Source organism: Nitrosomonas sp. (genome assembly GCF_024282095.1).
In the GTDB taxonomy this organism is placed as follows: Bacteria; Pseudomonadota; Gammaproteobacteria; order Burkholderiales; family Nitrosomonadaceae; genus Nitrosomonas.
Genome location: NZ_JAMWZS010000018.1, coordinates 1 through 51,380, shown reverse-complemented (window position 1 = coordinate 51,380; position 51,380 = coordinate 1). Strand labels below are relative to the sequence as shown.

Genomic DNA, 51,380 nt, shown 5'->3' with positions numbered 1-51,380 from the left:
GTTGCGGTGACATTACTGCTGCCACCCGACAGTCTAAATACACTCACTGCATGAGCTAACGCTTGCGCTTGTTCTTGCATGGACTCGGCTGCTGCCGCCGACTCTTCCACCAACGCTGCATTTTGTTGCGTTACTTCATCCATTTGCGTCACCGCCTGGTTCACTTGTTCAATACCCGAACTCTGTTCCTGCGATGCTGCAGATATCTCGCTCATGATGTCAGTGACACGTTTAACTGAACTGACTATCTCATCCATGGTTGCACCAGCTTCATCAACCAATCGCGTGCCTTCGTCAACTTTTGCGACTGAATCATTGATCAATTCTTTGATTTCTTTCGCTGCCGCTGCCGAACGTTGCGCCAATGTACGTACTTCCGTAGCCACAACTGCAAATCCGCGGCCTTGTTCACCTGCACGCGCTGCTTCTACTGCAGCATTCAATGCCAGAATATTGGTTTGAAATGCGATACCATCAATAACACTGATAATGTCGACAATCTTATGCGAGCTTTCATTAATCGATTTCATGGTATGCACCACTTGACCCACTACCGCACCGCCTTTTACCGCAACTTCCGATGCGCCGGCTGCCAATTGGTTTGCCTGGTGGGCATTATCAGCATTCTGTCTGACGGTTGAAGTCAATTCCTCCATCGAAGAAGCCGTTTCTTCCAGGCTGGATCGAAGAAGCCGTTTCTTCCAGGCTGGATGCTTGCTCTTCCGTGCGTTGACTCAGATCCAAATTTCCAGAGGCGATTTCACCCGAAGCCGTTGTGATCTGATCCGTACTCGAGCGTACTTTACCAACTAAGTCTATCAAGCTGTCATTCATCTCTTTTAAGCGTGCTTGTAGTAACCGACCTGTTGACGATTTTGTAGATGTTACTACGATATTAGACGTCAGATCACCTGATGCCACTTTATGCGCAATATCAATGGCCTCATCCAACGGCAACAATGGATCGCAGCAACAAGGCCCCAAAAACAACCGCCATAAGAATACCGAAACCTATAGTGACCAAAGAAATCATAAAAATAGTTTCGTAACTGCTTTGTGCGCTGTTATATTCATTTTCAGCGACTTTACCTTGCAGATCCAGTAAAGCAAACACGGTATCACGTAGTGCATTAAACTTTGGCACGGTATTTCCCGAGAGATTTTGTGTGCAGCTTCAAATTCTCCTTTCGAAGCAAGTTGAATGGTTCGATTCATTGAGTTTACATACTGTACATGTTTGCGCACCTTTGGTTTAGCAAGTACCGCCTCTTCGGCGTGTTAAAGTGGTCTCTTAAGTATTTCGCCCACACCCCTTCATTCTGTTTCACGAGTTTATTCGCTTCTTCTCTCCAGCGCTTTTGCGGTAGCGGTATTTTTCGATTCAATTGCATTTCTCGCGTTTTCGCGAACTTGATACCAAACATCCAGGATTGATCCTAACTGCACAGATGGAATCAGGCGATCTTGATAAACATTTTTTACTCCTGTATTGGAATGGTTAAAACCATATAAACCCAGAGCACCAATTCCTACCATCAATACCGATAGAATGCTCATGACAAACATCAAGCGAAACTTTATAGAAGTATTTGTGAACATTAAGACTCTCCTTCAATTTTTTAAGAAAACAACAGCTTTAATTAATTAATGCTTTGCTCAATCAAGCCCATATCGCTACCGCCCATCAGCTTTTCGATATCGATCAATATCAGCATCCGCTCGTCGACTGTTCCAAGTCCCATGATGTATTCCGTATCAATGACAGAACCCAATCCAGGTGTAGGGCGCATTTGCTCCTCTCCCAATGCAATCACATCGGATACCCCATCCACTACGATGCCCATGACTCGCCCCGCTACATTTAAAATAATTACCACGGTGAATTGATCATAATCCGCATTACTCATCCTGAACTTGATCCTCATATCGATAATCGGTACGATGATTCCCCGCAGATTCACAACGCCCCTGATAAATTCCGGAGCATTGGCAATTTGGGTGATGGCGTCATAACCACGAATCTCTTGTACCTTAAGTATTTCGATTCCGTATTCTTCCTTACCTAGACGAAACGTTAAAAATTCGTTGGCCATACGGCTGATTACTGCACTGTGTGACTCGGCAATCTTCTCGGTAACCTTATTTGCTGCATGCTCCTGTAACATGTTTTGCGCTCCTCTTTCCTCTTGTTTGCTATCAAAATCCAATCATCTGTGTGCTATCGAATAATTATGTAAGTCTGGTAGAACGCTGGTATACGTTTTAAAGAATTGTGACCAAGACGGCACCCAGGTATCTATATCCATCTTCAGCAGATCACTGACTGACTGACTTACTCTTATTCGCCATTTAATCCATTAAAATGAGTAATGTTTTCTTACGACCAAAGGAAATATTTTCTTTAGTCGGCATTGAAAGTTTCGATGAACTTCTTAATTAGAAATGGAAAAGGCAAAAATAATAAACGAGTTAATTATGCGCAAAAATTAATCACCTCAAATACAAAAAACATTAATCCTACGATAAATCATTAACATACACATCAGCTCCCGAATTCGCTTTCACACATGGCAAGTTGCAGTTTAAATGGCAAACACTCAATAACAGAATGTGGGAATATGATTACGTTCAAGAATCCATACCCAACCAATCCTTATTCAGCCATACCGCAGCTTTCTACATTCAATCACGGGCAAGCGCTGTTCATTGCAAGAAAACTGTTCCGCAATCAAAAAATCATGCTATAAATTAATTTTCAGCAGGAAAACAGCAAAATGACGATCGCAGGCATGAACCATTTCACTGTGCTAAGCAGTGATCTCGAAAGAAGCAAGGTTTTTTATATCAATGTGCTCGGACTAACAGAGGGCTACCGCCCGCCTTTTGCTTTCCCGGGTGCATGGCTGTATGCCGGGAATCAGGCGATATTGCATATTATGGCGGGCAAGCCGATGCCGAAAAACGCAGCAGGTGTAATTGACCATATGGCTTTTACCGCATCCAATCTGCAAGCGATGGTCAACACCTTAAAACAACAAGGTATCCACTATGAATTACACCGTCTGAAGGACCTGGAAATTTGGCAATTATTTTTTCACGATCCGGACGGTGCAAAAGTCGAATTGGATTTTCCGGCGGATGAACCGGAACCCAGTGAATAATGAACTATTTCACACAATTCGGTTTCTTGCCTGCAGCATGCGCCTGCTGCATCAGTTTTGTCGCTTTTGGCAGGTGTTTCCGCAAGTCGTCAATGCGGGTTTCATGCGATGGGTGAGTCGACAAGAATTCTGCAGGTTGCTCACCCTGACTGGCTTGCGCCATTTTCTGCCATAGCGTGATGCTTTCAGCAGGATTGAATCCGGCTTTTGCCATTAACTCAATGCCAATGGCATCCGCCTCGCTTTCATGCAAGCGGCTGAACGGCATGATCAAACCATATTGCGTGCCAAGACCCAAGAGACTAAGCGCAGTTTGGCCCATGGGTGTTTGCGGCGCAGCTACCGCCGCGATGAGTGAAATGCCCATTTGCGCTCCCAATTTCTGCGACATTCGCTCATTACTGTGCCTGGCCAGCACATGGCCGATTTCATGACCAATGACAGAGGCCAATTGATCCTGGTTATCCACCAGATCAGCCAATCCGGTATGCACACCGATTTTACTGCCCGGCAAAGCGAATGCATTCAATGTATTATCCTCAAAAACAACAACTTCCCAATTTCCACCGACTTCGTGCGTAATGGCATTTGCGACACAGCGTACAAACTGGTTTTCACGCGCATCCTGGCTGATCTCTTTTTCATTTTTCATGTTTGAAAAAGCTTGCAACCCCATGGCATCAAGTTCATTATCCGGCATGAAAGCCAGTTGACTTCTACCCGTTGGCGTAGTCGCACAAGCAGCAAGAAAAATTATCATCAACAAGGTAAATATCAATCTGGGCTTCATGGTAAACAGCTCCGTTAAAATCAATCACTGAAATTTTTCCATCGCCATTCACATTTGATTGATTTATTGCAACACTATCAATCAATTGGATAAACATATATTCATCCGAAGTTACCGTAACAAAGGTTTAGTGCTGCGAATGGCTTGGAGTATGATATAACGCTTTTTTCAACAATATAAAGAGGAATTTAAAATGGGCGATCATATCTATAAAATCATTGAAATCGTCGGTTCATCCACCAAAAGTAGCGATGATGCGATTCAACAAGCGATTGCCAAAGCCGGTGCGACCCTGCACAACTTGGATTGGTTTGAAGTAGTGGAAATGCGCGGGCATATCGCCGATGCCAAAGTTGCACATTATCAAGTAAAGCTAAAAATCGGCTTTCGCCTGGATTAATCAGCCTGATACGAAGCAAATATCGTTTCGGGTGACGCAAATCAAAGTCTACCTGACAATCGGCATAATTCCCCCAAATACTTCGCGGTATAATTAGCTATTTAAAGTAAACAGCTAAATTCCATGCAAGAGAAATATCATCCCCAGGAAATCGAAAAAAACGCCCAGCACTATTGGGAACAAACAGCGGCATTCAAAGCGGTAGAAATCCCCGACAAACCGAAATACTACTGCCTGTCAATGTTTCCCTATCCCTCCGGCAAACTGCACATGGGACATGTACGCAACTACACCATCGGCGATGTGTTGTCGCGTTACCGCCGCATGCGGGGTTACAACGTACTGCAGCCGATGGGTTGGGATGCATTCGGCTTGCCGGCTGAAAATGCTGCAATGCAAAACAATGTTTCTCCGGCAAAATGGACTTACGACAATATTGCCTACATGCGCAAACAACTCAAGAGCCTGGGATTGAGTATCGACTGGGAACGCGAGATCGCCACCTGCGACCCGAGTTATTACCATTGGAACCAATGGCTGTTTCTACGCATGCTGGAAAAGGGATTGGCGTATCAAACCACCGGTACGGTCAACTGGGATCCGATTGATCAAACGGTATTGGCCAATGAGCAGGTGATTGACGGCTGCGGCTGGCGCACCGGCGCGCCAGTGGAAAAACGCGAAATCCCGATGTATTACATGAAAATCACTCAGTATGCCGACGAATTGCTGGCAGCGCTGGACACACTGACCGGCTGGCCGGAACGGGTAAAAACCATGCAGGCCAACTGGATCGGCAAGAGTTATGGCGTCGACATTACTTTCCCTGCCGACACCGAATCTGGTACACCGCAAGACCTGAAAGTGTTCACCACCCGTGCGGACACGCTGATGGGCGCCACGTATGTCGCTGTTGCCGCCGAACATCCGCTCGCGTTGCATGCCGCAAAAAACAATCCATCGCTGCAAGCTTTTATCCAGGAATGTAAACTCGGCTCCGCTAAGGAAGCCGATCTGGCTACGCAGGAGAAAAAAGGCATGAACACCGGTTTGTTCGTGATTCATCCATTGAATGGCAACAAACTGCCGGTATGGGTCGCCAATTACGTATTGATGGGTTATGGCGAAGGCGCGGTTATGGCGGTGCCTGCGCATGACGAACGCGATTTTGAGTTTGCAAAGAAATATGGACTTCCAATCAAACAAGTAATCACAAAAGGCCGAGAAGATGGCTTTGGTGATGGAAGTGGATACGGAGGTGGAACAGGCTCTGGAGCAGGTTCTGGGGATGGCAGCGGATATGGCGACAGTGGAACTGACGCACCTTTTTCTACCTCTTCCTGGCAAGAATGGTATGGACGCAAAGAAATTGGCGTTTGCATCAATTCAGGCAAATACGATGGTCTCGGTCATAGTGCTGCAGTAGATGCCATTGCTGCGGATCTCTCCGCAAAAGGCCTCGGCAACAAACGCGTGCAATACCGCCTGCGCGATTGGGGCATTTCGCGCCAACGCTACTGGGGCTGTCCGATTCCGTTGATTCATTGCGCCGACTGCGGCGTGGTGCCGGTACCGGATGATCAATTGCCGGTAGTGCTGCCGCAGGATCTGGTGCCCGATGGATCGGGCAATCCGTTGGCAAAAACACCATCCTTTTATGAATGTTCCTGCCCCAAATGCGGCAAAGCTGCGCGCCGGGAAACCGATACCATGGATACCTTTGTCGATTCGTCGTGGTACTACGCCCGCTACGCCTGCCCGGATCAGAACCAGGCCATGACCGATGCACGCGCTAACTACTGGCTGCCGGCCGACCAGTACATCGGCGGCATCGAACATGCCATCCTGCATTTGTTGTACTCACGCTTCTGGAGCAAGATCATGCGTGATCTTGGCTTGCTGACTCTGGATGAGCCGTTTACCAACCTGCTGACGCAGGGCATGGTGCTGAATGAAATTTTTTATCGCAAACCAGACAGTGGACGCATCATCTATTTCAATCCATCGGAAGTCAGCATTCAATATGATGAACAAGGCAAGCGTTGCGGCGCAATCCTGCAAGCCGATAACCAGCCGGTGGAATCCGGTGGCATCGGCACCATGTCGAAATCCAAAAATAATGGCGTTGACCCGCAAAAACTGGTGGAAGAATACGGCGCCGATACCGCACGCCTGTTCATGATGTTTGCCAGCCCACCGACGCAAACGCTGGAATGGGCGGATGCCGGTGTCGATGGTGCCTACCGCTTTCTCAAACGCCTATGGAAACAAGCGTATACTCACCTGCAGCATGGCGTTGTCAGGATTGATCCGACACTGCATCAGACATTAGCGCCGGAGCTAAAAACTCTGCGCATGCAATTACACCAAACCATTGCCAAAGTCAGCGACGACCTGGAACGACGCCATACATTCAATACCGCCATCGCGGCGATAATGGAACTGATGAACGGTTTGGCGAAAATTCAGAACACCGACCCAGCCAGCCGCAATCTGATGCAAGAAGCGCTGGAAAATATCGTACTGTTGCTTTCCCCGATCGTCCCGCACATTTGCCATGAACTATGGCGTGAACTCAAGCCAGGCACCGAGCTTTTTGACCAAACCTGGCCGCAGGCCGATAATGCTGCGATGGTACAGGATGAAATCAAACTGATTGTGCAGGTCAATGGTAAACTGCGCGGACAGATCAATATCGCCAAAGATGCCGGAAAAGATGTCATTGAAAATGCCGCCTTGACCAATGAGCATATACAGAAATTTATTGAAGGACAAACGATCAAGAAAATCATTGTCGTTCCCGGCAGACTGGTTAATATTGTTGTATAAAAATAGATGGTTACACTCAAACAATGAAACTGAATAAACAAACAATTCTTATCCTGATAGTCGTGTTCCTGCTGGCAGCCTGTGGATTTAAGCTGCGCGGACAGATTTCCTCATTGCCGTTCAAGTCTCTCTATATCTCTGCGCCGGACGGACATACTATCGGCATGGATCTGGAGCGTGCGGTAAGCACTTCATCCACCACCAAAGTCGCTGCCAATGCAACAGAGGCCGAGGCGACTTTGGAAGTAGTCAGCGCCGTGAATGAAAGAGCCATTCTGTCTCTATCCGGAGGCGGTCGGGTACGTGACTTTAATCTGATCTATCGAGTCGTATATCGCCTGATCGACAAGCAAGGCATTGAAATCGTGCCGAACACTGAAATCGCCATAACGCGTGTCCTGCCTTTCCTGGATGCGCAAATCCTGGCCAAGGAAGCAGAGGAAAAATTGCTACAAAAAGATATGCAAGCCGATGCTATTCAGCAAATACTCTGGCGTCTGTCTGCAATCAAAATACCCTCTTAGAACCCACGCTGGTCTTGCTATTTCCTCAAGAAATCACTCGTCAGCATGCGGATAAAACTCGAGCAACTTCCCCAACACCTGCAAAAACAGACGGTTCCGCTGTACACATTATTGGGTAACGAACCGCTGTTGATTCTGGAAGCTGCTGATTTAATCCGCACGCATGCACGCCGGCAAGGCTATACGGAACGTGAGTTGTTCACCGTTGATCAGCACTTCAACTGGCCGGATCTGCTCACTGTAGGCAATAATTTATCCTTGTTTGGCGAGCGCAAAATCATCGACATCCGCATTCCTTCTGGCAAACCCGGCAAAGAAGGCGGCAAAACCATTGAAAGCTATTGCAACGCGCTACCGCCCGACACGCTTACGCTCATCACCCTGCCACGCATAGATAAGCAGGGGCAAGCAACCAAATGGTTCAAAACACTTGAAACTACCGGCACCCTCATTCCGGTCTATCCCATCGAGCGCAACCAATTGCCCGGTTGGATAGGTCAGCGCCTCGCTCAGCAGCAACAAAAAGCCGATTCCGCCACGCTGCAATTTCTCGCAGACCAAGTGGAAGGCAATCTGCTCGCCGCGCATCAGGAAATCCAAAAACTCGCGCTGCTTTATCCCGCCGGCAACCTGACATTCGATCAAGTAAAGGACGTGGTGCTAAACGTAGCACGTTACGATGTCTACCAATTATCAGACGCCATGATCACAGCCGACACCACGCGCTACACCCGTATCCTGAGCGGATTGCAAGGCGAAGGCACCGCCCCGCTGCTGATCCTCGCCACACTGGCCGAACAAATCCGCCAATTGATCGTTATTCGCAAAGGACTCAACAGTGGTCAACCACCCGCACAACTACTGCAAGCAGCCAGAATCTGGGGAGACCGGCAAAAATCCGTCATAGCCGCAGCCAATCGCATCCGTTCACCATCGTTGATGCTAGGATTATCACATGCTGCAAAAATAGATCGAATTATCAAAGGCGTCGATCAGGGGGACGCCTGGGAAGAGCTGCTGCAACTGGGTTTGCGCTTTACTATCCATGAAAATTGGCAATTCAGAAATAAAATACAATGAGTACCGTGGCGAATGTTATGCAACGGAATGGAGAAAATGGGGTACGCTTACTTTCGTAATTTCATTAAATATAGGGCAACCGATGAAACGATACTTGATTATTTTACTGCTGTTAACCTTTTCCATTCCTGGGTTTGCAGCCAAGCAACAAAAGCATCCTTATGATTATTTCCGTATTGGCAATACGAGTGATGTGAATCAGTTAACGCAACCCGGTACGGTGTTGATGGGTGGCGGTACCGATGTGGATGAAGCTTTCACGTGGATGTGTGCATTGAGCAACAACGGCGATTTTCTGGTAATCCGCGCAACCGGCACCGATGCCTATAATCCTTACATACGCCAGCTCTGCCCCAACGGCAATTCGGTCGCGACACTCATCATTCCGACTAGAAAAGCTGCCAACAATCAATTCGTAATCGACAGAATTAACGAGGCCGAGGCTATTTGGATTGCCGGTGGAAACCAGGCGGATTACATTAATTTCTGGAAAAATACGTCACTGCAAACAGCACTCAACGAGCGCATTTTACAAGGCGTTCCAATCGGAGGGACCAGCGCCGGCCTGGATGTGCTGACGCAATTTATATATTCTGCGCTTGCCAACAAAGGTGTGACATCCGCTCAGGCGCTTGCCGACCCTTTCAACCAGTACATTACGCTTGATCGCAACTTCATCGTAAACTTACCAGTGCTCGCAGGCGTGATTGGAGACGCGCATGTCTCCAACCGTGACCGCATGGGACGCGATATCGCTTTTTTGTGCCGCACTCATGTCAATGGATGGTCCGATCAGCCCCGTGGCATCTCAGTCGACGAAGCAACAGCCTTGCTTATTGATACGCATGGGATGGGCACGATTGTAGGCAGCGGCAACGCCTATTTTCTGCAAGCACCCGGAGCGCCGGAAGTTTGCGTCATGGGAAGTCCGCTCACGTATGAAAATATCGGTGTGTACCGCATTAATGCCGCGACCGCAGGAACCTTCGATCTCTGGTCATGGCTGGGTTCAAATGGCAGCGAATACCATGTCTCGGCAATTCAAGGCATACTGACTTCGGATCAGGCAAATCAATCACCGTATTAACAAGCTGCCAAGAGCGCTACCGCACTGGAAATTGCAGGTCAAAACAACACAATAAGGAATAACCATGAGAATCTATATTGCTGCTTTGTTCACCGTTAACCTCGTAGCCTGTCAATCCCATCCGCTGGAAGCGCCACTACCGCCGGCTTTTGTCAGCCCAGTACCGGACAATTGGCCGGCGGCGCAAACCCAAAAATCCCAGCAAAAAACTGACTATATTCAATCGCACCAAACGGCTTATGACTGGTTTGCCAATTTTGCCTTCAGCGAAGCGGACGGCATCCCTTATATTGCATTGAAGCTATTGCCAAAGCTGGCGCCGGAACTGTGGGGCAGCGAGGAAAATTTTCTTGATGCTGTGGGTCTGTTTATCGATGAGCGGCAGAAATCCTATCCGATTGCACGCGGCATCGGTTTTAGCGGTCTGTCCCGGGCTGAAGCGCAAAGCAACATCGACTACGCTTCCTTCACGTGCGGTGCCTGTCACATCGGCCGCGTGCGGCTGGAAAACGGCACCATCGATTACCTGGATGGCGGCGTGAATACCACATTCAACATTGTACAATTCCGCGTCAAGCTGTATCAAACCTTGCAAAAAGCTTATGCAGGTGAAACCGGTGACAACAAATACAAATTGTTGACGCAGAAATTACTCAGCGCATTGGATGCAACCCATCAACAAAACCCCAATTACTTTTATAACAATTTTCAACTTGCCGGCAGAAACTTTGATGCTGATTACGAAGCCGCGCAAATTGCATTGTTCAAGAAAAACGCCGAGCAAACCATCCAGCAATTCGCGCAACGTGCGGAAGCCGAATATGACGGTTTCAGCGCTTTGGTCGCAAAAAACTATCAAGGCCTTGAATCCGCCATGATCGCCGGTTTTCCCGGTATGGCCGATGCCACTGGTTTAAGCGCCATCAACGGCTATATCGGTGCACGCAATATCCCTATCGCCAAATGGTTTGCCAGCGTCATTTTACCGCCGGAACCGGGCATTACCGATTTTATGTCGGTGTGGGAACAAGACAAGCGCCGTGCCAGTTGGGATGAAAGTCATCAAAGACTCATCAATGGCGGTGGCCAGTGGAACGGCAACGTGCCGATGCCCATCTATCGCAACCTGATCGCCATGCTGACCTTGGGTTTGGAGAAAACGGACGTGCGCGTGGCCGCCTTTGCCGAGGAGTTGCTCGATGGCTTACCCGCCAGCCCTTATCCATTTGCTGTCGATATCGCACTGGCGAAACAGGGCCAAGCATTATTTGCCGAGCATTGCGCCAACTGCCATCAACCCAAGAACGGCAAAGTGTACGACAATCTCGGCACCAGCATGAAACGCGCTTATGTGGTCGGCACGTTGTTAAACTATGCCGCGCGCAAAGAGTTGTATGAAAATTGTTCACCGGATACGACAGTCAAGATGTACGGAAAAGACGTCAAGCCCTGCGCTGCATTTGACAGCGTCTCACTAGCCGGCAAAAAAGACCTGCTCATGTCGCCCAACGCTGAGCACCACGGCTATAACGCCCGTCCGTTAAGCGGCGTGTGGGCGCAAGCGCCATATTTGCACAATGGCACCGTGCCGACTGTTTATCACCTGTTAGTACCCGATGAACGCCCGGCCAGCTTCATCAAAAGCCGTCTGGACTACGACCAGAAATATCTCGGTTTTTCGTGGAATCCGCAGCAGGCAACCGATCAGAACGACGGTTATCCGTTCCAGACCAATGCGATCGCGGCTTTAAGCAATAAAGGTCATGACAAGGATATCGTGGCAGGCAAAAGAACTTACCGCCTCAACTGGTCCGGCGACAAACAGGGCGCTTTCGCGATTATTGAGTATTTGAAGACTCTATAATCATGTGCGGCCAGTGGTAAATCTCCTTGCTGTCGCAAGACATGGATTGATTTATCGCCCCACTCAATCACAATAAAAATACTAACCAACAAGTACAGCCATCCTAAGCTTAAGGAGTCAACATGGCAAAAACACTGATTCAACCTTATCTGATGTTCGGCGGACGCTGCGAAGAAGCGCTGGAATTTTATCGTACCGCACTCGGCGCAAAAATTGACATGATGATGCGTTTCAAAGACAGCCCGGAACCACCACCGCCGGGTATGCTGCCACCGGGATTTGAAAACAAAGTAATGCACGCCAGCTTTCGCATCGAAAACAACGTAATCATGGCCTCGGACGGTTGCGAAGAAGGTCAGCGTTTCAGCGGTTTTTCGCTCTCCCTCGCGGTTGCGACGGAAGCCGAAGCGGATCGGTTCTTCGCCGCGCTCTCCGACGGAGGCCAGGTGCAGATGCCATTAGAAAAAACATTCTGGTCGCCGCGCTTCGGCATGCTCACCGATCGTTTTGGCATCAGTTGGATGATCAATGTCGTGGCTTAACCGGTTCACATCCATGCGCAATATAAATTTCAATGGGCCGCATCGCATGGTGACCATAGGAATCCTGTTGATTGTATCGGTAACAGGTCAGTCAGGCTGCTCAACCCAACAACTCTACAATACCGGGCAATCATGGCAGCGGAATGAATGTAACCGATTGATGGACCAGTTGGAACGTGAACGCTGCCTATCGAATGCGGGCACTTCGTATGAAGCATACAAGAAGCAATCCACCACCGGAAACGAGCAGAAATGACAACCACCATCATCTTTGAAAGCATGAACGATCAGCAAATTTGGGACATTGCGAATCCCATCATGGACAACCTGATGGATGCTTCCACCCAACTCGATCACGCCCGGCATGTGCGGGATTTTACTGACCGCATGAAAGCCATCGTCACTCCGGCGTATCTTCAACGCGTCTGCCAGCAATATCAATCTGAAAAAGGCTATTTTTCCAATCGTGTCCCTGTCGCTGTTTTCAGACGCCCAGACTCAGTGGCCATGGTGTGGAAACAATCATTCACGAAAGCGCCGGGGGAATTTGTTGCAGAAATGGTGCTCGTTTATAAAAACGGCAGGTATTTGGTCGATCATGCGGTGGTTTTTTGAGCGTCCGCTTGTAGTCGAGATGTATCAAAACGCTCATCGCGGAAGCTTAATTTTAATTAGAATGTTGAAATTATGAGCAACTGCACTTTGTCCATTATTGCGTTAGCCTTTTCCTCCTACACTCGCATTAGTAGTTGAACCCAATAATTGTCTACAGTCGATTGATCCCTTCTGCAGGTAAAGTTACTCTCGCAGGCCCTGCCATGGGAGCATTTTTTCAAACTCACATATGCACCCTCCGAACCCATCGACCGTAGATCCTTCTCTAAACTCACTCACGCCGCCACATCAACTCGACATGCCAGCAAAGTATGACGATATAATAATCAAACCCACCACCACACCGAAGATGACTAGAATGTTGATACCCATACTTTTAAGTATTCCAGCATCGTGTGTCTTTTCTGATGAACTTATATCCATGTTTTCTCCTTTATGATGTAACGAGAGAAATTATGAGCCGAATCAGTGTCATTCTCATTGATCTGGATCAACAAAATGCAAATTGCAGATCTCAATGACGCCAGGAGTGAAATTGAGGAAATATGAAATGTTGTCCCACTGACGCAGTAATTGGTCTTGAGTCCAACAGGGTCCTAGCGTGATCACACTGGGGAGTTAGTCAATCTCGTAACCCACTAATGGCGAAAGGTCATTGGGGTTCAGGTCTTTCACTATCTGCACCACAATTAAAGGAGGCTAAGATTATGGATTTATGGTGTTCTAAGCTTTTCATTGAGAATCCAATTAAACTCAAGAAACTGAATGTAAAAGCTGTCTGTAGCCAATAATTCATTTGCCTGTAAGGTATCAGCAAGGCTATCGCGGTATTGAATAAAGAATTGCGACAGGCTAGACCAGCCTTGCCAACCGCGTTCAAAATCTCTCTCGTACCAATTAAAGAGTTCAGAAACTTCGAGTTTTCCGGTCACTTCGTCAAATCGATTGCGTGACCGGTCTGATAAGAAAGCGCGTGTTGCCGATTCTAATTGGTGCTCTAATTTGATGCCGCTATACGCTCGATTGCGTAATGCCGGGTAATCGATAGAAGCACGATTGAGTGCAAAGTGAATGCGCGGCTCATCATAATTTCCAGGTTTACGGATAAAATCATCTTCAAGCTCTCTTAACGAAAGAATTTTACCAAATAGTGGAATAAAGTTAATTTTTTGCTGGTTCTTTATCATGGCAATCAGTTGTAACTTCTTATGAAGATTGCGTGGCTTATAATATCGAACAGGAGGTATAGTTGATTGGGTCCTTAGAATCATGTCTAGCGTAAATGCATTGTATGCATTAATTAAGAAAGCGAGCTGCTCAGATTTGTCCCAGCTTGAAAAATCGCTTTTCTTGACTTGTGATAACTGAGACAGATATTTGCTTAACTGACCGCGGTATGCAACAAAATCGTAATAATCCACAACACTGGCTTTTCCTTGATTAATCATATAAACGTGTTGGCGTAACAAATCATCCAAAATGGCATGATCAAATCGTGCGGCTGAAACAGTGTGCGAAATGAGCCACAGCAACAGTATCAGCACTGCATGCTTACAAACAATCAAGCGAATTATTGGGATCAGGTTTCTCAATTTACACCACAATGATTGAATTCACCGCCTGCGACCCTGCGGCACGCTTATCTGAAAACAAACACTCAATTGTCGCAATCAATGATGTCTGGGAAACCCACTGCCATGACCTCTACCGCCATGACCTTTGCTGAGTAATATCACAGCGGCTATGATTCCAATGGTCACAACGCCTACGACAACACCGGCTATGATTGTTTCCCAGTCAACGACTGTTTTATAGAGTTGGAAATCATCTCTCCAACGAATGCGCTGCCAGATTTCGTCCGGAGTAACAGGATAAGAGCGGCCGATCGCATCATGCGTAATAATAATTTCCCTATCTGCCCTGACGTTAATGGATTGCGTTGTATTTTCCCGCAGCGTAACCTTTATCACGCCACTGAGCACAGTGACTTCTGTTTGATGCTGCGAAACATTAAGATGAAGGATAGCGTCCTTGGCTTGTATCGTTGCATGCATGGTCTCAATAGTTTGCTGGCAATCCGATGTATCCGCGTAAGCATTGCCAAAATTAAATTCATCGACACGTATTAAACATGTTGAATCGGATGCCTTGAACTCAATGCGCGCACTGCTTTGAGGACCCGTACTCACGAGCGAATTATTCTTTAGCTTCGCAGAAATTTTTACTTGAGCGCCATTCAGTAAAGTGCTTTTTCCCGATGCATACATAGATCCGATAACTGCATTGTCAGCACCGGCGTTGTGATGAAAACGGAAACTTGTATTTTCATCTTGTTCCCAGAAACCGCCCCTTTCGGAAAAATTCCTATCCTGAATCGGCACTGTTTTACAACCATTCAGAAACAAAATTGTTAGAAGAAGCGGCAGCAGCCATATTTTATTGCCACACAAATTTAAAGAGAACAATACCCGCAATGGATATATTTCCGAATAAATATCATTTAGCTTCTGGAAGATTAGCTGAGTTTTTGAGATGTCCATCTTACTTCTCCTTGCAATTGTTCGCGCCGAGTAGATTTCTGATGGAGTCAATATACGCCGGTCAATATGAATCCGGACTGAATGAAGCAGGCGGTGGTTAAGGTGTTATTCGCTGCACCATAACACTGAAAGTGGCACCCCAAAGAACTGGTCAGGTTGTTAAGCTGGTATCAACATCCAACACCAGTTTTGGGGTCAAACTATGAAGCTAGGTGAATACTGTTTGTCGAAGGACATAAAATACTGAGAAACTCAAAACTTCCCGCCGCTTCGTGCAAATGCGGTCACGTATGTGAAGTGTTTTCATAATTGAGCAACTCGCTCGCTTTTTGATTGCAACTCTGCCAGTTGTTGAGCCACCATGGCTGCGGCTAAATTTCGCACCGTCTGCATGCCGATCAGCGTGATCGCTGCGCGTACATTGGTGACTCTCCTTCCTGAGCGATTAAACACAACGGAATTAGCTACTGCTACTACCTTTTTCGACAACAGCGGTTCGTCTTGAATCAGTAGGATCACGAAATCGAGATTGCAATCGGGATCTTCTAATCTCTCTTTGATATTGATCGCTGCTTTGACTGAAGTAGGAAAAATCAATCTTCCTTGCTCCACTTTGTCAGCCAAGACACTCAGTAGCGCGCTTTTCTCCATAATATCCCCCTTCACTTGATTTAACCCAAATCGGGTTCACATCCACAGCTTCCAGGTTACGCTAAGGGCATCGGCTATCATTTAAGGATCAAAGCAGGTAATAACAGCTATTTCTTGCCCTGTCTATCTTGTTTTTTATGCAGCATCGTTGTACTAAAAAATTTCTCTTTGGGAAGACGTATACCGGGCGGATTCAAGCTATAAAAAATATTGTAATTCGTCATACCTGCTGCTGCATGCAATAAAACTTCTTATCATGTACTATAATTCCAGCCTATTATCAGATTAATACCGATTCCCAAATAAAACTCAATCTATGGACATCACAGATATTAAAAGTTATATGCAATCCGTCGGCCAGGAAGCACGTACGGCATCGCGTTTGATTGCAAAAGCGGATACAGCAGCCAAGAACCATGCGCTACATGCAATGGCAAATGCTATCCGACGCGATGAATTATTATTGTTAGCCGCCAACGCCAAAGATTTGGAGAATGCCCGCGCCAAAGGCCTGGAAGCTTCGATGATCGACCGCCTGACATTGTCGGCGAAAGGTGTAGTGACGATGGTGGAAGGTTTGTTGCAGATCGCGGCGCTAGCGGATCCGGTGGGCGAGATCAGCGGATTGAGTTATCGCCCATCCGGCATCCAGGTGGGAAAAATGCGCGTACCTTTGGGTGTCATTGGCATTATTTATGAAGCGCGCCCGAATGTGACGGCCGATGCCGCGGGTTTGTGCCTGAAAGCTGGCAATGCAGCCATTTTGCGCGGTGGTTCGGAAGCGATTTACAGTAATCAGGCGATTGCCGCGTGCGTGAAAGAGGGATTGCGGTTGGCTGGCTTGCCGGAAACAGCAGTGCAGGTGATAGAAACCACCGATCGCGCGGCAGTCGGTGAGTTGATCACAATGAAGGATTTCGTCGATGTGATTGTGCCCCGCGGCGGCAAGGGTCTGATCGAACGCATCGCCAATGAAGCGCGTATTCCGGTGATTAAGCATCTGGACGGCGTATGTCATGTATACATTGACGATCAGGCGGATTTCGATAAGGCCGTTAAAATTGCCGACAACGCCAAAACCCAGCGTTACGGCACCTGTAACACAATGGAAACCTTGCTGATCCATGAAGGTATTGCTCAAAGGATTCTGCCTCCACTTTGCAAGATTTATTTCGATAAAGGCGTTGAATTACGCGGAGATGCGGTAGCTCGTAGCATTATTCCACAGATGCATGAAGCCACCGAACAGGATTGGTATGAGGAATATCTGGCGCCGATTCTAAGCATTCGCATTGTCGATGGGCTGGATCAGGCGATTGATCACATTACCAAATACGGCTCGCAACATACTGATGCAATTGTCACCGAAAACTATTCGCGTGCGCGTCGTTTCCTGCGCGAAGTGGATTCCAGTTCGGTCATGGTCAATACCACCACCCGTTTTGCGGATGGATTTGAATATGGATTGGGTGCTGAAATCGGTATTTCCACGGATAAAATCCATGCACGCGGCCCGGTCGGTCTGGAAGGATTGACCAGCCAGAAATTTATCGTGCTGGGCGATGGCCAATTGAGGCAATAAACCACACATTTTATTGATAGAAATGAGTGCTCGACACTCTATCCGCCGAGAAGACTGCCATGACGCAAGTGATTGAAATAAGAATTCCCGATATTGGTGATTTCAAAGACGTTCCTGTCATCGAAGTACTGGTTGCTCCCGGCGATACCGTTGCCAAGGAAGCTTCGCTCATCACGCTGGAAACTGACAAAGCTTCAATCGAGGTACCTTCGCCACAGGCCGGGGTGATCAAAGCAATCAACGTCAAAGTGGGCGACAAGGTCTCCGAGGGCTCAGCCGTTCTGACTCTGGCACTGACCGAACAATCCGCAGCACCGGCAAGCGCTGAGATAACAACCGGAGCCAACGAAGAAACAACGACCACAACAGCCGCCGTCTCACCATCAACGCCAGCGTCAGCACCATCACAACCTGTTGCTCCAGGCGATATTCACGCCGATGTGGTGGTGCTCGGCGCGGGACCCGGAGGATATACCGCGGCTTTCCGCGCCGCTGATCTGGGCAAAAAGGTGGTCTTGATCGAACGCTATGCCACGCTCGGCGGTGTGTGCCTGAATGTTGGCTGTATTCCGTCCAAGGCTTTGCTGCATGCGGCTAAAGTGATCACAGAAGCGGAAGAGGTGGAAGCGCACGGCATCGTTTTCGGCAAACCGCAGGTCGATATCGACAAGCTGCGCACCTGGAAGGAATCCGTCATCAGCAAGCTGACCAAAGGACTGAAAGCGCTGGCCAAACAGCGTAAAGTGGAAGTCGTTCACGGTACCGGAAAATTTCTCACGCCGCACCTGATTCAGGTGGAAACAGCCACGGGAGTCAAAACGATTTCCTTTGACAACTGCATCATCGCAGCCGGTTCCAGCGTCACCCGCATTCCCGGTTTTCCGTATGATGATCCACGTTTGATCGATTCCACCGGAGCACTTGAACTGCAAGATGTGCCGCAGCATATGCTGATTATCGGCGGCGGCATTATCGGCCTGGAAATGGCGACGGTTTATTCGGCGCTGGGCAGCAAAATCAGCGTGGTGGAATGGATGGATCAACTGATCCCCGGCGCTGACGCGGATCTGGTCAAACCATTGCAGCGCCGTATCAAGAAACGCTACCAAGCGATTTATCTAAAAACCAAGGTGACCCGGATTGAAGCCGGCAAGTCCGGACTTACCGTAACATTTGAAGGCGACAATGCGCCGCAACCGCAGACCTACGATCGCATTTTAATGGCCGTTGGGCGCCGCCCGAATGGACGCACAATCGGAGCGGAAGAAATCGGCATCCAAGTCAACGAACGCGGCTTTATTCCGGTCGATCAGCAGATGCGCACCAACTTGCCGCATATTTTTGCGATCGGCGATATCGTGGGTGAACCGATGCTGGCGCATAAAGCCACGTATGAAGGCAAACTGGCCGCCGAGGTGATTGCCGGACATAAAGCCGTTTTCGATGCACGCACGATTCCTGCCGTTGCCTATACCGATCCTGAAATCGCCTGGATGGGCTTGACCGAGAGAGAAGCAATCAAGCAAGGCATCGATTTTGAGAAAACCAGCTTCCCTTGGGCTGCCAGCGGCCGTGCAATATCGATGGCGCGTGAAGAAGGCATGACGCAACTGCTGCTGGATAAAAATACCCGCCGTATCCTGGGCGCCGGCATGGTGGGTATTAACGCCGGCGAACTGATAGCCGGAACGGTACTGGCATTGGAGATGGGTGCGGACATGCAGGATATCAGCCTGACCATCCACCCGCATCCGACATTGTCGGAAACGGTTTTATTTGCGGCCGAAATGGCTGAAGGAACGATTACCGATCTCTTTCTACCCAAGAAATAACCAATCCATTTCAGGATGGATCTCTAATTATTTCATAAAAAACAATTACTCATTTTTAACAGAATCTATTATGACCTTCCAAAAAACCTGTTTGCTCGCATTCGTATGGTTGATAGCCTCAGCCGGTTTCATCAGCGATGCGTTGGCAACGCATATCTCACAACCGATTGTTGAAAATCCTAAAACACACTATACCGTTGGGGAAACCATCGTGCTGCAGGGATGGGTCGAATACAATGCCCAGCCGGCTCCCGATGTATTGCTCAATTTTAAACTGACGCGGCCGGATGGCACCGTCGCTGTTGATCAGTCTTACCCGAGTGATGCCAATGGCCGTTTTGACTTCAAGTTTGATACCCGCAATGAAAAACCCGGCAGTTATCAAGCCATCATTACGTCGCACTGTCTGGAAATTCATCGGTATGCCTGCACTTACAAAAATCAAACCCTGTCCATACACCTCGATAATCCCTAGCGCCACACTGAATACGTGGAATTACCGAATCGCGCGCAGTCACTGAGTCACGCAAACCGTATCCATGTAACATTGCAGTGATATCATCCATGCCAAGAATCAACAATAAAACCAATATGAGAATTGCTCATTCACCGCTTGCTAAAATTTACCGCAACTATCCGGTCATCACGTTTGCGCTGCTTATGCTGTCGGCATGCAATCCGCAGGCAGACAAATTGTCGGAACGCGAAGCGCGTATCAATGCCAGGGAATCCGAGCTGGTTACCTTGTTTGCCGAGCTGGTTGAGCAAAGAAAATCCTTGGAAAAGCATCCATCTGATAAACTCCCCGGAACGCAAGAAAATTCAGATGCAGACAAACGCAATGCCTGTTCGTGCGACGCTGGCAGTGCTGGCGCACCTAAGCAAGGGGCGTCCGCAAAAACGGATACCAAAACAATATTGGGTGGGCTAGAGTCTGTCTATCTTGATCCGCCCGGTCTGGAATTCAGCGCACGCATCGATACCGGGGCGCAAACCTCATCGTTGAACGCTCTGGATATTGTTGAATTTGAACGTGATGGCAAACCTTTTGTAAAATTTAGTATGCTTCACCCGGAAACTAAGGAAAAAATCGAATTGACCCGGCGTTTGCGTCGTTATGTTCGCGTCAAGGAGCTTGGCAACAGGGAATCGCAACGACGTCCGGTAGTGCGCATGCGCGTTGTACTCGCCGATCTTGATGAACAAATCAATTTCACGCTGGAAAATCGCAGCCGGTTTAAGCATCAAGTGTTGATAGGACGCAACTTGTTACAAGATCTCGCCATCGTGGATGTGAGTAAAAAATATACCACCGTCAAAACTGATAACCCGGGAACAGCCGGTAAAAAATAATGCATGCAAAACTTAGACTCTATTTTCTAGTTGTCCTGATCATGGGACTGGGAATAGGTTTAATTTTATATAAGCACTTCGCGCTGGGATTTCCATTATTACCGGATGACAAGAAACCCGTCTGGACCATTGAAGCCAAGATCGATTTTGTCGCACGCGGTGATCCCGTTATCGTTTCCTTCGCTCTGCCCCCGCAAACTCCCAATATCGTCATCATAGAAGAAGATTTCGCTTCACCTGATTACGGGTTTAGCGAATTGGCCACCCCGACAGGACGCCGTGCGCAATGGAGTAAACGCTCCGCAACCGGTCGGCAAACGGCCTATTATCGCGCGCGCATTTATGAAACAGACCCAATCGCCCTTCCTACCGTTGCCGCAGACCTTCCCGCGGAACCGGGAAAGCCTGAGTTTGATGAAGTTCTAAAAACCGCCGCAACGACATTACTCGATCAAGTACGCAGTAAATCAGCCAATACTGAAATATTTACGCGTGAATTGATCGCGACATTAAATTCCAATGCGCCCAGTCAGAATCAAAGTTTGTTGCTCAATGAGCAATCCAGCGAAGATTATAAAACCCATCTGATTATTAATTTACTGGCATTGGAAGGCATCAGCGCACGCATTGTGCGCGGACTGTATCTGGAAGATGGTCGGCGCAGACAATCGCTGACCAATTTTGTGGAAGTCTATTTGGGCGGTCAATGGCGCTTATTCAACCAAAACACCGGAGAAAGCGGGAAACCCGAGAATCTTCTGCTGTGGCAGCGCGGCGACCAATCGTTACTGGATGTCGTCGGTGGCAAGCACTCGCAGATATCGTTTTCCATCATTAAGAATTTCCAGTCGACGAGAAATCTGGTAGTACGTGACAGCATGAACAAACAGGCCGGTATCATCGATTTTTCGATCTACAGTCTTCCGATTGAACAACAGAGTGCTTTCAAAATGATTCTGTTATTACCGATCGGTGCATTGATTGTGGTCATCATGCGCCTGCTGGTCGGCCTACGAACTTCCGGCACCTTCATGCCCATTCTGATTGCCTTAGCGCTGATACAAACCACTTTGCTGACCGGCATCGTCATTTTTCTGACCGTCGTTGGAACAGGATTACTGATTCGATCTTACTTATCACGCCTCAACTTATTATTTGTCGCGCGCATTTCAGCCGTGATCATCGTGGTGATTGCGATTATGGCAGGTATTAGTATCATCAGTAACAAGCTGGGACTCGATCAAGCGATGACGGTGACTTTCTTCCCCATGATCATTTTGTCATGGACCATTGAGCGCATGTCGGTGCTGTGGGAAGAAGACGGCCCCAGAGAGGTTTTTATCCAGGGTGGCGGCAGCCTGTTGACGGCAATAATTGCCTATTTGTTTATGACCAATCGAACGATTGAATATTTGACGTTTAATTTTCCCGAATTGATGCTGGTTAATCTGGCGCTCATCCTGATCCTCGGACAATATACCGGCTACCGGTTATCCGAGTTGTATCGTTTCCATTCTCTGGAAAGACGCAATGTTTCTGGCAAGCGCTAAGAAACTCAGAAGCTTTGGCATCATCGGGATGAATCAGAGAAACTTTGGTTTGATTTCGCGCTATAACCCACGCCATTTATATCCACTCGTCGATGACAAACTAAAAACCAAACTACTGGCACAACAGGCCGGGATTACGGTACCCAAACTGCTCGGTACGGTGCAATATCAGCATGATGTCAAGCTGCTTAAAGAAATACTCCGTCCGTATGACCAGTTTGTCATAAAACCGGTCAAAGGCAGTGGCGGCAAAGGCATCCTGGTGATTACCAAACATGATCATAATCTCTATTTCAAACCCAGCGGCGATGCCATACAGTTAGCGGATATCGAACGGCATGTTTCCAATATTCTGAGCGGCCTCCACAGCTTGGGCGGCAAGCCTGACACCGTCATGATTGAGTCGCTGATACAGCTGGATCCGGTTTTCTCCGACTATAGTTATGAAGGCATTCCCGATATCCGCATTATCGTTTTTCGTGGCTATCCCATCATGGCAATGTTGCGGCTCACAACCCATGCTTCCGACGGCAAAGCCAACCTGCACCAAGGCGCGGTAGGTGTCGGGATCGACATCGGAACGGGCCGCGCATTACATGCTGTGCAGTACGGCGAAACGGTTTTGCACCACCCGGATACGCGCAAAACTTTCTCGGAATTAGTCATTCCACATTGGGATAAATTATTACACTTGGCTGCTGCCTGTTATGAGATGACCGGCTTGGGATATTTGGGCGCGGATCTGGTGCTGGACAGAGATCAGGGTCCGATGATCATTGAACTCAATGCGCGCCCCGGACTCTCCATTCAAGTAGCCAATTACGCCGGCCTGGCACCGCGGGTTGCCGTCATAGAAGCACTCAAAACTGTAGATCCGGATCCGCAAATACGCGCAGCATTCAGCAAAAAACAATTCTCAGTAGACTCAATCATCCACTCACCTCGCCCGCAGCATACGCGCTCCGATGATCCCGATCCTTAGCAGGCGTTAAAACCATCTGCGTTGCCGCTACGGTGTCAAGAACAGGCTCGAAACGCTGATTAATCACACATAAACTGCGCTTCTTCGCCCATTTTGCCTTGTATCGGTTACCTCGAGAACGTTTTGGAACGACCTGTTAAAACTTCCGTACGCACTGCCCGCACAAAGGCATCATCTAATCACCTGAATTCACCACCACTTTATTGCGCCCTCTCTGTTTGGCTTGATACAACGCTTTATCAGCGGCCTCACTGAGGCTGGCGGCATCCGAGAAATGTGCAAGATCCGCGATACCGCAGCTGAAATTGACATAAAACTCTTCATCATGGCTCAAGTGTAGCAAACGTGAGAAAACTGTGCGTATCTCATCAATGACTTTTGCCGCAGAGATTGCGTCGGTATCGTTCATAATGACCGCAAATTCTTCCCCGCCATAACGCCCGACAATGTCCGTTTCCCGCAAACGTTGTTTGAGCAACCGCGCCAAGCTCTTAAGCACACGGTCACCAGCGGCATGACCATAAGTGTCATTGACTTTCTTAAAGAAATCGATATCCACCATGGCGAGCGATAATGGTGTACTCAGCCGGCTGGAACGTACCACTTCACGCGCCAGTTCTTCTTTTATCGCAGTATGATTCAGCAAGCCGGTCAAACCGTCATGAATCATCAGAGAGCGTAAAGAACGCGCTCGCGTCACACGCGATGTAATGGCTGAAACCAAGTGCGCAGGGTCAATCGGTTTAACCAGAAAATCGTCACCACGCAAATTCATCGCCTCAGGCTGCGTATTAAAATCGTTTTCAGTAGAAAGATAAACGATCGGAGTACTCAGAAAACCATCCGTTTGGCGAATGACTTTGGCCAATTCAATTCCGTTGCATTCGGGCATATACAAATCCATCAGAATGAGGTCAGGATTAAAGTCGCTCAATACTTCCAGCAACTGCATCGGCTCCGAGATTGCTTTCACGACCATTTCAGCCTGCTCCAGTATCGCCGTATGGTAAGCCAGCACCATTGGACTATCATCGACAATCAATACACGAAATGGCTCTTGAATTTGCGACGCGGTGATCAAATCAAGTTGATCGATCAGTTCCGTAGAATTAATGGGTTTTGTGAAGTAGGCAACACCACCGGCACGCACCGCCCCCAGTCGAAACGCCATATCATCGTGAACCGAAATAAAAATCACCCGCGCCGGGCAAACCAAGCCTCGCTGAATTTCCTCCATGATCTGAATACCACCCATTTCATCTTCAGGAAACTCAACATCCATCAGGATGATCGCATGGGGTTTATGCTGCACAGCGGCGCGGAATTTATCTAAATGATTGAATACCTCGACTTCATAACCGTAATAGCGCAATTGCAGCGCAAGCTCCTGCGCCGCCTCGACATCATCTTCCACCACAAATATCAGATTAGATGCATGAGAATTTGGCAGAAGCGCGTGTTCATCGGCAACCGCCGCAATCATATTTTTTGACGACGCAGCAGCTTGCTCAGCGGAGATTCGCTTCAGTTCAAGCACTTGCTGCAAAATTCTGGCAGATTGCAACGCATCTATGGCAACTTCTCTGTGCATCAGGCTCTTCAGAACTTGCTCCAATGCACGAGCCTCAATACTCAGTTGCGGGTAACCAAACGTTTTACCATTACCGACTAAATTGTGCACAGAACGATGCAGTTCCTGTAGTGCCTTACTGTCCCATTCTGTTTGCAACTTACTCCATAAGGCTTCAATTTCATTGATTCTGTCCGGTAGCTCTTGTGCAAATGAAGCCAGCAACAAACGCATTCTTTCCCGAAATTCTTTGTGCTCTTTAATATGCATAGTAGTGTGCCCGATTCTGTGCAATCTCAGCGGTTAGTCGCACGAGATCGAAGTTTCTTGATAAACCTGCCGTCGTTCCAAAATTTATGCATGACGCGATTTCATTTGGTTGTACAGTAGCAGCCATAGCGAAAATATGAATACAGTTGTATGCTTCCCTCAACCTGTTTTCTTTCGCATGTAGCCATTGTATAAAAAAAATGGCCACTCAATCGGATAATTTAAGACTTAAAAATCGATTATTTAACCGATTTGTTGATGAAATTTTCCATTATGGCCTGCAGCACTGAAACCATGACACAAAAATTATCACGATAGTGCCTGTTAATTACGCATTTGCTACATACTTTATTTATTGCCGCCGACTATTTTGTAAATACCTGTTTCCCATTTCATCGTTTCCTCAGATCGGATAGAAACCATGTTGCATAAAATAACTGTTCAAATTCTGGCTTTCATCATTGTCATCACGCTTGGCATCTTTGCAATCGGTGCGCTGTTGACCGGACCGGCGCCCAGTGCAGTCGGTACACTTTCAGCAGATTTTCCAGTGGAATCCATACAAATTCCTGGTACAAACGGGTCTATCGTACACGGTTGGTTGTCTTATGGAGAACCTGGCGGTAGTGTCGTGCTATTGGTGCATTCAATGCGTAGCAATCGACTGGAAATGCTGAGCCGGGCCAGATTTCTGAGAGATCAGGGTTACAGCGTGCTGTTCATTGATCTGCATGCACACGGCGAAACTACTGGAGAAAGAATCACCTTCGGCTTGCGGGAATCCGAAAGCGTTGTAGCATCGGTGGCTTTTCTTCGCAATACTTTTCCACATGAGCGTATCGGTGCCATCGGTACTTCTTTGGGCGCCGCAGCGATAGTGCTTGCCAAACCGGATTTAAAACTGGATGCGGTTATTCTTGAATCCTTGCATCCGACTATCGAAGAAGCCGTCGATAATCGCTTAAAATTACACTTCGGCAGCTATGGATCCGTGCTTTTGCCCGTCATGTTGTCACAATTGTCCTTTTATTTAGATACTTCCATGGATGAATTGAATCCAATCGCTCGAATCAACGATTTGAATTCGCCGATATTGTTCATTTCCGGCACCAACGATGCGCATACGACGCAATCGGAAACCGAACGCCTCTATGCTGCCGCCAGAATGCCCAAAGAATTATGGATTGTTCCCGGCGCCCGGCATTTCAATATGCATTCGTATGCCGGTAAAGAATATGAACAACGTATTACCACCTTTCTAGCTCACTATCTACGCCGCATTGATGACAAATCACAACCCATTGACTAAGCAATAATCACCGTCAGTACAATCATGCAAATATGATAAAGTTTGACCTTATCGTAGAACTCATATTCGTTTTCACCGATTTACCATCAAGGAATTCACCATGAATCACTATCAGAACATTCTGCTCGCCATCGATTTCTCCGATTATGGTCACTATGTCGCGCAGAGAGCCAAACAGCTGGCCGATCAATTCAGCGCACACCTTCACATCATCCATGTGCTGGATAATATTGCCATGCCTGACACGCCATATGGCTTAGTCATTCCACTGGATGAAGATTCATCCTACGATTTATTGGAAGCGGAAAAAAACAAATTCAAACAGATCAGTGATCAATTGGGTATTGCACCAACACATCGCTGGATGGTTTGGGGTGAACCACAACAGGAAATTACCCAACTTGCAACACAACAACATATCGATCTCATCGTCGTGGGTTCACACGGACGCCACGGACTCGCTGTGCTGATGGGTTCAACCGCCAAGGGAGTTTTGTATCACGCCGATTGTGATGTGCTGGCTATCCACTTAAAAGAACATTAGGAAATGTTACCGCCAAAATTCCCACCATGCTTTGGCACCGACTTCCGGTAATTCCGCAAGGAAATGACTGTTTGGAAAGTTAATTCGCATGACACGCTCCGCATCATCGCGCAGATCATACATCTCCAGTTCTTCATAAGCCTTAATCATGATATACAGCGCTTCTTCGGTAGCGGGTGTACGGGGATATTCTGCGATCGCATTCTGAGCCCGATTGGCTGCAGCAACATACGCCTTGCGTTTCATGTAGTAGCGCGCGGTATGAATCTCGCTCATGGCAACGGCATTGATCAAGTAGGCCATCCGCTGTCGGGCATCTGCTGCATACTTGCTATCCGGAAAACGCGTTACTAGTTCCTTAAAATTTTCGAATGATTCGCGCGATGCTTTTGAATCACGCTCGCTCATATCCTGCTTGAGCGGGCCTTTCAGCAAGAATCCCATCATTCCCCAATTGTCATTGAAACTTGCTAATCCCTTGATATAGTATGCGTAATCCACATTGACATGATTAGGGTGCAATTTGATAAACCGATCGGCTGCGGTAATTGCTGAAGCCGGCTCTTCATTTTTATAATGTGCGTAAGCCGTCTCAAGTTGTGCTTGTTGTGCTATGCGACCATACGGGTAACGTGCTTCTAATGACTCATACAGTTTGATGGCTGCCGTATAATTGCCATCATTCAATTTTGTTTTCGCTTCAGAATAAAATTTATTGGCAGACCAGTCCTGCTGATCTTCTGTCCGATCCGGCAGCAAGCCGCAGGCTGATAACCATAACACCAGAATTAAAGCTAAACTACGTAACATGACCAATTCCATAAAAAACAAGAGTACTCCTGCGGATTATAACGTAAAGCCACCGCCCCTTGTGTGTAACGAGCTGGCGCACACCGATATCGATTTAATAATTCCTGCTGATTATGCAGGCTTGCGTCTTGATCAGGCTTTAGCAAAGCTTTTACCCCAGTGGTCCCGTAGCCGCTTGCAATCCTGGATTGTTGAAAATCGAGTTGTGGTGGATGGCCTGATCGCCACTGTGAAGCAAAAAGTATGGGGCAATGAGTATGTCCGGATTTCCCCTCAGGACACTGTCGCTGAATCTGCGTACACAGCTGAAAATATCCATCTAGACATTATCCACGAAGACGAGTCACTGATTGTTATCAACAAACCTGCCGGCTTAGTCACTCATCCCGGTAATGGCAACTGGCAGGGCACTCTGCTCAATGCGTTACTGCACCATGCACCGCAATTAGAGAACGTACCTCGTGCCGGTATCGTCCACCGGTTGGACAAGAACACCAGTGGTTTATTGGTCGTTGCAAAAACCATAGAAGCGCAAACAAATCTGGTGCGCCAACTGCAACAACACACCGTTAAGCGTGATTATCTCGCATTGGTTTTAGGAGAAGTCGAACAAAGCGGCAGTGTCGATGCGCCGATAGGCCGACATCCCATTCATCGTACGAAAATGGCTGTTACTACACATGGTAAATCTGCGCGTACGCACTATCGAGTTATCGAGATTCTTGAAGGTTGTACGCTGTTGCAATGTAGCCTTGAAACAGGCCGCACGCATCAGATACGTGTACATATGAGCGCTATCGGACATCCCTTGGCAGGCGATCCTGTTTATGGCGGCAAACCCAGGAATACCAGGCAGGTCATTGGGGAGCTATTAATTAATTTTCCCAGGCAAGCATTACATGCTCAGAAACTTGCATTGACTCACCCGCACACCGAACAAATCCTGACATGGGAAGCCAACGTACCTGATGATTTGGAAAATTTACTACAGAAACTGAAATACCACAGCAAAGAAGAGCCATAAGGTTTTCTGGTAGCCTGATTTATATGCTCTTAAAAATAAAAATGCGCCCGCAGGCGCATTTTTATTTTCATATTTCATAAACAAATTCATATATCAAACACTAAACTCAGAACGGAAGGATAGCATCCAGCGAGAACAAAACCTGATCCTTATTGCCGCCAAACGGCCGATAAGCAGCGACATCAATCGCATCCGCTCTATCCCAGCGAATATTCGGGCGAATATTCAATTGCTTCAAACCCTTCCAATGAAGATTCAACGTCCTGGCCGCTTTCCAGTTTGCACCAATAGTGACCGCATAATAATCTGCAGGCGTACTAGTGGCTAGCGCGGTTGCACCACCCAGCGCATAGCTGCTGCCAAGGTGATTTGTTGCCGCACTTACCCTACCTGGTGAGAAAACACGGAAACCGTCCCGATCACGAAACCACTCAGCGCGCACACCGATTGATAAGGCCGGCGTCAGATCATAATACGCATGCGTATTAATACCATACCATGTCGCATTCGTTAATCCTCTCGGTGTCAAGACGCCATCCGCGAAACCATGATCATGTTGCAAAATAAAATGTGTCTTGTCCGTGAACATATGTTTCAGGACAACGCTGTACATACCCCAGAAATTATTACTGCGTGTGGAAGTCGTACTACCGGTACCGCTGATATTCAATGAGGTTTTCTTATCATCACTAGTCCAGGTAATACCGCCAATCCCCCCCCAATTTCCCATTTGCCGATCAAAATTACCATCCCAACCGCCGGTTCCACTACCACCAATTGCACCAGCCATCGCAACAAAGTTCTTATTGATCGAATAATTAGTCAGCACACCGGTATGGGTAAAAGGTTCACCATATTGCATGGTATAAGCATGGGTATAGAAGAAATTATTGGGTGCCGGTACCGATTCATAGCCAATCGGGGTATAAAAATGACCTACTTTAATATTCAATCCATTACCAACCGGCGCATAAATCTCTGCGAAAGCCTGCGGAATTGCAATGCCGTATGTACGGCTGGAATTACAGCATATCCCAAGATCCCAGTTACCTCGATCAGGCAGCGCCCTCCCAGTGTTGGGATCAAATGCCGGATTACCGTAGGCTTGGGTAAAAATAGCATCGGTACCGAACATAAAGTCACCACGAAAACCGAAATCCCAGCCTTTACCTTCCGTTTTAACCGCACGCTCTATAAAAAAGTTCAACTGATTCAATTGAACCCTATTCGCTTGGTCCGCAAAAGTGACCGGACCGTTAAAACCGTCGGTCTGACTCGGATTGAGAGTCGCACCGCCATGAATCCACCCGCCAATTCTAATGCCGCTGTCTTTCAATGCCTTTGTAAAGTTATTGCTGGCATTCATCACGGTATTTGCAAGAACATTGGATGAACTCATACCAATCAGTAGCAACCCTCCTACCACAGCAGGCATCATCTGGTTCTTATATAATGATTTATATTCCATTACTCCCCCTAATAAAATTACACGAAAGATACTAACACTACAGGCCACAAAAAACCCTAGTTCTTACATGGACAGACTCTATCATTGAATCACCGCAAGGGTCAACGCAAACAGTTGTTCAATAATACAAAGAACAATGCAAGTGTTGCGATCTGCGTCAGTCAAAGCGCACCGGAATACTGTGAGCGATGTCCATAGCACAACGGAAGCCTCTCGATTACAAAGCCACACTGCCTTGCCGCATGCATTCCATGCAGTAAATCACAATAACAAACACAGTCTTTAGCCGGTACTTATTTCTTGAAGAATAGCCTTATAAATCAAATGATATTTGATTGAATGAAAGACGTGCACCAATCTGGAGTTCCAATATTATTGGTCGGTTGTTTAGTCACTGGAACCGGAGGTAGCGGTATAGTTTGTTAAAGTTTTGAACCATTCGTACCGTTTAAGGAGCACTTATGATTTTATACATAATATATTGATATATAATAATTTCAATTAAAAGCCTATTGCCCGTTACGCAGCTTATTCCATTTCCTACGCAAAATAGTTAATCATGAATTTGATACAGATACAGAAATCAGATTTAACAGTGGGTCAATCATTACCATGGGATTTATTTGACCGAGAACACAAACCGATACTTAAACGTGGGCATATCATTGAAACGATTCATGAATTAAATAAGCTGAAAGAATCTCCGCTATTTCGCAAAGAATCAGCAGCAAGGCAAACCCACTCCGATAAAATCGGATTCAACTTTGAAAGCATGCAACTCAAAGTTGGTCATAAGCTTCAACTTAAATTATCTTCTTCGGCAAAAAAAACATCCGGTGAAACAAACAACAGCTTCTACAGAGCAGCCCTTATCGGTTATGTACAAGACGTCACATTAATCGTCAGTATGCCCGCATCAAATCAATTAACTGGAGAATCCTTTCTGGAAGGCGACCAGATTCTGGTACGTTTATTTAGTGGAAAATGTGTATTCAGTTTCACAGCTTATGTAGACAAGATCATTAAAATACCATTCAAATATCTCCATTTGTCATTCCCTAAATATATATTAGGTCAGACTATTCGAAAATCCCGGCGAGTTAAGTGCAATATTCCAGCTTCAGCTGCTGACAATCTCATACCACTGACCATTACCGATATCAGTACTACGGGTGCAGAAATTAATGCCACCTGCCTCTTAGGAGAACCGGGTACAACTATCATGCTATCCTTTGCCATTCAGATTTTGGACAAAGAAGTACCATTAACCATAAAAAGTACCATCAGATCTGTTAGACAGATCAATGAGAATAACCAGAAAATATCATGCTTCGGCATTGAATTCACCGAATTAGAATCGGGCCAAGCTTCCTCACTGCACAGCTTTATTTATCAGGAAATAGTCGAAAATCCGCATCATACAGTTTAATCCTACCAAAAACCCCAATTACCCGTCGATACTATCCATATACCCAAAATACCATTGGTTATCGCATGCGCAAGAATTGGTGACCACAACGTACCACTACGCATGTACAGAAGGTTGTAAACAATCCCAGCAAAAATTCCAGCCAGCCATAGACTATGCGCAACCGCAAAAAGTATGGCCGTAATGCAAAATGCCTTGAGTCCTACCTGTGCCGGATTGACAGCCAAAAAATTTGGATGCGTGATCCAGCGCATCAGAAATGATCGCCAGAACAATTCCTCCATGACAGGAACCACCAGTGCCGCACCAGCCAACCGCACCGTCACCAGAAACCAATCAATTTCAGCATCATCACGTGGATCGAAACCAACGGACTCACCCATCACCATCCAATCTGCCGTCAGATTAATCCAGGCAACGAACACCACGATGCCTGCAACGATCGCCACAATCCAGGTGCGAAAATTTACCCCCGCAGGCCACCGCAACTCACTATAAGCACGCCGCATCAACCACAGCAAGCCGACAACAACAGTGATCTTCACCACGTAAAGCAAGCGCAAGTCATTGGCATCCCAACCAAACTTCAACAATACATCTTCCAATAGCATAAAAAAAACATATGCACCGAAAGGTGCGATGCGATAGACATTATCACGATCAAACATCATGGCTGTGATCTCTCAAGTTATTTGTATTACGATGTACTGCTGGCTGTATTTGATATCGCAGTGCGCTCGGTTTCGTAGCATTCATCAGTGTAAAGAAAAAGATTCCGTGCAAAAGAGGGAAAAGAATGCGTTGAATGGCTTATATCTTGAAATATACTCATAGGAGTCTTTACACTGACACGCAACCAACTCGATGATTGAATCCAAGTGCATGAAGCCTTTGAAGAATGCACGATATAGCATGAATATAATACACTCAGCAATAGACATCAAAATGACCCACTGCCCATGCGGTAACACACACTACATCAACTGCTGCGGCCGTTATCTGGATCACGGCGAAGCTGCCGCCACGGCAGAAATACTCATGCGCTCACGTTACACGGCATACACATTGAATCGCGAAGACTATCTGCTGGCGACGTGGCATCACAGTACCCGCCCGGCTTCGCTCGAATTGGCACGTCAGCCACCGAATCAATGGCTGGGCCTGGCAGTGAAGCGCCACGAACAATCGTCCGCAGATCGTGCGATTGTCGAATTTGTCGCGCGCTACAAAATCAATGGACGCGCTTATCGTTTACATGAAATCAGCCGGTTCATACAAGAACGTGAACTGTGGTTTTATGTTGATGGCGATATCATGCAACGCTAGGAAAATTAGTGACTTGGAAGGAATACAGTCAAATATGCGATCGGATCTGAGCTAACACACTGAAACATCATATTTTATTCAATCAATTCAGCGAGCTCACTTTTCTTTAGTTTTATTTGATAAAGCAGCTTGTCATAAAAATGGATGCGCATAATCGAGCGAACAATCAAATAGACACTTAACACAACCAAAGCAAAATTCAATATTCCCAATGGAATCAAAAAATGTAAAACGTTCAGTGCATCATAAAGTCTTGAGGTAGCCACCAGTACGCTCATCACCGATAGGGGAAGTGCCAAAATTGCGATACCTGTCCGCATCACGGAAAGCGAAGTGCGCTTTTCAGCCAGAATCAGCTGAATTTCATCCATGACGACTGTTGAATCAGCCTTGTCGATGTCCGCAATCAAATCTCATACCTTTTAATATTGCTATACAATTTTGCAGGAAATGACGGCATCTTCGTCATACGCATAAATCGCACATAATCGATGGTATCCATCTGCAACAATCACTTTACCATTGACCGAATCTCTGACCAGCAAAAGCGGTGACAACTGATCTCCCGATTGTATCTTCTGCTGATTCCTCCTGACATGCGTATTACTGATCCCGAGCAATGATAAGTTGGATGCTCTAAAAATATCTTTGGCCTTAAATTCTGAAATGACGGCTTGCTTCAAACCATTGACATAACGTGAAGCCGCCTGTTCATCATAAATCAGCGACAAATACGACAAAGCTGCCGGATAGTTATGGGATTCCGGTTCGTTTACCACTTGATTTCAGTTTTTTGACCATTAATTCAACGTGATTGGCAATTGAATACTCAAGATCGCTTAAACCCCGGATATTGCAATCAACTCACAAAGAAATTACGCATCATGCCCATATCCTCATGTTCCAGGTTATGACAGTGATACAAGAATAGGCCGGTATAGTCTTCAAATGGTTTAAGAATCTCGACTTCCTCTCCCGGCATAACCAAAACAGTATCTTTCCAGCCGCTGTTAATCAATCCATCTTTAACGCTATCATAACTACTGCTGCTGGGACCGCTCAGCGTTCGCGACAGAATCTGAAACTGCTGGCCGTGCAGATGAATGGGATGCGGCTGTGACATCATCATCCCCATGCCGCCTCGCCCACCGCGCATTCCGCCGCCCATTCCCCGGCTATCGTGGAATATCCTGATCCTCTGAACGCTATTCACCGGAATCTTTTCAAGCTCGAGATAATCCTGCATATCAAAGGTTCTCCCGTTTAATTGAAAGTTCATGTGCCGCATGCCTATTGCGATAGGAACCGTTTTACCAGGATCGGAACCACCTTGGGCAGTCAAACGGCGCATGGGAACAAGCTCGGTGGGCAACTTTGGTGAATCACTCATTGATTCGGCAATATGAAACCTGGCAATTGAAATCACCCCATCCTGCCCGAATGCACTTCCCATCATCCCCATTCCCTGCCGCATCCCGCCACCCATAGGAGATGGTCCTTGGTACGCCAAACTCTGTAGCGTAAGATCAGAACCTACTTTACGACCACTAAAATCAATCCATACTTCAACACGCTCAGCCGGTGCAAGCATGACATAAGGTAACGTTTCAGGTTTCTGTAACAATCCGCCATCGGTGGCGATAGCAGTAACCGGAGTGCCATCATCCCAGCCCAACTTATAAATTCTGGAATTCGACCCATTCAGTATGCGCACACGGTATGCCCTGGTCTTGACTGGAATCATGCTATTTTCCTGGCCATTGACCAGAATGGTGTCGCCCAGAAAACCTGTCATCCGCTGGTGCATGTTAAGCATGTAGCGTAATTGATTACCATGGGTGAAGCTGCGATCCTGAATGACAAGCGGAATGTCATATTCACCGTGAGGCAAATCCAGTTTCTGTTCCGCTTCATCCGTAATGGTGATAAGTCCTGCCAGGCCTTGATAAACTTGTGGAGCGGTTAATTCATGCGTATGCGCATGGTACCAATTGGTACCCGCGGGATTCTTCACCTCAAATTCATATACATATTGTTCACCCCGATAGATTGCATACATGGGATGCCCATCCATAGCCTGCGGCACATGCATGCCGTGCCAATGCGTGACGCATGGCTCCGGCAACTCATTATAAAAATAGATGCGAACTTTCTGACCTTGCTGAAAATTAAGAATCGGGCCTAGATAGCCAGGCAATTCTTGCAGCGAAGTTCGCGGCCCTTTCAAGAGCTTCCCATAATATTTAAAAACTTGCGTGGGTGCGCCCGATCGAATGGGAATATCAGCAACTTGAGCAGTCAGCGCAATCTCCACATCAGCTTTGAACGACGCATCGGGTGTCTTGTTAATCGTTCGGCTTTCAGCCAGTGCGAAGCCGGGTAATGTGGCAGCTAGTGTGCTCATTGCCGCATATTGCAGGAATTGCCGTCTTTTATCATCAATGTGTGTCATGATTACCTCCTGATATAGCAACGCTAAGCCTTATAGAATAGCTAACAGATTAGATTAAACCGGGAATATCAACTATTGTTAGCCTGTAAAAAATAACTGATAACAAAATTGCCGCTCAGAAATCAGCGCATCGGCTCCTGACAAAGCAAAGAAGTTAACGCTCGACCATCATCCATTGCTGATCACCTTCCACTGCTTTCTGTAACATTAAGTTACGTTCATGTTTCGGCAGCTTACTTATTCTTGCAACGGTATCGAAGAAGCGCCCCATATCTCTGTCATGTTTCTGGAGTATTGCCTGAAATGCAGGCACCAGCTGTGTGTAGATCGAAACGGTCGCCAGCAATGCATTGTTTAAAGGTTGCGCAAACCATCGATCATAACTGCTGAATTCGGCTCTTTCGGTTTTCAGATGCGAAAATTCCTCACGCAATTCCTCAAAAATACGTGCTTTCCGGATACGTTTCTCTGCGTCACTGATATCCGACTGAAACAATGCTTGCAAACGCTTGCGATGACTGAATACCAGTTCGACAAAAACAGCTTCTCTTTCCTGCCGCGCAATCAATGCAGCTTGTTCCAAAGCACCACCATTACTCTCAAACCAGCGTCGCACACCTTCCTGTTCAACAGCAGTAGCAAACGATTCATTGAAAACACTATCCCCAGGCACATACACCACCTGATGCGCCAGCTCATGAAATATCAGACGCGCAAGGTTCATCTCCGAGTAGCCGATAAAGGTATTCAATACCGGATCGCTGAACCAACCCAACGTAGAATAGGCGCGGATGCCACCGACATACACATCATAGCCCTCCTGCCTGAGTTCTTCTGCGTGACGCTCTGCATCAGCCTGAGAAAAGAAACCTCGGTAATTGACGCAACCAACTTGCACAAAACACCATTTCTTGAGTTTGAGAGAGAGTTCTGGCGAAGCAAAAACATTCCATACCACATAAGGGCGCTCCAAGTCCGCGTAACTTGTGTAACTCAGATTATCCGGCAGTTTAAGCTCACGACTGGCAAATTCGCGCATTTGCACAACCTTGCTCAGGAAATGCTTTAATTTTGGATCGGCATCAGGATTGGCAACAATCCTGCTAATCGGTTGCGCACGATGCACCACTTCAAAGTGCCCACCCACCGCTTGTGCATAATAAGGCAGATTGGCGCAGGCACTGAGCCACATCACTGATCCCACCATAACGGCAAATCTGAAAGCGCGTGATATTTGTAAAGCCACTTTGACTCCTGATAGCGATAAACACTGCGATAGGAAAATCACTTGCAATGGTAAAAGCATCATACTTATCTTTCCGGATACTTTTCAATGAATCTCATCAAAAAACATTTACCTTACACTTTCACAAGGATTTAAGATACTCCAGCAAGTCTAAGCGTTGTGCCTTGGTGAGTGCCGGAAACAATGTGCCATCCGGTTGCGGCGTGCGGCCGGCAGCATATTCATGGCCACCATTGTCATTACCCCAAATACTGGTACGAAACAAGAAACCATCATAACCACTCGATTTAAAACCAACCTTTTGCGGATCAAATTCACGTGAACCCACCATAAATTCATCCGGCCGATATTCACCTTCCAGCGGATCACTCGCTTGTCTTTTTGGCAGCAGCAAATCATATAATGTAGGCACCGAGCCATTATGCAAATACGGCGCAGTTGCCCAGATGCCATTGAGCGGACGGGCTTTATAAGCCATGGCCGAAGCAAATGGCATAGCCGTCGTATCAGGCGTGTAGTTGCCATTTTTAACGGAAGGCTGCACTTCGTTATCAAAACATGTATGCGCAAAATCAAGCGATCGTTCGACCCACCGTCGCACCAACCACTTGTCCCGATCGGGTGTCAAAACCACATTACGTGTAGCGGATGTCAAAAGAGCAACCGCCGGGGCCTGATGATCTAATAAGATATTTCCCACACCGACATTGACATATTGATTGCGCAAAATACCGCTGTAACCCATAAATGTGGCGCTGTTTTCGGCCATTTTAGCATCCGTTCCAACTGAAGAAACGGCAATCATTTTGACCACAACCCGGCGATCAGGATCGGTATGATTGATGTGTCCATGACATGATGCGCAATATTGTTCGTATAGTTCTGCGCCGTTGATCAATCGCGTCTTATCGAGCCTGGGCAGAATATGCTCAGGCCAAGATGGCGATGTCAGTTTGCGCAAATGCTTCTCCACCCGACGCAAATTGCGAATATCAATTGAAGATTGGAAATCGATATGCTTGCGACTAAAACCTTGCCCCCCCAGAACCGAAGACAGCGTGAAGCCATCTTTTTCCTGCCAATCCAGCGTGCCGAATACGCCAATCAGCTGCCCTGCATTACGCGCCATAGGTCCCAGCCCACTGTTATCTACCCTGCCGTTCCACTGCACATAATCATGCCGGGGTACATCCCACAGGAATGGATAACTCACTGGCGCATCAGCCGGATTATAGATTTTATTGCGCAATTTGAGCATCTGCTTGTCAGTCAGGTATTTCTGGATTCGTTCGACAATATGGTCACGATCATCGCTACTCAGAACCGATTCCACGCCCACCATCACTTCAGCCAGTTCAGTTGGCGACAATATTTCAGCCAGCAATTCGCGCATTTGCCGTGCACTGATAATATGTTCAAGCACACGGTTATAAATTCGTCCAAATGCGTCTAACCGCGCGTAACCATAATGAGTCAGCGGACGTTTGGCGTCCCGTGGCGTGTTGATGATGGTATACGTTTTGATACGCTGCGCATATTTCTTCAGGTCAGTTAATACATCGTCCGCATTTTTATAGTGGCCTTGTTTCAATACATTAACAATAAAGCGACTGCGTTTTTCCGTATTTTCCAGAGTAACATAGAGCGCCTGCGCCAAATCAATCATGAATGTTTCCATATCCGAACCCGCCGGACCACCGTCGATACGAATTCCGATATTGTTGTAATTGATTTGAGTCGTATGGCAAGCCGCACAGGTAAACCCCATAAATGCCTTACCTTGATACTCATCACGCACCATGCCGACAGGCAAACCATCCGGATTACTCACCGTCGGACGTTGCGGCAAGTAGCCGTAGCGATTGATGTTTTCATCATGACGAAACAAAGCAGGCGAATCCGCTTGTTCCAATACCAGAAAAAGACTATACGGTAATAAATTAGAGCCTTGCGTCGTATTGTAGAACCACAGACTATCGGATGGCGACCAGCCCTGCGGCAAATAGGTAACCTGGGAAAAATGATCACCAAACTTATTGGAATCCATGATGACGGCACCGCGACCCGGATCATCGTCACGAAATTCATACAACCGGGAAAATACACCAATCGCTATCCACACTACTGCGAATCCGCAGAAAATCAGTGTCAGTCTCTTGACCCAGCGCAGATAGCGATTTGAATCCCAGAAATTCATGGGGATTGCCGCCACCAATCCGCGATGACTTTACCCACCGCAGGATTAACCAGATAGCCATATGAGCGATGACAGTTCAATCCTTTTTCGTTACGATAAAAATTGTAGATGCCATCACAATGATCTTCGATGGTTTCAATAATCCCCAGCGATAGCATCGGCGCAAAATCATCTGCAAAAACTCTATCCAATGCTGTGATATCGCCCACGGAAGAAATATTCACCCAGCGCCCGATATTGGTGGGATACCTTTTCTTTCCTGTCCGATTATTGCCCATCAATCGGCGCTGTACATAATTCATGCCCAACGGGCTCCCGATGGTTAAAAACACATCAATCTTACCCGGCAAGCGTTCCAGATGTGACAACTCCCACAACGTATCGTAGGCAATCACGGAACCCAGGCTATGCCCGATCAATAATACTTTGCCATTGTTCGCCAACATCGGGCGCAATGCTTGTTTCAATAAGTCACGAATCTCGCAAGCAATATTATTTTTGTTCTGAAAATAACGTGTTGTCTCTTCGGCAGTCGATTGAATAGGCTTTGGCGCTAAGCGAAGTAACCAGGGAAAATGATCAACAATCGTATAAAGAACACGGTCTAATTTGCGATGCCACGCATCGGCTTCTCGAATATCCTGCTCGGTAGGACCGTGTTGATTGATTAACGCATCAATCCACGCAAGCTCACTACTCATATCCTTATTTTCACAGTAATAAAGATAATTCCATGCGATCAGTTTAAAACTCTCCGCATGTTGACCCAGGTTACCAACAATCTCAGGATCAGCGCGGCGCACACCTTCCAGAAGGATGCGCCATAATAGTTTCTGATGCTGATCAGCCGGAGGCTTAGGGTTTTTCCCCGGAATAAAGATGATCTGCCGTTGATTCATCCTGTTAGCTATCGTTAATGATTAACTTCGAAATTACTACAAAACAATAATAAAAGGCCATAGGTATTCCCAATATTAATATCATCATTCAGCAATCATTCAGGATGCTTCCACTACATTCCTAAACTGATAATCAATGGTTAGCTTGAATAATACTGAAATTATTAAAAGCCACAATTAAAACCTGATTATCCCTGTTATTAATATTGCTGAATCGTAAAATTGGTATATTATTGACAGCTCATTTTTATGTGAAGAATATGTGAAGAATATTTTTGTAATAACTTAAAAGGCGCTATGCAGATCTCTCCATTTTGGTACTTATTGCTTAGTTTAAGCTTTGTATTTTCCTCGCCCACATTCGCTCAACAACCAGCTAAACTCACCATCGAAGAAGTACAACGACTTGGTTTACAAGCCAATGGTCTTGTACTGGCTGCCCGTTCGCAGGTAGATATGGCTAAGGCTGGCGTGGTCGCCGCATCGGCGTTTCTTAACCCTGAAGTCACCGTAACCGCCGGACCCGATAGCAATCGCTTTCCACTGCACATTACCGGGCCCACCTCGATGCAACGCTCGTTAACAGTCAATCAACCGATTGAGAATCCTTACATGCGTAGCGCCCGTATCGGTGCATCTGAAGCGGTCGTAGATGCCAGCCGCGCCAGCTTTGATCAGGTACGCGCCGATTTGGCCGCGCAATTACGAGTACGCTCTTATGAATTGTTGCTTCGCCAAGAACAGTTCGCGATGGAGCAAAACATCTATGATTTGGTCGATGATGTACGCCGTCGTATCAAAATCAACGTTGAGCGAGGTGAAGCGGCACGCTTTGAATTGATTCGTGCTGACACTGAAGTGCAAAATGCCGCGAATCGCAAGGAAGCAGCCCGATTAGGCGTACAGCGCGCACGTATAGCACTCATGCAATTCACAGCCGGAGCAATACCTGTTGATTTTGAAATCAAAGCCTCATTAAAAGATGAGGTTAATTTGCCGCCGCTGGAGGAACTACGTAATCAAGTTCCTCAGGTTAATCCAGACGTGGTTCGACTACAGGCTGAACAAGAACGCGCCACCCAACGAATCAGCCAGGAAAAGGCTTCGGTATTGCCGCAACTCAACGTGCTATACACCAATTATCAGGATGCGCAATTTACCTCCAATATTGCGGGCGTCAGCGTCAGAATCCCACTGTGGTATCGTCGACGTGGTGAAATTGATACCGCTATTTACGATTCCGCTCGCATCCGCGATACGCTCGAATATCGTCGCTATGAAATTAGTCAACTGTTCGAATCGGCATGGCAAGCACTACAGATCGCACAACGCCGCGTAGACATGTTTGAAGGCGGATTGCTCAAAGAAGCGGAAAATGCGGTACAAGTTGCCAGAGCTGCGCACCGATTTGGCGAGCGCGGACTGATCGAATTTCTGGATACACAACGTATACTCCGAGGAATCGTGGGCGACTCCTTGCTGGCACGTTTTGACCTGCAATCGGCTGCTGCCGAAATCGACCGCCTGCGCGCACATTATCCCAAGGAGTTAATTGCAGAATGAATATTAAATTACCCTTCATAAGCTTCGTTTTTCTTGCATTATTGCTGGGCGGATGTGATAAGAGCGAGCCAACTGATACCCCTCAAAAAGAAGCTGCGTCACAAGCGTCGGAAAACGAAAGAGACTTTAACAGCATTACAGTTCGACCAGAGCTAGCGGATCGGTTGAAAATTGGACAGCCGTCTCTGGTTGACCTTGCTGACAAAATACAAGTACCCAGCCGGGTTCAAGTGGATGAAGAGAGAACCGCGCAAATTGGTTCTTACGTAACAGGGCGTATCATCAATATGTTTGTGATACTGGGTGATTACGTTAAAGAAGGCGCCCCATTGGCACGCATTACCAGTCCGGATTTAACGCAAGCTCAACTGGCCTATTTGCGTGCTTCATCACGCGTCGTAGTAACCCAGAAATCAGCTGATCGTGCACGCCATTTGCTGGCTGCTGATGTGATACCGCTGGCAGAGGTGGAGCGGCGGCAGTCCGAGTTGGAAATTGCCCAGGCTGAACTGGGGGCAGCGGCAGATCAACTCAGGTTGCTTGGCATGAATGACACCGAATTGAAGGAACTGGCCCGAAAAGGGAAAATTCTACCGTGGCTTGATATTAAGACAACCCGAGAAGGCTACATTATTGCACGTAACGTGATCGTGGGGCAGGTTGTACAACCTGCTGATCCACTCTTTCAAGTCGTGGATCTTTCTCATGTCTGGGTGGTAGGGGATGTACCCGAGCAAATTGCCCGCGATGTCCGACTTGGGCAGCACGTGGAAATTAATATACCTGCGATGGGGGATGTTAGTCTTGATGGCGTGATCATATTTGTCTCAGACACAGTCAATCGCTTAACTCGTACCGTGATGACCCGGGTCATGGTGGAGAATCCGGATCGCAAGCTTAAACCTGACATGCTGGCTAATATGCATATTACCGACCCGCAGCATAAAGTAATGGTCGTTCCGGAAGGTGCCGTGGTACGCGAATTAAACAAGGATTATCTCTTCGTAGTAGTCAGCCATGATCGTTTCCAGCGAGTGCCTGTTGAATTGGGTCCTGAAGTAGCTGGTTTCCGCCCCGTGCTGAGTGGACTCAAGATTGATCAGCAGATTGTGATGGAAGGTGCTTTTCATTTAGATAGCGAGCGTAAGCTTGCTGAACTGGAGTAACCCATCATGGCTGCGATAGTTCGTGCAATGATTAACCAACGTCTATTGGTCTTGGTAATCGGGCTGGCGCTATGCGTCGCGGGAGGATTTGCCGCAAAAAATCTCTCGGTAGATGCATTTCCTGATGTAACCAATATTCAGGTGCAAGTAGCTACTGTTGCCATTGGCCGCAGCCCGGAAGAGATGGAACGATTAGTTACCGTACCGGTTGAAATTGCCATGACTGGCCTGCCTGGATTGGTAGAGATGCGTTCGATGAATAAGAGCGGATTGTCGCTTATCACATTGGTTTTTACTGATAAAACCGATGTGTTCTTTGCGCGTCAACTGGTGATGGAGCGTATCATCGATGTGACCCCCCGACTGATACCTGGCATCACACCGGTGCTTGGGCCGGTTTCAACAGGTTTGGGCGAAGTCTATCAATATACGATCGAGCATCCAGATGATGGCAAACGTGCCCTGTCAGTTGAAGAACTCATGGAGCGACGTACAGTGCAGGATTGGGTGGTACGTCCCATGTTACGCTCGATCCGAGGTGTGGCGGAAATCAATTCCATCGGTGGGCACGTCAAGGAATATCAAGTCTATGTCGACCCGAATAAGTTACGGCACTACGACCTCACATTGACGGAGGTTGACCGTGCATTGGCCAGTAATAATGCCAACGCCAGCGGTAATATACTGGCGTTGCAGTATGAGCAGTACCTGATTCGCGGCGTAGGCTTAATTGCCTCATTGGAAGATATCCGCAATATCGTGCTCAGGGAAATGAACGGTGTCCCGGTTTATGTACGTGATGTCGCTGAGGTAACCTTTGGTGGTGAAGTCCGCCAGGGTGCCAGTATCAAGAATGGTTACACGGAATCAGTTGCCGGTATTGTGATGATGTTGCGTGGCGGCAATGCCAAGGAAATTGTCGGCCGAATCAAGGAAAAGGTCGCTGAAATCAATGAACGCGGAATATTGCCGGATGGTCTGCAAATCGTGCCGTTTTATGACCGGACGGACTTGGTGGATGGTGCACTATCGACAGTGCAAACCACGCTGATCGAATCGCTGATTTTGGTCATCGTAGTCCTATCCGTCTTCCTGGGTAACATTCGAACCAGTATCGTTGTATGCTTCACCCTCATCATCACGCCACTGATTACTTTTATGGTGATGAACCACTACGGCATGCCCGCTAATTTAATGTCGCTAGGGGGGCTGACGATTGCACTGGGCATGATGGTGGATCCGACCGTCGTTGTGGTCGAGAATATTTACCAGCGTTTGGGTGAAGCCCGTGGTACAAATCAATCCAAATTCGATATTATTATTAAAGCAACAGCGGAAGTTGGAACACCGGTTATTTTTGGTGTGATTGTCACGGTACTTGTTTTCCTGCCATTGATGACACTGGAAGGCATGGAAGGAAAAACATTCAGTCCGCTTGCCGTCACCATTGCGATTTCACTGTTTGTGGCATTATTTGTATCGATACTATTATCACCCGTGCTGAGTGCCTACCTTCTAAAAGGAGGTAGCGAGCAAGACACCAAAGTTATTGCTGTCCTTAAGTCGGGCTACCTGTACATTCTTAATCTGGCACTGGGAAATCAGAAAAAAACGATGATCATTGCAATCAGCTTGCTCATGGTTGCCTTTGCCTTATTTCCACTCCTGGGTAAATCCTTTATTCCCATCATGAAGGAAGGTGCGGCAACCCCCGTTATCATTCGCGCACCTTCCATCTCCCTGGAAGAAGCCATCAAGCTGGAAACGGAAGCAATGCAGGCGATCGCTGCGATACCTGGCGTGAAATCCGTGGTTTCCAAGCTGGGCCGAGGAGAATCACCCGCGGACCCGGCATCACAGAATGAATCCGATCCGATCGCGGATTTGGACCTGGTCGGATCAGGCCGCACCCAACATGAAATTGAAGAGGATATTCGTAAGGCACTCGCGGTGCTACCGGGTGTCAACATCGTCATATCTCAACCGATTGCCCAGCGCGTGGACGAAATGGTAACCGGGGTACGTTCGCAAGTGGCCATCAAGATTTTTGGAGATAATCTGGAAGAATTGCGCAAACTGTCCGAACAGGTGGCACGTATTGTCAAGTCGACGCGCGGCGCCAGAGATATTCGTATTGAACGTTTATCCGGCCAGCAGGAGTTGACCATAAATATTGATCGCCGTGCGATCGCTCGCCATGGCATCAATGTTTCTGATGTCAACGAATTGATTGCTACAGCAGTTGGTGGCAAGGCGGTTACGCAGGTTTTTGAAGGTGAACGGCGCTTTACGCTGCTGTTGAGATTCCCAGAAGGCTTTCGCCACGATGTTGAAGCTATCAAGGAACTCTTATTAAGACCGGCAGCCAGCAATGCTGGACGGAGTGGAATGGCAACGGGTGGTGTGCTCGTGCCTCTTAGTGCAGTAGCGGATATTCAGGTTGTTGATGGTCCAGCGATCATTTCGCGTGAATTCGCCAGACGGCGTGTGGTCGTGGGCGCCAATGTACATGAACGTGACATGGGGGGATTCGTGGCAGAACTCCAAGAACGCACTGCGAAAGAAATCAAATTACCTCCTGGCTATTACTTTGTCTGGGGCGGACAGTTTGAGAACATGGAACGCGCCATGGCAACCCTTTCTCTGATTGTGCCTGTTACCCTGGCAGCCATTTTCTTCCTGCTGTTCATGCTGTTTAGTTCGGTCAAGATGGCCATACTCATTTATCTGGTATTACCGTTTGCATCGGTAGGTGGTATCGTCGGGCTTTTTGTCACGGGTGAATACCTATCCGTGCCGGCGTCGGTGGGTTTCATTGCAGTATGGGGAACCTCGATATTGAATGGTGTGGTACTCATTTCCTTTGTTCGGGAATTGCGCGAGAAAGGTCTGAGTATTGAGGAGTCTGTCAGAAGCGCCTGTGCACAGCGTTTCCGGCCTGTCATGATGACAGCGGCCACAACCGTGTTGGGTCTGGCACCATTCCTGGCTGCCACGGGTCTTGGTTCCGAAGTGCAGAAACCACTTGCTATCGTGGTTATTTGTGGACTAACGACAGCAACCATGATGACCATGGTTGTCATGCCCATGCTATACCGCTGGTTTGATGATGTGCCTGAAAAAACAACCCCAACGACACATCCAGCAGAGTCACTGCCTTTACCAGAGGCTATTACTCAAAGTCCTGTCAAGGATGTCTGATTCTCTTCTCCAGAGACAGATTAAAAACCGCGAGCAGTTAAAAAAACAGGACTGGAAATTTACAAAATTCCAGTCCTGTTTCAAAACAACCAGCATTATCCCATTTGCTGATTGCGGCTTTATTGCGGCTTTATACCTGAGCCTCAGCCCGCTCATCACATATGTTACAGCACACGAAACGCGATAATCGTCACCAGCGTCGGAGGCAATGCCGCAATCAATAAACCCAGCGGATGAATGGATTGTTCATCAAATTTGCCCTTCAAAATAGAGAAACCCGCAGGATTAGGTGCGTTGGCAATAACCGTCAGACCTCCTCCGGTGACTGCACCTGCAACCAATGCGATTTTAAACTCCTCGCTTAACCCTTCAACCAGTGAGCCTAGATAGGTCAGCGCTGCGTTGTCTGTGACTGCAGTCAAGAAGGTAGCCCCAAAATAGACTGCGGTATCATCCATATCCATCAACAGCGGCTGGAGCCACCATTGTTGTTGTCCGCCTAGCACCACCAATCCCGCCAGGAAGAATGCCACTAACAATGCTTCCCGCAAGATCAATGGGCTTTGGTATTGGTGATACGCGGCTGTAAATCCGAGAAAGAATAGAAAAATACCCATAAATGCCACTGAATGATGTGCGAACAGTACCACCAGCGCTAGGAATATGAGATGAATCAATACTACAAGCAGCGGAATTTTTGACACGGCGGCATCGCTCTTCTGACCAACATGCTCCAATTCATGACGAAACAGCCACGTGACCGCCAGCGCATTCACCGCGACCGCCAGTGCAGCTTTCCAGCCAAAGTTTACTAACATAAATCCGATATCCCAATTCCATTTGGCCGCCACCATCAACACCGGCGGTGCGGCAAACGGTGTCAACGTGCCACCGATGGAAATATTGACAAACAGCACACCGATCGTGGCATATTTCAAACGGGTGGATATCTCTTTGCTAAATAATGTATCGCGCAACATCAATGCCGCAAGCGTCATTGCAGCCGGCTCCGTAATAAATGAACCCAGCAGCGGAACGAAAGCCAGCAATAAAAAGTACATCGCCATACCGGTATTGATTGGCAATAAAACTGCTGCGCGCTGAACAGTCGCGGCGGCAAAATCCAAAACAGGACGCGTACCGGCAATAACCATGATCACAAATACGAACATCGGTTCGGTAAAATCGCGTGATTCCAGATAGGTGATTGCTTCATGTTTGCCACTGATGGCAAATATAAACAATATCAAAATCATAGCCCATAAACCGAACACCACCTCCACTTCACCTAATAAATGCCAAATACCTGCATGGCGCGGCTGAATGTGTGCAAGATGTTCGAAATACTTGGTTGAAAATGTATGGATCACTGCCAATGCAAATAACATGGCAGCGATCAGTTGAACGGACGTTGGATTCATCATGGCTGTCATTAACGATATAAAGTAAATATTAAAAACCTGACAATCATAACATTACTCGTGAGCAATACCGCGCGGCCTTTTGTTCATTCTTCATAACTTTGCTAAATCAATCATAAAACGCCGGATACGCTCGGCATTCACGCCCAGATCACCTTTCCCGACTCGGGAAGCCGAACGCATATCGACACGCGTTTGGTTCCCCACCGTTTGCACCCGAATCACTACATCATCCTTGAAACCCATGATAGGTGTAGTATCAGTGGCTTCAATCCTACCATTTGCAGCAGAAATAACAGCGATCTCCCAACCTCGCTTTTTTACCAGTGCAACTGCTCGTTCAAAAACCTGATCGAATGGGCGATCAATCAATAATGGACCAAGATCAGGATAACCTGTTGCCTGCAAAGCAACCTGATTCTCGGGTTCAAGACGATTCAAGGAATTGTCCGTCGCTGTCCGTAGCGCCTTTATCGCCACAAATTCGGGAGGATGTTGCAGATCCGTTGTAATATCATGAATCAGCGGCGCCCCGATACCCGCGAATACAGTCACCAGTATTGGCATCACGACTAAGAAACCCAATGTTGATCCCGCCATCGTTGAAGCAATGCTTGGCTTTCTTGCCTTGATGGCACGCACCGTCCCAATCAATCCAAAAACAATGGCCAACAACCCCATGACTGTACCACCCGCAAGCCCCATTAAAGCCGGTTGAAAATCAATGCCCTCTAATTGATGGCTCAGCACAGCCAGAGCTGCCATGAGCGCGGCAAACAGTGAAAGCTTGAAACTCCAACCGGTAAAATCAAATGACTTATTCATGGTCGATATCACTCTATGTACGTAAATGAAGTAAACAAAAATTATAATCCTGACCCCATTCTCAAATAGGGCATCACTACAGTCCTTATGCTCCTTGCAATCTTGCAGTGGGTTCACCTAATCATACTTCTGATCCTTATCTGAAAGGCACTGAATACTATTTAATCATCACACAAGATAATTCCTACAGTCTCGACTCAAAAAACTCAAGTTATCTGAGTCCAAGCCGCTGCATATCTCTCCCAATCTATCACAACCGACATAGCATGAAGAAACTCCGTGCATTACCTGTCACCATCGTCGTGATGTTCTTCTGGATTTTGCCGGCAAGTGCCGAAACAATAAATGTCTCCAAGGAATACCAAGAAACAATTGGTGAATACATCCAGGTTTATCAAAGCAAAGATAATCACTTAAGCCTGAATAGCGCTTTAGAAGCTTTTAGAAATGGGTATTTTTCTTCATCGAATCATACCATCATTAATTTTGGTATCGATTCAAAACCGGTATGGCTTGCACTTCAGGTCAGCAATACAGGACATAGCACTATTCACCGCAACCTTCTGTTTGAAGCTTCGTGGCTGGACAAAATCGATATCTATTTTTTCCAGGAAAATCAATTAATCAATAGCTACCACGTTGGCGACAGTTTGCTATTTTCCCAGCGCCCCCTCAAGCATCGATTTTTTGTCACAGGGCATCCATTTGAACACGGTGAAACCACTGTCTTGATGCGGGTAGAGTCGATCGATGCGATGGTAGTGCCCATCTATTTTATAAGCAGCGAAAATATAGCTGACAGAAAGACACTGCAAGGCTACAGCTATGGCTTTGTATACGGCGTTATACTGGCGCTGATTGCTTACAACTTGATGCTCTATATAGGACTAAAGAGCAGTCTCTATCTGCTTTATTCCATTTATCTGTCATTCTTTTTAATACTGAATATTTCTTATACAGGTCACGGATACCAATGGTTATGGCCTGAATCACCTGGGTGGCAATTGTGGTCGAATCCTATTTTGGTCATGATGTATTCAGCCAGTGGACTGATATTTGCAATACGCTTTCTAGGTATAAAAACAGGCTTACCCCGCGTCTACCACATGGTCATCGCAAGTTGTTTAGGGATTGGTACATTATTGCTGGCAGCTGTGCTGACCGCCCATCATGCAGCAGCGTTATTCATCTCTCTCACTTTTGTTTTCTTTTTTGCCAGCCTCATGATCCTATTGGGCGCCATTTCTCTGCAAACAGGTAACAAATGTGCAAAATATTTTCTGTTGGCATCAATTTCCGCCGTATGCGGCGCAATTGTCACAACAGCCGCCATATGTGGATTGATTCCTTTTAATTTATTTACCTATCGGGCTGTTGAAATTGGCATGATGGTCGACGCCATTTTGCTTGCACTTGCACTCGCCGAACGCCTTAACACCAGCCAGAACGAAAAACTGGTTGCTGAAAAAATGGCTGGGATTGATTCTCTGACCAATCTGAATAACCGCCGGTCATTTTATAAATTTGTTAAACCGATCTGGGCATTGGGTCTACGAAATAACAGCCATACATCGATCATGATGATCGATATCGACAATTTCAAACTATTCAATGACAATTATGGACATGCCCTGGGAGATCAGGCTTTGGTTCACTTGGCAGAGACTCTGCAAAAAGAAGCGCGCAGCGGAGATATTCTGGCACGCTGGGGTGGTGAAGAATTTCTGATTTTCTTACCTGAAACTAAATTAACAGATGCCGTGACTCTAGCAGACCGGCTGCGCAAAAAAATTTCCGCAATCCGGCTTGCAACTACTCAAGGCGAAAAACTCTCGTTCACCGCAAGCTTTGGCGTAGCTCACACCGATGATATCAATATATCACTCGATGAGTTAATTTGTCTGGCTGATCAACAACTTTACAATGCAAAAAAGCAAGGGCGTAACTACGTGTGCGCAGATCTATTCTGATTAGCAGGGTAATCGACATCGAGATCAGTGTAGAAGGTGCCCCCTGCCGTTTATTTGCAATTGTCGATAAGACAAGAATCCGACTGTTAGTGCACTCCTAGAAACTCGAGCGTATTTTCAAGATCTTCATCATCGTCAGAATCATCATTGGTCACCAGTTCATCAATGAGTTTAACGATTCGGCTATCCGGAATCATGCCATCCGCTAAAACACTCTCATCATCAATATCGATATCGATATCGATATCGACATTAACAGGACTGACAACATTCGCACGTTCAACAGAGCATTTTTTCATCATCATGGCGAACCTCCTTGCGGCAGTGGTTGAGTACATACTCAGTAGAACATATTACCGTGAAGGGCAAAGCAAAGATTAGAAACCGTTTCTACTAATAATTTGGGAATTTGGGAATGCTCTTCAGAAAATCTCAGCACAACCACATTTAATACTCTGATTCATAAAGATAGTTCATTCTGAGAAGAGAAGAGAAGAGAAGACAATACAGCTCTGGAACTCCAGATCCGAATATTTGTTTGCAGCTCTATGACACTGTTAACCACAGGGATTGTACATGATGCCGGTTTAAAGCCAGCCACTGCAGCGCAATAATCGCGCTGGCCGAATTGATTTTACCTGATTGCAATAATGCGAGTGCTGCATCTAATCTGATGACATGCACTTTGATATCTTCACCTTCTTCACTTACACCATGCACACCGCCCGCATGTGTCACATCAACCCGACCACAAAATAAAGCAATACGTTCTGTGGTGCCGCCGGGACTCACCAGAAAATCATACAGCGGGATCAAATCAGTAATGGCACAATCGGCTTCTTCTAAACTTTCGCGTATCGCCACTTCTTGCGCTGTTTCATCGGCGTCAATCATACCCGCTACGATTTCCAGCAATCACGGCCCATCCGGTGCAGCAAGGGCACCGACGCGAAACTGCTCAATCAAGATTATTTCATCGCGAATAGGATCATAGGGTAAAACTGCCGCTGCATGACCACGTTCGAATATTTCCCGCACCAGTGGGTGACTCCATTCACCGTTGAATAATCGATGACGCAAACGATAACGTTCCAGGCGAAAAAATCCATCAAAACAGACAGTTCTTTCGAAAATCTCCACATCAGCATTTGTCATTCTCAGTTCCTCAGAATCAAGCAACTTAATACTAACGTGAATCTCGATGCGCTAGTAGAGATATATATGTAAGAATCACTAGGGTCTGTTGACAATTGAAGATAAGTATTTAATAGAAAGAGGCAAACTCGTAATATTGAGGTTCCTATACCA

Annotated in this window: 45 protein-coding genes and 1 pseudogene; 25 read left to right on the top strand and 21 right to left on the bottom strand. The window is 47.0% G+C overall.

The features are described from left to right. Together Q0K92_RS13070 and Q0K92_RS07035 are read right to left on the bottom strand one after the other, a co-directional pair. Window positions 1-1,599, bottom strand: a pseudogene (locus Q0K92_RS13070) (methyl-accepting chemotaxis protein); the annotation flags it as partial. 41 nt (window positions 1,600-1,640) lie between these two features. Further along, window positions 1,641-2,165: a chemotaxis protein CheW gene (locus Q0K92_RS07035; RefSeq protein WP_297325098.1), complete on the bottom strand. Its 525-nt coding sequence runs from the start codon at window positions 2,163-2,165 to the stop codon at window positions 1,641-1,643. A gap of 609 nt (window positions 2,166-2,774) precedes the next feature. Here Q0K92_RS07035 and Q0K92_RS07030 point away from each other — a divergent pair. Then, window positions 2,775-3,161, top strand: coding sequence for a VOC family protein (locus Q0K92_RS07030; protein WP_297325097.1), 387 nt, complete (start codon window positions 2,775-2,777; stop codon window positions 3,159-3,161). Window positions 3,162-3,165: 4 nt separating this feature from the next. Here Q0K92_RS07030 and Q0K92_RS07025 read toward each other — a convergent pair whose 3' ends face one another. Next, window positions 3,166-3,951 carry a M48 family metallopeptidase gene (locus tag Q0K92_RS07025; RefSeq protein WP_297325096.1) on the bottom strand — a complete coding sequence of 262 codons (786 nt, stop codon included), beginning with the start codon at window positions 3,949-3,951 and terminating at the stop codon, window positions 3,166-3,168. Between the two features lie 193 nt (window positions 3,952-4,144). Here Q0K92_RS07025 and Q0K92_RS07020 point away from each other — a divergent pair, with 193 nt between their 5' ends. From Q0K92_RS07020 to Q0K92_RS06980, 9 genes are all read left to right on the top strand, one after another. Then, complete coding sequence (locus Q0K92_RS07020) at window positions 4,145-4,351, top strand: dodecin (RefSeq protein WP_297325095.1); 207 nt, start codon at window positions 4,145-4,147, stop codon at window positions 4,349-4,351. A 123-nt stretch (window positions 4,352-4,474) separates the two neighbouring features. After that, window positions 4,475-7,180 carry a leucine--tRNA ligase gene (gene leuS, locus Q0K92_RS07015; RefSeq protein WP_297325094.1) on the top strand — a complete coding sequence of 902 codons (2,706 nt, stop codon included), beginning with the start codon at window positions 4,475-4,477 and terminating at the stop codon, window positions 7,178-7,180. Window positions 7,181-7,203: 23 nt separating this feature from the next. Beyond that, window positions 7,204-7,704 carry an LPS assembly lipoprotein LptE gene (lptE, locus tag Q0K92_RS07010; RefSeq protein ID WP_297325093.1) on the top strand — a complete coding sequence of 167 codons (501 nt, stop codon included), beginning with the start codon at window positions 7,204-7,206 and terminating at the stop codon, window positions 7,702-7,704. A gap of 45 nt (window positions 7,705-7,749) precedes the next feature. Further along, window positions 7,750-8,784, top strand: coding sequence for a DNA polymerase III subunit delta (holA, locus tag Q0K92_RS07005; RefSeq protein ID WP_297325092.1), 1,035 nt, complete (start codon window positions 7,750-7,752; stop codon window positions 8,782-8,784). Between the two features lie 82 nt (window positions 8,785-8,866). Then, the gene (locus Q0K92_RS07000; protein WP_297325091.1) at window positions 8,867-9,871 is read left to right on the top strand and encodes a cyanophycinase; all 1,005 of its coding nucleotides are present in this window, start codon (window positions 8,867-8,869) and stop codon (window positions 9,869-9,871) included. 64 nt (window positions 9,872-9,935) lie between these two features. Beyond that, window positions 9,936-11,735, top strand: a complete 1,800-nt coding sequence (locus Q0K92_RS06995) for a c-type cytochrome (RefSeq protein ID WP_297325090.1) — start codon at window positions 9,936-9,938, stop codon at window positions 11,733-11,735. Between the two features lie 122 nt (window positions 11,736-11,857). Then, window positions 11,858-12,277: a VOC family protein gene (locus Q0K92_RS06990; protein ID WP_297325089.1), complete on the top strand. Its 420-nt coding sequence runs from the start codon at window positions 11,858-11,860 to the stop codon at window positions 12,275-12,277. 13 nt (window positions 12,278-12,290) lie between these two features. Beyond that, a complete protein-coding gene (locus Q0K92_RS06985; RefSeq protein ID WP_297325088.1) occupies window positions 12,291-12,533 on the top strand; it encodes a hypothetical protein in 243 nt (80 codons plus the stop codon). Beyond that, the gene (locus Q0K92_RS06980) at window positions 12,530-12,892 is read left to right on the top strand and encodes a hypothetical protein (RefSeq protein WP_297325087.1); all 363 of its coding nucleotides are present in this window, start codon (window positions 12,530-12,532) and stop codon (window positions 12,890-12,892) included. The genes Q0K92_RS06985 and Q0K92_RS06980 overlap by 4 nt, the downstream gene beginning before the upstream one ends. A gap of 713 nt (window positions 12,893-13,605) precedes the next feature. Here the strand turns inward: Q0K92_RS06980 and Q0K92_RS06975 are convergent. From Q0K92_RS06975 to Q0K92_RS06965, 3 genes are all read right to left on the bottom strand, one after another. After that, window positions 13,606-14,370: a DUF547 domain-containing protein gene (locus Q0K92_RS06975; RefSeq protein WP_297325086.1), complete on the bottom strand. Its 765-nt coding sequence runs from the start codon at window positions 14,368-14,370 to the stop codon at window positions 13,606-13,608. Between the two features lie 192 nt (window positions 14,371-14,562). Next, entirely contained in the window at window positions 14,563-15,432 is an 870-nt protein-coding gene (locus tag Q0K92_RS06970) for a FecR domain-containing protein (protein ID WP_297325085.1), read from the bottom strand. 303 nt (window positions 15,433-15,735) lie between these two features. Then, entirely contained in the window at window positions 15,736-16,083 is a 348-nt protein-coding gene (locus Q0K92_RS06965) for an HDOD domain-containing protein (RefSeq protein WP_297325084.1), read from the bottom strand. 316 nt (window positions 16,084-16,399) lie between these two features. On the opposite strand from Q0K92_RS06965, the gene Q0K92_RS06960 reads away from it, so the two are divergent. From Q0K92_RS06960 to Q0K92_RS06935, 6 genes are all read left to right on the top strand, one after another. Further along, complete coding sequence (locus tag Q0K92_RS06960) at window positions 16,400-17,665, top strand: glutamate-5-semialdehyde dehydrogenase (RefSeq protein ID WP_297325083.1); 1,266 nt, start codon at window positions 16,400-16,402, stop codon at window positions 17,663-17,665. A 59-nt stretch (window positions 17,666-17,724) separates the two neighbouring features. Further along, window positions 17,725-19,497 (top strand): dihydrolipoyl dehydrogenase, encoded by a 1,773-nt coding sequence (gene lpdA, locus Q0K92_RS06955; RefSeq protein ID WP_297325103.1) that lies wholly within the window; start codon window positions 17,725-17,727, stop codon window positions 19,495-19,497. Window positions 19,498-19,567: 70 nt separating this feature from the next. Next, window positions 19,568-19,972, top strand: a complete 405-nt coding sequence (locus Q0K92_RS06950) for a hypothetical protein (protein WP_297325082.1) — start codon at window positions 19,568-19,570, stop codon at window positions 19,970-19,972. Window positions 19,973-20,061: 89 nt separating this feature from the next. Continuing rightward, the gene (locus tag Q0K92_RS06945) at window positions 20,062-20,850 is read left to right on the top strand and encodes a RimK/LysX family protein (RefSeq protein WP_297325081.1); all 789 of its coding nucleotides are present in this window, start codon (window positions 20,062-20,064) and stop codon (window positions 20,848-20,850) included. After that, the gene (locus Q0K92_RS06940; RefSeq protein WP_297325080.1) at window positions 20,850-22,400 is read left to right on the top strand and encodes an inactive transglutaminase family protein; all 1,551 of its coding nucleotides are present in this window, start codon (window positions 20,850-20,852) and stop codon (window positions 22,398-22,400) included. The genes Q0K92_RS06945 and Q0K92_RS06940 overlap by 1 nt, the downstream gene beginning before the upstream one ends. Continuing rightward, on the top strand, window positions 22,381-23,382 hold the full coding sequence (locus tag Q0K92_RS06935; RefSeq protein ID WP_297325079.1) for an alpha-L-glutamate ligase-like protein: 1,002 nt from the start codon (window positions 22,381-22,383) through the stop codon (window positions 23,380-23,382). The genes Q0K92_RS06940 and Q0K92_RS06935 overlap by 20 nt, the downstream gene beginning before the upstream one ends. A gap of 175 nt (window positions 23,383-23,557) precedes the next feature. Here the strand turns inward: Q0K92_RS06935 and Q0K92_RS06930 are convergent, their stop codons facing one another. Continuing rightward, window positions 23,558-25,222 (bottom strand): diguanylate cyclase, encoded by a 1,665-nt coding sequence (locus tag Q0K92_RS06930; RefSeq protein ID WP_297325078.1) that lies wholly within the window; start codon window positions 25,220-25,222, stop codon window positions 23,558-23,560. Between the two features lie 421 nt (window positions 25,223-25,643). Between Q0K92_RS06930 and Q0K92_RS06925 the strand changes: the two genes are divergently transcribed. Together Q0K92_RS06925 and Q0K92_RS06920 are read left to right on the top strand one after the other, a co-directional pair. Then, window positions 25,644-26,531: an alpha/beta fold hydrolase gene (locus Q0K92_RS06925; RefSeq protein ID WP_297325077.1), complete on the top strand. Its 888-nt coding sequence runs from the start codon at window positions 25,644-25,646 to the stop codon at window positions 26,529-26,531. 100 nt (window positions 26,532-26,631) lie between these two features. Continuing rightward, window positions 26,632-27,075 carry a universal stress protein gene (locus Q0K92_RS06920; protein ID WP_297325076.1) on the top strand — a complete coding sequence of 148 codons (444 nt, stop codon included), beginning with the start codon at window positions 26,632-26,634 and terminating at the stop codon, window positions 27,073-27,075. Window positions 27,076-27,081: 6 nt separating this feature from the next. Here the strand turns inward: Q0K92_RS06920 and Q0K92_RS06915 are convergent, their stop codons facing one another. Continuing rightward, entirely contained in the window at window positions 27,082-27,885 is an 804-nt protein-coding gene (locus Q0K92_RS06915) for an outer membrane protein assembly factor BamD (RefSeq protein ID WP_297325075.1), read from the bottom strand. On the opposite strand from Q0K92_RS06915, the gene rluD reads away from it, so the two are divergent. After that, window positions 27,884-28,909, top strand: coding sequence for a 23S rRNA pseudouridine(1911/1915/1917) synthase RluD (gene rluD, locus Q0K92_RS06910; protein ID WP_297325074.1), 1,026 nt, complete (start codon window positions 27,884-27,886; stop codon window positions 28,907-28,909). The two genes, Q0K92_RS06915 and rluD, sit on opposite strands and share 2 nt — an antisense overlap. Before the next feature lie 106 nt (window positions 28,910-29,015). On the opposite strand, the gene Q0K92_RS06905 is transcribed toward rluD, so the two are convergent. Continuing rightward, window positions 29,016-30,377, bottom strand: coding sequence for a porin (locus Q0K92_RS06905; protein ID WP_297325073.1), 1,362 nt, complete (start codon window positions 30,375-30,377; stop codon window positions 29,016-29,018). 559 nt (window positions 30,378-30,936) lie between these two features. Between Q0K92_RS06905 and Q0K92_RS06900 the strand changes: the two genes are divergently transcribed. Further along, window positions 30,937-31,806 (top strand): flagellar brake protein, encoded by an 870-nt coding sequence (locus Q0K92_RS06900; protein ID WP_297325072.1) that lies wholly within the window; start codon window positions 30,937-30,939, stop codon window positions 31,804-31,806. A gap of 2 nt (window positions 31,807-31,808) precedes the next feature. On the opposite strand, the gene Q0K92_RS06895 is transcribed toward Q0K92_RS06900, so the two are convergent. Next, window positions 31,809-32,477: a CAAX prenyl protease-related protein gene (locus tag Q0K92_RS06895; RefSeq protein ID WP_297325071.1), complete on the bottom strand. Its 669-nt coding sequence runs from the start codon at window positions 32,475-32,477 to the stop codon at window positions 31,809-31,811. A gap of 274 nt (window positions 32,478-32,751) precedes the next feature. On the opposite strand from Q0K92_RS06895, the gene Q0K92_RS06890 reads away from it, so the two are divergent. Then, window positions 32,752-33,132, top strand: coding sequence for a YchJ family metal-binding protein (locus Q0K92_RS06890; protein WP_297325070.1), 381 nt, complete (start codon window positions 32,752-32,754; stop codon window positions 33,130-33,132). Window positions 33,133-33,206: 74 nt separating this feature from the next. On the opposite strand, the gene Q0K92_RS06885 is transcribed toward Q0K92_RS06890, so the two are convergent. The 6 genes from Q0K92_RS06885 to Q0K92_RS06860 form a co-directional block, all read right to left on the bottom strand. Continuing rightward, window positions 33,207-33,542 carry a hypothetical protein gene (locus Q0K92_RS06885; protein WP_297325069.1) on the bottom strand — a complete coding sequence of 112 codons (336 nt, stop codon included), beginning with the start codon at window positions 33,540-33,542 and terminating at the stop codon, window positions 33,207-33,209. A 21-nt stretch (window positions 33,543-33,563) separates the two neighbouring features. After that, on the bottom strand, window positions 33,564-33,911 hold the full coding sequence (locus Q0K92_RS06880) for a hypothetical protein (RefSeq protein WP_297325068.1): 348 nt from the start codon (window positions 33,909-33,911) through the stop codon (window positions 33,564-33,566). A gap of 80 nt (window positions 33,912-33,991) precedes the next feature. Continuing rightward, the gene (locus tag Q0K92_RS06875) at window positions 33,992-35,584 is read right to left on the bottom strand and encodes a multicopper oxidase domain-containing protein (RefSeq protein WP_297325067.1); all 1,593 of its coding nucleotides are present in this window, start codon (window positions 35,582-35,584) and stop codon (window positions 33,992-33,994) included. Window positions 35,585-35,738: 154 nt separating this feature from the next. Beyond that, on the bottom strand, window positions 35,739-36,830 hold the full coding sequence (locus Q0K92_RS06870) for an aminopeptidase (protein WP_297325066.1): 1,092 nt from the start codon (window positions 36,828-36,830) through the stop codon (window positions 35,739-35,741). Window positions 36,831-36,951: 121 nt separating this feature from the next. Beyond that, window positions 36,952-39,027 (bottom strand): cytochrome c, encoded by a 2,076-nt coding sequence (locus tag Q0K92_RS06865; protein ID WP_297325065.1) that lies wholly within the window; start codon window positions 39,025-39,027, stop codon window positions 36,952-36,954. Then, complete coding sequence (locus Q0K92_RS06860) at window positions 39,024-39,926, bottom strand: hypothetical protein (protein ID WP_297325064.1); 903 nt, start codon at window positions 39,924-39,926, stop codon at window positions 39,024-39,026. Before Q0K92_RS06860 ends, Q0K92_RS06865 begins: the two co-directional genes overlap by 4 nt. A 297-nt stretch (window positions 39,927-40,223) precedes the next feature. Here Q0K92_RS06860 and Q0K92_RS06855 point away from each other — a divergent pair, with 297 nt between their 5' ends. From Q0K92_RS06855 to Q0K92_RS06845, 3 genes are read left to right on the top strand one after another with little or no spacing between them, the layout of a single operon-like run. Continuing rightward, the gene (locus Q0K92_RS06855; RefSeq protein ID WP_297325063.1) at window positions 40,224-41,489 is read left to right on the top strand and encodes a TolC family protein; all 1,266 of its coding nucleotides are present in this window, start codon (window positions 40,224-40,226) and stop codon (window positions 41,487-41,489) included. After that, a complete protein-coding gene (locus Q0K92_RS06850) occupies window positions 41,486-42,655 on the top strand; it encodes an efflux RND transporter periplasmic adaptor subunit (protein WP_297325062.1) in 1,170 nt (389 codons plus the stop codon). The genes Q0K92_RS06855 and Q0K92_RS06850 overlap by 4 nt, the downstream gene beginning before the upstream one ends. A 3-nt stretch (window positions 42,656-42,658) precedes the next feature. Next, the gene (locus Q0K92_RS06845; RefSeq protein WP_297325102.1) at window positions 42,659-45,856 is read left to right on the top strand and encodes a CusA/CzcA family heavy metal efflux RND transporter; all 3,198 of its coding nucleotides are present in this window, start codon (window positions 42,659-42,661) and stop codon (window positions 45,854-45,856) included. Window positions 45,857-46,020: 164 nt separating this feature from the next. Here the strand turns inward: Q0K92_RS06845 and Q0K92_RS06840 are convergent, their stop codons facing one another. Beyond that, window positions 46,021-47,277, bottom strand: coding sequence for a putative Na+/H+ antiporter (locus Q0K92_RS06840; protein WP_297325101.1), 1,257 nt, complete (start codon window positions 47,275-47,277; stop codon window positions 46,021-46,023). Between the two features lie 93 nt (window positions 47,278-47,370). Next, window positions 47,371-48,102, bottom strand: a complete 732-nt coding sequence (locus tag Q0K92_RS06835; RefSeq protein ID WP_297325061.1) for a DUF1499 domain-containing protein — start codon at window positions 48,100-48,102, stop codon at window positions 47,371-47,373. Window positions 48,103-48,368: 266 nt separating this feature from the next. Here Q0K92_RS06835 and Q0K92_RS06830 point away from each other — a divergent pair, with 266 nt between their 5' ends. Then, window positions 48,369-50,072 (top strand): diguanylate cyclase, encoded by a 1,704-nt coding sequence (locus tag Q0K92_RS06830; RefSeq protein ID WP_297325060.1) that lies wholly within the window; start codon window positions 48,369-48,371, stop codon window positions 50,070-50,072. 86 nt (window positions 50,073-50,158) lie between these two features. Here the strand turns inward: Q0K92_RS06830 and Q0K92_RS06825 are convergent, their stop codons facing one another. The 3 genes from Q0K92_RS06825 to Q0K92_RS06815 form a co-directional block, all read right to left on the bottom strand. Next, complete coding sequence (locus Q0K92_RS06825) at window positions 50,159-50,377, bottom strand: hypothetical protein (protein WP_297325059.1); 219 nt, start codon at window positions 50,375-50,377, stop codon at window positions 50,159-50,161. A gap of 241 nt (window positions 50,378-50,618) precedes the next feature. Next, the gene (locus tag Q0K92_RS06820) at window positions 50,619-50,987 is read right to left on the bottom strand and encodes an NUDIX domain-containing protein (protein ID WP_297325058.1); all 369 of its coding nucleotides are present in this window, start codon (window positions 50,985-50,987) and stop codon (window positions 50,619-50,621) included. Then, complete coding sequence (locus Q0K92_RS06815) at window positions 50,988-51,227, bottom strand: hypothetical protein (RefSeq protein ID WP_297325057.1); 240 nt, start codon at window positions 51,225-51,227, stop codon at window positions 50,988-50,990. It lies immediately after the preceding gene. Window positions 51,228-51,380: the final 153 nt, after the last annotated feature.

Excerpts from the sequence above, each read along its gene's own strand:
- Q0K92_RS07035 (WP_297325098.1), bottom strand. The coding sequence starts at position 2,165 with ATGTTACAGGAGCATGCAGCAAATAAGGTTACCGAGAAGATTGCCGAG.
- Q0K92_RS07030 (WP_297325097.1), top strand. The coding sequence starts at position 2,775 with ATGACGATCGCAGGCATGAACCATTTCACTGTGCTAAGCAGTGATCTC.
- Q0K92_RS07025 (WP_297325096.1), bottom strand. The coding sequence starts at position 3,951 with ATGAAGCCCAGATTGATATTTACCTTGTTGATGATAATTTTTCTTGCT.
- Q0K92_RS07020 (WP_297325095.1), top strand. The coding sequence starts at position 4,145 with ATGGGCGATCATATCTATAAAATCATTGAAATCGTCGGTTCATCCACC.
- leuS (WP_297325094.1), top strand. The coding sequence starts at position 4,475 with ATGCAAGAGAAATATCATCCCCAGGAAATCGAAAAAAACGCCCAGCAC.
- lptE (WP_297325093.1), top strand. The coding sequence starts at position 7,204 with ATGAAACTGAATAAACAAACAATTCTTATCCTGATAGTCGTGTTCCTG.
- holA (WP_297325092.1), top strand. The coding sequence starts at position 7,750 with ATGCGGATAAAACTCGAGCAACTTCCCCAACACCTGCAAAAACAGACG.
- Q0K92_RS07000 (WP_297325091.1), top strand. The coding sequence starts at position 8,867 with ATGAAACGATACTTGATTATTTTACTGCTGTTAACCTTTTCCATTCCT.
- Q0K92_RS06995 (WP_297325090.1), top strand. The coding sequence starts at position 9,936 with ATGAGAATCTATATTGCTGCTTTGTTCACCGTTAACCTCGTAGCCTGT.
- Q0K92_RS06990 (WP_297325089.1), top strand. The coding sequence starts at position 11,858 with ATGGCAAAAACACTGATTCAACCTTATCTGATGTTCGGCGGACGCTGC.
- Q0K92_RS06985 (WP_297325088.1), top strand. The coding sequence starts at position 12,291 with ATGCGCAATATAAATTTCAATGGGCCGCATCGCATGGTGACCATAGGA.
- Q0K92_RS06980 (WP_297325087.1), top strand. The coding sequence starts at position 12,530 with ATGACAACCACCATCATCTTTGAAAGCATGAACGATCAGCAAATTTGG.
- Q0K92_RS06970 (WP_297325085.1), bottom strand. The coding sequence starts at position 15,432 with ATGGACATCTCAAAAACTCAGCTAATCTTCCAGAAGCTAAATGATATT.
- Q0K92_RS06965 (WP_297325084.1), bottom strand. The coding sequence starts at position 16,083 with ATGGAGAAAAGCGCGCTACTGAGTGTCTTGGCTGACAAAGTGGAGCAA.
- Q0K92_RS06960 (WP_297325083.1), top strand. The coding sequence starts at position 16,400 with ATGGACATCACAGATATTAAAAGTTATATGCAATCCGTCGGCCAGGAA.
- lpdA (WP_297325103.1), top strand. The coding sequence starts at position 17,725 with ATGACGCAAGTGATTGAAATAAGAATTCCCGATATTGGTGATTTCAAA.
- Q0K92_RS06950 (WP_297325082.1), top strand. The coding sequence starts at position 19,568 with ATGACCTTCCAAAAAACCTGTTTGCTCGCATTCGTATGGTTGATAGCC.
- Q0K92_RS06945 (WP_297325081.1), top strand. The coding sequence starts at position 20,062 with ATGCCAAGAATCAACAATAAAACCAATATGAGAATTGCTCATTCACCG.
- Q0K92_RS06940 (WP_297325080.1), top strand. The coding sequence starts at position 20,850 with ATGCATGCAAAACTTAGACTCTATTTTCTAGTTGTCCTGATCATGGGA.
- Q0K92_RS06935 (WP_297325079.1), top strand. The coding sequence starts at position 22,381 with ATGTTTCTGGCAAGCGCTAAGAAACTCAGAAGCTTTGGCATCATCGGG.
- Q0K92_RS06930 (WP_297325078.1), bottom strand. The coding sequence starts at position 25,222 with ATGCATATTAAAGAGCACAAAGAATTTCGGGAAAGAATGCGTTTGTTG.
- Q0K92_RS06925 (WP_297325077.1), top strand. The coding sequence starts at position 25,644 with ATGTTGCATAAAATAACTGTTCAAATTCTGGCTTTCATCATTGTCATC.
- Q0K92_RS06920 (WP_297325076.1), top strand. The coding sequence starts at position 26,632 with ATGAATCACTATCAGAACATTCTGCTCGCCATCGATTTCTCCGATTAT.
- rluD (WP_297325074.1), top strand. The coding sequence starts at position 27,884 with ATGACCAATTCCATAAAAAACAAGAGTACTCCTGCGGATTATAACGTA.
- Q0K92_RS06915 (WP_297325075.1), bottom strand. The coding sequence starts at position 27,885 with ATGTTACGTAGTTTAGCTTTAATTCTGGTGTTATGGTTATCAGCCTGC.
- Q0K92_RS06905 (WP_297325073.1), bottom strand. The coding sequence starts at position 30,377 with ATGGAATATAAATCATTATATAAGAACCAGATGATGCCTGCTGTGGTA.
- Q0K92_RS06900 (WP_297325072.1), top strand. The coding sequence starts at position 30,937 with ATGAATTTGATACAGATACAGAAATCAGATTTAACAGTGGGTCAATCA.
- Q0K92_RS06895 (WP_297325071.1), bottom strand. The coding sequence starts at position 32,477 with ATGATGTTTGATCGTGATAATGTCTATCGCATCGCACCTTTCGGTGCA.
- Q0K92_RS06890 (WP_297325070.1), top strand. The coding sequence starts at position 32,752 with ATGACCCACTGCCCATGCGGTAACACACACTACATCAACTGCTGCGGC.
- Q0K92_RS06875 (WP_297325067.1), bottom strand. The coding sequence starts at position 35,584 with ATGACACACATTGATGATAAAAGACGGCAATTCCTGCAATATGCGGCA.
- Q0K92_RS06865 (WP_297325065.1), bottom strand. The coding sequence starts at position 39,027 with ATGAATTTCTGGGATTCAAATCGCTATCTGCGCTGGGTCAAGAGACTG.
- Q0K92_RS06860 (WP_297325064.1), bottom strand. The coding sequence starts at position 39,926 with ATGAATCAACGGCAGATCATCTTTATTCCGGGGAAAAACCCTAAGCCT.
- Q0K92_RS06855 (WP_297325063.1), top strand. The coding sequence starts at position 40,224 with ATGCAGATCTCTCCATTTTGGTACTTATTGCTTAGTTTAAGCTTTGTA.
- Q0K92_RS06850 (WP_297325062.1), top strand. The coding sequence starts at position 41,486 with ATGAATATTAAATTACCCTTCATAAGCTTCGTTTTTCTTGCATTATTG.
- Q0K92_RS06840 (WP_297325101.1), bottom strand. The coding sequence starts at position 47,277 with ATGAATCCAACGTCCGTTCAACTGATCGCTGCCATGTTATTTGCATTG.
- Q0K92_RS06835 (WP_297325061.1), bottom strand. The coding sequence starts at position 48,102 with ATGAATAAGTCATTTGATTTTACCGGTTGGAGTTTCAAGCTTTCACTG.
- Q0K92_RS06830 (WP_297325060.1), top strand. The coding sequence starts at position 48,369 with ATGAAGAAACTCCGTGCATTACCTGTCACCATCGTCGTGATGTTCTTC.
- Q0K92_RS06825 (WP_297325059.1), bottom strand. The coding sequence starts at position 50,377 with ATGATGATGAAAAAATGCTCTGTTGAACGTGCGAATGTTGTCAGTCCT.
- Q0K92_RS06815 (WP_297325057.1), bottom strand. The coding sequence starts at position 51,227 with ATGACAAATGCTGATGTGGAGATTTTCGAAAGAACTGTCTGTTTTGAT.